Annotated in this window: 43 protein-coding genes and 2 riboswitches (2 of these 45 only partly in view); of the genes, 28 read left to right on the forward strand and 15 right to left on the reverse strand. The window is 62.2% G+C overall.

All coding sequences use genetic code 11. The features are described from left to right. Positions 1–151: 151 nt before the first annotated feature. The 5 genes from V3W39_RS29565 to V3W39_RS29585 form a co-directional block, all read right to left on the reverse strand. Entirely contained in the window at positions 152–754 is a 603-nt protein-coding gene (locus tag V3W39_RS29565) for a vWA domain-containing protein (RefSeq protein WP_330213906.1), read from the reverse strand. A 53-nt stretch (positions 755–807) separates the two neighbouring features. Beyond that, positions 808–1806 carry an ATP-binding protein gene (locus tag V3W39_RS29570; RefSeq protein WP_330213888.1) on the reverse strand — a complete coding sequence of 333 codons (999 nt, stop codon included), beginning with the start codon at positions 1804–1806 and terminating at the stop codon, positions 808–810. Further along, entirely contained in the window at positions 1806–5579 is a 3774-nt protein-coding gene (gene cobN / locus V3W39_RS29575; protein WP_330213889.1) for a cobaltochelatase subunit CobN, read from the reverse strand. The genes V3W39_RS29570 and cobN overlap by 1 nt, the downstream gene beginning before the upstream one ends. A 3-nt stretch (positions 5580–5582) precedes the next feature. Continuing rightward, positions 5583–6647 carry a cobalamin biosynthesis protein CobW gene (gene cobW / locus V3W39_RS29580; RefSeq protein WP_330213890.1) on the reverse strand — a complete coding sequence of 355 codons (1065 nt, stop codon included), beginning with the start codon at positions 6645–6647 and terminating at the stop codon, positions 5583–5585. Positions 6648–6740: 93 nt separating this feature from the next. Continuing rightward, positions 6741–6942, reverse strand: a riboswitch (cobalamin riboswitch). Continuing rightward, entirely contained in the window at positions 6939–7460 is a 522-nt protein-coding gene (locus V3W39_RS29585; protein WP_177115713.1) for a winged helix-turn-helix transcriptional regulator, read from the reverse strand. It overlaps the preceding riboswitch by 4 nt. A 112-nt stretch (positions 7461–7572) precedes the next feature. On the opposite strand from V3W39_RS29585, the gene fabF reads away from it, so the two are divergent. From fabF to cobM, 5 genes are all read left to right on the forward strand, one after another. Beyond that, positions 7573–8841 carry a beta-ketoacyl-ACP synthase II gene (gene fabF, locus V3W39_RS29590; protein ID WP_330213891.1) on the forward strand — a complete coding sequence of 423 codons (1269 nt, stop codon included), beginning with the start codon at positions 7573–7575 and terminating at the stop codon, positions 8839–8841. A 36-nt stretch (positions 8842–8877) separates the two neighbouring features. Beyond that, positions 8878–9095, forward strand: a riboswitch (cobalamin riboswitch). A 97-nt stretch (positions 9096–9192) separates the two neighbouring features. Next, positions 9193–9381 (forward strand): CbtB domain-containing protein, encoded by a 189-nt coding sequence (locus V3W39_RS29595; protein WP_177048458.1) that lies wholly within the window; start codon positions 9193–9195, stop codon positions 9379–9381. 11 nt (positions 9382–9392) lie between these two features. After that, positions 9393–10091, forward strand: a complete 699-nt coding sequence (locus V3W39_RS29600; protein WP_177079471.1) for a CbtA family protein — start codon at positions 9393–9395, stop codon at positions 10089–10091. After that, positions 10088–10480 (forward strand): cobalamin biosynthesis protein, encoded by a 393-nt coding sequence (locus tag V3W39_RS29605; RefSeq protein WP_177115714.1) that lies wholly within the window; start codon positions 10088–10090, stop codon positions 10478–10480. The genes V3W39_RS29600 and V3W39_RS29605 overlap by 4 nt, the downstream gene beginning before the upstream one ends. Positions 10481–10563: 83 nt before the next feature. Further along, positions 10564–11310 carry a precorrin-4 C(11)-methyltransferase gene (gene cobM / locus V3W39_RS29610; RefSeq protein WP_294736326.1) on the forward strand — a complete coding sequence of 249 codons (747 nt, stop codon included), beginning with the start codon at positions 10564–10566 and terminating at the stop codon, positions 11308–11310. A 205-nt stretch (positions 11311–11515) separates the two neighbouring features. Here the strand turns inward: cobM and nfuA are convergent, their stop codons facing one another. Continuing rightward, positions 11516–12100 (reverse strand): Fe-S biogenesis protein NfuA, encoded by a 585-nt coding sequence (gene nfuA, locus V3W39_RS29615; protein WP_003210817.1) that lies wholly within the window; start codon positions 12098–12100, stop codon positions 11516–11518. 94 nt (positions 12101–12194) lie between these two features. Further along, complete coding sequence (locus V3W39_RS29620) at positions 12195–14486, reverse strand: fatty acid cis/trans isomerase (RefSeq protein WP_177048451.1); 2292 nt, start codon at positions 14484–14486, stop codon at positions 12195–12197. A gap of 166 nt (positions 14487–14652) precedes the next feature. Here V3W39_RS29620 and metH point away from each other — a divergent pair, with 166 nt between their 5' ends. Beyond that, the gene (metH, locus tag V3W39_RS29625) at positions 14653–18363 is read left to right on the forward strand and encodes a methionine synthase (RefSeq protein ID WP_177120764.1); all 3711 of its coding nucleotides are present in this window, start codon (positions 14653–14655) and stop codon (positions 18361–18363) included. 46 nt (positions 18364–18409) lie between these two features. Here metH and V3W39_RS29630 read toward each other — a convergent pair whose 3' ends face one another. After that, complete coding sequence (locus tag V3W39_RS29630) at positions 18410–25408, reverse strand: NEL-type E3 ubiquitin ligase domain-containing protein (protein WP_330213892.1); 6999 nt, start codon at positions 25406–25408, stop codon at positions 18410–18412. A 148-nt stretch (positions 25409–25556) separates the two neighbouring features. Between V3W39_RS29630 and V3W39_RS29635 the strand changes: the two genes are divergently transcribed. After that, a complete protein-coding gene (locus V3W39_RS29635) occupies positions 25557–25772 on the forward strand; it encodes a DUF2970 domain-containing protein (RefSeq protein WP_259197055.1) in 216 nt (71 codons plus the stop codon). A gap of 6 nt (positions 25773–25778) precedes the next feature. Here the strand turns inward: V3W39_RS29635 and V3W39_RS29640 are convergent, their stop codons facing one another. Continuing rightward, positions 25779–26858, reverse strand: coding sequence for an ABC transporter substrate-binding protein (locus V3W39_RS29640; RefSeq protein WP_330213893.1), 1080 nt, complete (start codon positions 26856–26858; stop codon positions 25779–25781). A 451-nt stretch (positions 26859–27309) separates the two neighbouring features. Between V3W39_RS29640 and V3W39_RS29645 the strand changes: the two genes are divergently transcribed. Together V3W39_RS29645 and V3W39_RS29650 are read left to right on the forward strand one after the other, a co-directional pair. Beyond that, positions 27310–28968, forward strand: coding sequence for a nitrite/sulfite reductase (locus tag V3W39_RS29645; protein WP_177048435.1), 1659 nt, complete (start codon positions 27310–27312; stop codon positions 28966–28968). Then, positions 28952–29446 (forward strand): DUF934 domain-containing protein, encoded by a 495-nt coding sequence (locus V3W39_RS29650; RefSeq protein WP_017479943.1) that lies wholly within the window; start codon positions 28952–28954, stop codon positions 29444–29446. Before V3W39_RS29645 ends, V3W39_RS29650 begins: the two co-directional genes overlap by 17 nt. Positions 29447–29501: 55 nt before the next feature. On the opposite strand, the gene V3W39_RS29655 is transcribed toward V3W39_RS29650, so the two are convergent. Beyond that, the gene (locus V3W39_RS29655; RefSeq protein ID WP_259197058.1) at positions 29502–30002 is read right to left on the reverse strand and encodes a MarR family winged helix-turn-helix transcriptional regulator; all 501 of its coding nucleotides are present in this window, start codon (positions 30000–30002) and stop codon (positions 29502–29504) included. A gap of 52 nt (positions 30003–30054) precedes the next feature. Here V3W39_RS29655 and V3W39_RS29660 point away from each other — a divergent pair, with 52 nt between their 5' ends. Continuing rightward, positions 30055–31560 carry an FAD-dependent oxidoreductase gene (locus V3W39_RS29660; RefSeq protein ID WP_330213894.1) on the forward strand — a complete coding sequence of 502 codons (1506 nt, stop codon included), beginning with the start codon at positions 30055–30057 and terminating at the stop codon, positions 31558–31560. An 8-nt stretch (positions 31561–31568) separates the two neighbouring features. Here the strand turns inward: V3W39_RS29660 and V3W39_RS29665 are convergent, their stop codons facing one another. Both V3W39_RS29665 and V3W39_RS29670 read right to left on the reverse strand, forming a co-directional pair. Further along, complete coding sequence (locus V3W39_RS29665) at positions 31569–33215, reverse strand: SulP family inorganic anion transporter (protein ID WP_177079461.1); 1647 nt, start codon at positions 33213–33215, stop codon at positions 31569–31571. A gap of 80 nt (positions 33216–33295) precedes the next feature. Next, complete coding sequence (locus tag V3W39_RS29670; RefSeq protein WP_330213895.1) at positions 33296–34573, reverse strand: serine/threonine transporter; 1278 nt, start codon at positions 34571–34573, stop codon at positions 33296–33298. A 252-nt stretch (positions 34574–34825) separates the two neighbouring features. Here V3W39_RS29670 and V3W39_RS29675 point away from each other — a divergent pair, with 252 nt between their 5' ends. The 7 genes from V3W39_RS29675 (at position 34826) to V3W39_RS29705 (ending at position 41623) form a co-directional block, all read left to right on the forward strand. Then, positions 34826–35209 carry a tautomerase family protein gene (locus V3W39_RS29675; RefSeq protein WP_003210790.1) on the forward strand — a complete coding sequence of 128 codons (384 nt, stop codon included), beginning with the start codon at positions 34826–34828 and terminating at the stop codon, positions 35207–35209. A 52-nt stretch (positions 35210–35261) separates the two neighbouring features. Continuing rightward, positions 35262–35858, forward strand: a complete 597-nt coding sequence (locus V3W39_RS29680) for a TetR/AcrR family transcriptional regulator (RefSeq protein ID WP_177079460.1) — start codon at positions 35262–35264, stop codon at positions 35856–35858. A 217-nt stretch (positions 35859–36075) separates the two neighbouring features. Beyond that, entirely contained in the window at positions 36076–36612 is a 537-nt protein-coding gene (locus V3W39_RS29685; protein ID WP_330213896.1) for a cysteine hydrolase family protein, read from the forward strand. Between the two features lie 131 nt (positions 36613–36743). Beyond that, positions 36744–37694 carry a 2-hydroxyacid dehydrogenase gene (locus tag V3W39_RS29690; RefSeq protein WP_330213897.1) on the forward strand — a complete coding sequence of 317 codons (951 nt, stop codon included), beginning with the start codon at positions 36744–36746 and terminating at the stop codon, positions 37692–37694. A gap of 90 nt (positions 37695–37784) precedes the next feature. Next, positions 37785–39638, forward strand: coding sequence for a pilus assembly protein TadG-related protein (locus V3W39_RS29695; protein WP_177048420.1), 1854 nt, complete (start codon positions 37785–37787; stop codon positions 39636–39638). A 130-nt stretch (positions 39639–39768) separates the two neighbouring features. After that, positions 39769–40836: a phosphotransferase family protein gene (locus tag V3W39_RS29700; protein WP_330213898.1), complete on the forward strand. Its 1068-nt coding sequence runs from the start codon at positions 39769–39771 to the stop codon at positions 40834–40836. A gap of 19 nt (positions 40837–40855) precedes the next feature. Beyond that, positions 40856–41623, forward strand: coding sequence for an SDR family oxidoreductase (locus V3W39_RS29705; protein ID WP_177048418.1), 768 nt, complete (start codon positions 40856–40858; stop codon positions 41621–41623). Here V3W39_RS29705 and V3W39_RS29710 read toward each other — a convergent pair whose 3' ends face one another. After that, positions 41624–42067, reverse strand: coding sequence for a carboxymuconolactone decarboxylase family protein (locus tag V3W39_RS29710; protein WP_177048417.1), 444 nt, complete (start codon positions 42065–42067; stop codon positions 41624–41626). 162 nt (positions 42068–42229) lie between these two features. Between V3W39_RS29710 and pdxR the strand changes: the two genes are divergently transcribed. Further along, positions 42230–43663: a MocR-like pyridoxine biosynthesis transcription factor PdxR gene (gene pdxR / locus V3W39_RS29715; protein ID WP_177048416.1), complete on the forward strand. Its 1434-nt coding sequence runs from the start codon at positions 42230–42232 to the stop codon at positions 43661–43663. Positions 43664–43747: 84 nt separating this feature from the next. Next, positions 43748–44149 (forward strand): cupin domain-containing protein, encoded by a 402-nt coding sequence (locus tag V3W39_RS29720; protein ID WP_177048415.1) that lies wholly within the window; start codon positions 43748–43750, stop codon positions 44147–44149. Positions 44150–44258: 109 nt separating this feature from the next. On the opposite strand, the gene V3W39_RS29725 is transcribed toward V3W39_RS29720, so the two are convergent. Next, positions 44259–44888, reverse strand: coding sequence for a DNA-3-methyladenine glycosylase I (locus tag V3W39_RS29725; protein ID WP_330213899.1), 630 nt, complete (start codon positions 44886–44888; stop codon positions 44259–44261). 231 nt (positions 44889–45119) lie between these two features. Between V3W39_RS29725 and V3W39_RS29730 the strand changes: the two genes are divergently transcribed. From V3W39_RS29730 to V3W39_RS29745, 4 genes are all read left to right on the forward strand, one after another. Further along, a complete protein-coding gene (locus tag V3W39_RS29730; protein ID WP_177079454.1) occupies positions 45120–46430 on the forward strand; it encodes a C4-dicarboxylate transporter DctA in 1311 nt (436 codons plus the stop codon). Between the two features lie 140 nt (positions 46431–46570). Then, positions 46571–47275, forward strand: coding sequence for a FadR/GntR family transcriptional regulator (locus V3W39_RS29735; RefSeq protein ID WP_177048412.1), 705 nt, complete (start codon positions 46571–46573; stop codon positions 47273–47275). Between the two features lie 17 nt (positions 47276–47292). Further along, positions 47293–47985 carry a GntR family transcriptional regulator gene (locus V3W39_RS29740; RefSeq protein ID WP_177115723.1) on the forward strand — a complete coding sequence of 231 codons (693 nt, stop codon included), beginning with the start codon at positions 47293–47295 and terminating at the stop codon, positions 47983–47985. 192 nt (positions 47986–48177) lie between these two features. Continuing rightward, positions 48178–49173 (forward strand): tetratricopeptide repeat protein, encoded by a 996-nt coding sequence (locus V3W39_RS29745; RefSeq protein WP_330213900.1) that lies wholly within the window; start codon positions 48178–48180, stop codon positions 49171–49173. 99 nt (positions 49174–49272) lie between these two features. Here the strand turns inward: V3W39_RS29745 and V3W39_RS29750 are convergent, their stop codons facing one another. Further along, complete coding sequence (locus tag V3W39_RS29750; RefSeq protein ID WP_177115725.1) at positions 49273–54132, reverse strand: NAD-glutamate dehydrogenase; 4860 nt, start codon at positions 54130–54132, stop codon at positions 49273–49275. Between the two features lie 469 nt (positions 54133–54601). On the opposite strand from V3W39_RS29750, the gene V3W39_RS29755 reads away from it, so the two are divergent. Then, positions 54602–54958 (forward strand): hypothetical protein, encoded by a 357-nt coding sequence (locus tag V3W39_RS29755; RefSeq protein ID WP_177048407.1) that lies wholly within the window; start codon positions 54602–54604, stop codon positions 54956–54958. A 331-nt stretch (positions 54959–55289) separates the two neighbouring features. Continuing rightward, positions 55290–56249 carry an AAA family ATPase gene (locus V3W39_RS29760; RefSeq protein ID WP_003218556.1) on the forward strand — a complete coding sequence of 320 codons (960 nt, stop codon included), beginning with the start codon at positions 55290–55292 and terminating at the stop codon, positions 56247–56249. A 5-nt stretch (positions 56250–56254) separates the two neighbouring features. Then, positions 56255–57187, forward strand: a complete 933-nt coding sequence (locus tag V3W39_RS29765; RefSeq protein ID WP_003218540.1) for a DUF58 domain-containing protein — start codon at positions 56255–56257, stop codon at positions 57185–57187. Continuing rightward, positions 57184–57671, forward strand: the 5' portion of a protein-coding gene (locus V3W39_RS29770; protein WP_177048405.1) for a DUF4381 domain-containing protein. 7 nt of this gene lie beyond the right edge of the window; the window shows 488 of its 495 coding nt (coding positions 1–488); its start codon is at positions 57184–57186; its stop codon lies off the right edge, out of view. Before V3W39_RS29765 ends, V3W39_RS29770 begins: the two co-directional genes overlap by 4 nt. Further along, a protein-coding gene (locus V3W39_RS29775) for a vWA domain-containing protein (protein WP_177079450.1) crosses the window boundary here: on the forward strand, position 57671 shows a 1-nt sliver of it. The gene runs 1088 nt beyond the window's last position; just 1 of its 1089 coding nucleotides falls inside the window; the start codon is cut by the window's right edge — 1 of its three bases falls inside, at position 57671; the stop codon falls past the right edge of the window. The genes V3W39_RS29770 and V3W39_RS29775 overlap by 8 nt, the downstream gene beginning before the upstream one ends.

Genomic DNA, 57671 nt, shown 5'->3' on the forward strand with positions numbered 1-57671 from the left:
ACTGTGGTCGAAAAACGGGAAGGGTGATGCGCTGGAGGTCATGCCTTTTCATCCCTGGACTTTGCGAGAGGCCAGAGAGTAAAGATTTGCTATCGGTGAATAATGTCAGAAGATTCCTCTTTACAAGCAAGGCGCTTCCCGTTTCGACTTTTTACAAGTTATCAATGTGCCAGTAGTCCACCCGCAATCCGGTCGCCAGCTCTTTTGCCCTCCCCAACCGAATCGGCCCACGCTCGATATCCACCAGCAAGCCCGGGCAGTCCAGTTGCGGCAACCCCGCCACATCCTTCAGCCGCCCATCCGTGACCACCAGCAAACGCTGCTGCTCCGCCGGATACCGCTTGCGCCGGGCCACCAGCCAATGGCCTGCCTCTGTCAGCGCCGCCAACAAGGGCGTACCGCCGCCTGCACCGAGCCCGTCAAGCCAATGACCAAGCCCCTTAGCCGCCTTTAATCCCTGCACCTGCCATTTCGGCGATTGCCCGCTCGCGGTGAGCAACGCCATGCGCGCCCGCTGCCGATAGGCGTCGTCAAACAGTTGGGCGAGCAACCCTTTGGCATCCGTCAACGCCTGATGCCGCCGGGTGGAGGCCGACGCATCGACAATCACCAGCCACAGTTCATGGGGCGTGCGGCTGCGCAGTTGGTACAGCACGTCTTCACGGCGTTGCGGCCGCCCGCCGAGCAGGGTGCCCGGCCAGTTGATCGAACCTTCGGTCGCGCTGCGCGCCCGCCCTCGCCGGCCCTTGTTCAGTCGACCCGCCTTGGGCCGTGCATCCGCCCCCGCGTCAGGTTTGGGGCGGATGCCTAGGGCTTTTTTGGCCAGGTGGGCACATCTCGGCGAGCGCCTATCGGCAAGGCAGGTGCGGGCATGTCGCCCCATTGGCCCTGGCCTTCCGGCGAATCATCGGGCTTGGGTGATTGACCGCCAGCGGGCGGCGTCGAAGGTGACGATTGCTCCTGGCGACGGTGGCGCAGGGCGAATTCCGCAACGGCTTCGATATCTTCGTCGCCGATGACCGTCGCCCCCCGCCAGGCCGCATGGGCACGGGCGCCACGCAGCCAGACCAGGTCTGCGCGCAAGCCGTCCACGCCAGCGGCAAAGCAGCGTTCGGTAATCTGCGCCAGCGCGTGGTCATCCAGCGGGATGCTCTCCAAGTGCGCCCGCGCCTGGGTGCAGCGCTCGCGCAACGCGGCCTGCTGATCGGCCCATTGCCCACAGAAACCCTGGGGGTCGCTGTCAAAATCCAGCCGGCGACGGATGATCTGCCCACGTTCGGCCGGCTGGGTGTGCCCGCTCAGTGCCACGTTGAAGCCAAAGCGGTCGAGCAATTGCGGGCGCAACTCGCCCTCTTCCGGGTTCATGGTGCCGATCAGCACGAAACGCGCCGAATGCCGGTGGGAAATCCCGTCGCGCTCGATCAGGTTGGTGCCGCTGGCGGCCACGTCCAGCAGCAGGTCCACCAGATGGTCGGGCAGCAGGTTGACTTCATCCACGTAGAGCACGCCGCCGTCGGCCTTGGCCAGCACGCCCGGGGAAAACTGGGCGCGACCGTCACCGAGCGCCGCGTCCAGATCCAGCGTGCCCACCAGGCGTTCCTCGGTAGCGCCCAAGGGCAGCGTGACGAACTGGCCGCTGGCGAGCAGGTCCGCCAGGCCACGGGCCAGGGTGGACTTGGCCATGCCACGCGGACCTTCGATCAGCACGCCGCCGATCTTCGGGTCGATGGCGGTCAGGCACAGGGCCAGTTTCAGGTCATCGGCACCGACTACGGCGGACAGCGGGAAATGCGGGAGGTCGGTCATCAACTGCCTTCTTCTATATCCAACAACAGGTTTTCCAACGCCTCGCGGTACGCCCCGGGCTCCTGCCACATGCCGCGCTGCTGGGCTTCGAGCATGCGCTCGGTCATGTCCCGCAGGGCATCCGGGTTGTGCTGCTGCACAAACGCCCGGGTGTCCGGGTCGAGCAAATAGGCGTCGGCCAGCAACGCGTACTGATGATCGTCGATCAGCGCCGTGGTGGCGTCGAACGCGAACAGATTGTCCACGGTGGCCGCCATCTCGAACGCGCCTTTATAGCCGTGGCGCTTCACCCCTTCGATCCACTTCGGGTTGGCCGCCCGGGCACGGATCACCCGGTTCAACTCCTCCTTCAGCGTGCGCACCTTCGGCAGGTCCGGCTGGCTGTGGTCACCATGATAGCTGGCGGCCTTGTCGCCGCTCAGGGTTTCCACGGCGGCGAGCATGCCGCCCTGGAATTGGTAGTAATCATTGGAGTCGAGCAAGTCATGCTCGCGGTTGTCCTGGTTCTGCAACACCGCCTGCACCTGGCTCAAGCGCTGGGCAAACTGTTCGCGGGCGGCGGTGCCTTCGTCGGAGCCGCCATAGGCGTAGCCGCCCCAGTTCAGGTAAACCTCGGCCAGGTCTTCGCGGCTCTGCCAGAGGCGCCCGTCGATTGCGCCCTGCACGCCGGCACCGTAGGCACCGGGCTTGGCGCCGAAGATCCGCCAGCCGGCCTGCTTCGCCGCGGCTTCCTCGTCCAGGCCCGACAGGCGCAACGCCTCACGCTCGCTGCGCACCTTGGCCGCCAGCGGGTTCATGTCATCCGGTTCGTCCAGCGCCGCCACGGCCTGCACCGCCGCGTCGAACAGACGGATCAGGTTGGCGAACGCATCGCGGAAGAACCCCGACACGCGCAACGTCACGTCCACACGCGGCCGGTCCAGCAGGCTGATGGGCAGGATTTCAAAGTCATCCACCCGCTGGCTGCCCGTGGCCCACACCGGGCGCACGCCCATCAGTGCCATGGCCTGGGCGATGTCGTCACCGCCGGTGCGCATGGTGGCGGTGCCCCACACCGACAGGCCTAGCTGACGCAGATGGTCACCGTGGTCTTGCAGGTGACGCTCCAGAATCAGGTTCGCCGACTGGAAACCGATGCGCCAGGCCGTGGTGGTCGGCAGGTTGCGCACATCCACCGAGAAGAAATTCCGCCCGGTCGGCAACACATCCAGGCGGCCTCGGCTCGGCGCACCGCTAGGGCCGGCGGGCACAAAACGCCCGCTCAGGGCATCCAGCAAGCCGCGCATTTCCGCCGGGCCGCAGGCATCCAGGCGCGGCGCGACGACAATGCGCAGGCTCTCGATCACCGACTTCACGTCCTCCCAGCCCGGCTCTTCAAGCTGTTCCACCGGCCCTTCCAGCGCCTGCTCGATCAGGCGGGCGGCATACAATTCGAGGCGTTCGCGGGTGTCGCCCGCGGTGCGCCACAACTGCGAGTCAATCTTCTGCATTACCAAGGGGCGGCGCCCGGTCCAGGGTTCGGCCAGGGCGCAATCCAGCGGGTCGAAGCCCAGCTCAAAAGCCTTGGCCAATACCCGCAGCAGGCTCGATTGCGGCCCGCGCCCATCACCCCGGGGGATGCGCAACAACGCCAGCAAGGTGTCGATGCGCATGCGGCCTTCAGGTGACTCACCAAAGATGTGCAGGCCATCGCGAATCTGCGACTCTTTCAAGTCACACAGGTAAGTGTCCAGGCGCGGCAACCAGATCGCGGCGTCGGCGTCGCTGTCGAGATTTTCGTCGAGGGCCAGTTCCTGGTCGATGCGGGTTTCGCGCACCAGCTTGAGGATGTCCTTCTGCAACTCGCGGGCACGCCGTGGGTCGAGCAATTGGGCTTCGTAATATTCGTCAGCCAGTAATTCAAGGTCGCGCAACGGCCCGTAGGTCTCGGCGCGGGTCAGCGGCGGCATCAAGTGGTCGATGATCACCGCCTGGGTGCGCCGCTTGGCCTGGGCACCCTCGCCCGGGTCGTTGACGATAAACGGGTAGATATTCGGCAGCGGACCCAGCAGTGCGTCCGGCCAGCAGTTCTCGGAAAGCCCGACGCCCTTGCCCGGCAGCCACTCCAGGTTGCCGTGCTTGCCGACGTGGATAACGCCATGGGCACCGTAGGTCTGGCGCAACCAGAAGTAGAACGCCAGGTAGCCGTGGGGCGGCACCAGGTCCGGGTCGTGATAGACGGCGCTGGCGTCCACCTGATAACCCCGGGCCGGCTGGATGCCGACGAAGGTCAGGCCAAAGCGCAGGCCGGCGATCATCATGCGCCCGTCGCGGAACATCGGATCGGTGTGCGGCGTGCCCCAGCGCGCCAACACCGCCTGGCGGTTGGACTCGGGCAAGCGGTTGAACATCGCTTCATAGTCATCGAGCGCGAGGCTTTGGTGGCACGGGCGCAGGTCGAGGCTGTCGAGGTCGTTGCTGACACCGCCCAGCAGTTCCTGGATCAACGCCGTGCCGCTCTGCGGCAGCACGTCCGGCAACGGATAACCTTCGGTCTTCAAGGCCCGCAGGATATTCAACGCGGCGGCCGGGGTGTCGAGCCCCACACCATTGCCGATACGCCCGTCCCGGGTCGGGTAGTTGGCGAGGATCAGCGCAATGCGCTTTTCGCCATTGGGCACCCGCGCCAGTTCGACCCAGCGCCGCGCCAGCTCGGCGACAAAGTCCATGCGTTCCGGCTGCGCGCGATAGCACACCACATCAGACTGGCTGCGCTCGCTGCGCCAGGCCAGGTCCTTGAAGCTGATGGGCCGGCTGATGATGCGCCCGTCCAGCTCCGGCAAGGCAATGTGCATCGCCAGGTCCCGTGGGCCGAGACCTTGCTCGCTGGCCTGCCAGCCGGGCTCGTTGTCCTGGGCGCAAATCGCCTGAATCACTGGAATGTTGCGGCGAAACGGCCGCAGGTGCGGCGCTTCGGGGCTGGATTGGGCAAAGCCGGTGGTGTTTAGAATCACCGAGGCGTGCACTTCGTCCAGCAGGTCCTCGACCACCGTCAGGCAGCCGGGCTCTTTCAGACTGGCCACCGCCATCGGCAACGGATTAAGACCCGCCGCCTGCAAGCGCTGGCAAAAAACATCGATAAAGCCGGTATTGGCCGCCTGCAAGTGAGAGCGGTAGAACAGCACCGCCGCCACCGGAAAACCAGGTTGCCAGTCCACCTGCCAATCGTTGAGACGGGCATTGGCTTTGTGCGGGTGATAAATCGCGGTACGCGGCAGGGTTTGCGGTTCGTCCCAGGCGTAATCGCGACCCAGGTAGCCGGCCGCCAGGCAACGATAAAAGTCCAGCGCGTTACCCAACCCGCCCTGGCGCAGGAAGTGCCAGAGCCGGTCACGTTCCTCGGCGCCCACGGTGCTCAGGCCGCTGAGTTCCGGGTCCGGGCGATCATCGCCCGGCACCAGGATCAGCTGCACACCGCGCTCGGCCAGTTCAACCAGACGCTCGATACCGTACCGCCAATAACCAATGCCGCCGTGCAGCGAAATCAGGATGACTTTGGCGTGGCGCAGCACCTCGTCCACATACAGGTCGACCGAGGCATGGTTCTGCACCTGCATCGGGTTGGCCAGGCGCAGGCTCGGGTAATCCTCGGGCAACTGCTGAGCCGCTTCGGCCAGCAGCGCCAGGCTCGAGTCACCGCTGCACAGGATCACCAGCTCGGCGGGGGTTTGGCCAAGGTCGGCAATGTTGTCATCCGAGACGAAACCGCCGGGCTGGGTCCTGAGCAGGTGCATGGGTTAAACGCTGAGGGCAGCGCGCAATTGCGCTTCGAGCAAGGCGGCGTCCAGTTCCTGGCCGATCAGCACCAGGTGCGTGGCGCGTGGCTCATCGGCGCGCCAGGCGCGGTCGAAGTGCTTGTCGAAACGCGTGCCCACACCCTGGATCAGCAGGCGCATCGGTTTGTTGGGGATCGCGGCGAAACCCTTGACACGCAGGATGCCGTGCTGGACCACCAGTTGGGTCAGGGCGTCGAGCAGCAGGCTTTCGTCGGCCTGGGGCAGTTCGATGGAGATGGAGTCGAAGGCGTCGTGGTCGTGGTCGTCGTCTTCACCTTCATGGTGATGATCGTGGTGGCTGTGGCGGCCGTCGATGTGCTCTTCGGAGCCGGCGCCCAGGCCGATCAATACGTCCAGCGGCAGGCGACCGCTGCTGGCTTCAATGACTTTTACCGCTGGCGGCAGCTCTTCGGCCACTTCCAGGCGCACACGGGCCAGGTCTTCAGGGCTGATCAGGTCGCACTTGTTGAGGATCACCAGGTCGGCACTGGCCAACTGGTCGGCGAACAGCTCGTGCAGTGGGGATTCGTGGTCCAGGTTCGGGTCGAGTTTGCGCTGGGCGTCGACCTGGTCCGGGAACGCGGCGAAGGTGCCGGCGGCCACGGCCGGGCTGTCGACCACAGTGATCACCGCGTCAACGGTGCAGGCACTGCGGATTTCCGGCCACTGGAACGCCTGGACCAACGGTTTTGGCAGGGCCAGGCCCGAGGTTTCAATGAGGATATGGTCGAGGTCGCCGCGGCGCGCCACCAGTTCGCGCATCACCGGGAAGAATTCCTCCTGGACGGTGCAGCACAGGCAACCGTTGGCCAGCTCGTAGACGCGGCCGTTGGCTTCTTCCTCGGTGCAGCCGATGGAGCATTGCTTGAGGATTTCACCGTCAATGCCCAGCTCGCCGAACTCGTTGACGATCACTGCAATGCGGCGCCCCTGGGCGTTGTCCAGCATGTGGCGCAGCAAGGTGGTCTTGCCCGAGCCGAGGAAGCCGGTAACGATGGTGACGGGGAGTTTGGCCAGTGTTTTCATCGGATGCCCTTTGGGGCGGGCATACGGGACGAGTGGCCCTGCGCGGGTGCGCAGAAGCAGAATTCGCCACCGGATCACCCCGCCCGGTTGAAGTAGAAAATCGGTTGCGAGGCAGGTCTCCTGGCTTGGGGCTTGCCGGCGATGAAGCCGGCGCTGGCTGCGCCTTCCCGCCTTGTTCAGGCAGTGGCGTGGCAGTCAGATAAACCCTTTACAGTTGCGGGGGCAGCCGCGGCATTGACCGCGTTCCCTTCTTAGCTTCGACCTGGGCCGAAGAACCTCGAACGTGCAAGGCTACGCAGTGCGCGGGGACGGGTCAATGTCCGAGCGCTTGGCGCGAAGCAGCGCCAGGCGCTCCAGCATGCCCTCGCTCGCTGCCGGCCCGGCTTGCACGCTGCATTGCTCGACGGGCACGCGCGCGCCGCTGCCGGCTTCCACCACGGCCACTTCCACTGGGCGCCGGGTTTCCCGGTCGACCAACTGCAGGCTTTCACCTTCGGTGGCGAAGTGGCGGTTGCCCCAGCCGATAAACGCCATGATCACCACCCGGAAGTCCTCGCCCATAGGCGTCGGCACGTACTCGAAACGCGGCGGCCGCTCGCTGTATTGCCGGCGCGCAAGCAACCCCGCCTCCACCAGGCTGTTGAGCCGGCGCGTGAGCATGTTGGGGGCGATCTCCAGGCTCTGGGAGAACTCGTCAAAACGCCGCAAGCCTTGCAGCGCATCGCGCATGATCAGGATGCTCCACCACTCGCCTACCCTTTCCACTCCACGGGCTACCGGGCATTCGGCATTCACCAGCGACTTACGTTGCATTGCAGTTCCTCTGTGGGGCGGCCCCGAAAATTTAAGCTGTTCGATGTTACTTTCATAATGATAGTTTCGTCGCAGCATTGCTACCAAACTGAAATTGCGGAGCTAAGCGATCATGAATAAGCGAATTGTTGTGACCGGCATGGGTGCAGTGACCCCGCTGGCAACCGGCGTGGAACAGACCTGGAAACGCTTGCTGGCCGGCGAGTCCGGCATCCGCCGGCTGCCCGAGGAATTGGTCGGGGACCTGGCAATCAGCATTGGCGGCCAGGTGTTGGGCCGTGATCAGGACCCACACGCCGGTTTCGACCCCGACAGCGTGATCTCCGCCAAAGAGCAACGCAAGATGGATCGGTTCATCGTGTTTGCCCTCGCCGCTGCGCAGGAAGCCTTGGCGCAAGCCGGCTGGGCACCGCAAACCCCGGCGCAGCAAGAACGCACCGCAACCATTATCGCCTCCGGCGTGGGTGGCTTCCCCGCGATTGCCGAGGCAGTGCGCACCGCGGACAGCAAAGGGCCGCGCCGCCTGTCGCCATTCACGATTCCGTCATTCCTCGGCAACATGGCCGCCGGGCATGTGTCGATCCAGCATCATCTGAAAGGCCCGCTGGGTTCCCCGGTCACCGCCTGCGCCGCCGGCGTGCAAGCGATTGGTGATGCCGCACGGATGATCCGCGCCGGCGAAATCGACATCGCCGTATGTGGCGGCGCCGAAGCCTGCATCCACCGGGTCAGCCTCGGCGGTTTTGCCGCGGCGCGTGCGCTGTCCAGCGATTACAACGACACACCGGCACTCGCTTCGCGCCCGTTCGATCAAGGCCGCGATGGGTTTGTAATGGGCGAAGGCGCCGGCTTATTGGTGATCGAGGAACTGGAGCATGCGCTGGCCCGGGGCGCGACGCCGATTGCGGAGTTGGTGGGTTATGGCACCAGCGCAGACGCTTATCATATGACGTCGGGGCCGGAAGATGGCTCGGGTGCCCGACGGGCGATGGAATTGGCGATTGCCCAGGCCGGGATCACACCGGCACAGATCCAGCACCTGAACGCCCATGCCACCTCCACGCCGGTGGGCGATAACGGCGAGCTGGCAGCGATCAATACGCTGTTCGGAGCAGACTCGACTGTCGCTATCAGTGCCACCAAATCGGCGACCGGCCACCTGCTGGGCGCGGCGGGCGGGATTGAGGCGATCTTCACCGTGCTTGCCTTGCGCGACCAGATTACCCCGGCCACCCTCAACCTGGACAACCCCGACCCCGCCGCTGCCGGGCTGAACCTGATTCGCGGCACAGCCCGGCAGTTGCCGATTGAATACGCGATTTCCAATGGTTTCGGGTTTGGCGGCGTGAATGCCAGCGTGCTGTTCAAACGCTGGAGTTAAACCGGCGATTTGACGCCCATCGCCCGGCCATGCTCTCCTACACATCTTGTTTCGGGTGCCCTTCACAGGGTGAAACGGGAAACCGGTGAGTCATATGCTTTTATTCAAGGGCATGACGAGTCCGGTGCTGCCCCCGCAACGGTAAGCGAGCGAAGTGTCAGATCCACTGTGTCGTTAAGGCATGGGAAGGCGATGCTTTCAGGCTATACATGCCCCTCGCAAGCCCGGAGACCGGCCCGAAAAAATCAGATAACAAACCCGCGGTGGGCGGGCGCTGTTCAAAACCCTGCGTGCCTGGCTCGCGGGGTTTTCATGCGCTCGTGTCACCCTGAAACCCAGAAGGGACGCGCCATGTCGATCATCACCAGCACCGCCTCTACCGCCAGCACCACCGCCACCCTGAGCCAACGCCTGACCGCCGCCATCGGCGCGTCGATCCTCGGCGCGTGCCTGGTGTATTTCGCCGGGTTCTCGCATATCGAAGCGGTGCACAACGCCGCCCACGATACCCGCCACAGCGCCGCGTTCCCGTGCCACTGAGACCTGCCGACATGATCAAGCGTATTGCGCAAACCGCAGGTTTTACCGGTCTCTTGGCCGCCTTGTTGCTGACCCTACTGCAAAGCTTCTGGGTCGCTCCGTTGATTTTGCAGGCGGAAACCTTCGAAAACGCCCCGGCCGCCACCGAAGTGCATGAGCATGCCGGGGCTGCCGCTCACACCCACGACGCAGAAGCCTGGGAGCCGGAAGACGGCTGGCAGCGTGTGCTGTCCACCACTGGCGGCAACCTGGTGGTTGCAGTGGGCTTTGCCCTGATGCTTGCCGGCCTGTACACCCTGCGTGCGCCGACCCGTACGGCCCAAGGTCTGCTGTGGGGCCTGGCCGGTTACGCCACGTTCGTGCTGGCGCCGACCCTGGGTTTGCCGCCTGAATTGCCGGGCACTGCCGCTGCTGACCTGGCACAACGACAAATCTGGTGGATCGGCACCGCAGCCTCTACCGCCGCCGGTATCGCGCTGATCGTGTTCGGCCGCAATTGGCTGCTGAAAGTGCTGGGCGCGGCGATCCTGGCGGTGCCCCACGTGATTGGCGCGCCACAGCCGGAAGTCCACTCGATGCTGGCGCCAGAGGCGCTGGAAGCTCAGTTCAAGATCGCCTCGCAACTGACCAACGTGGCCTTCTGGCTGGCGCTGGGCCTGATCAGTGCCTGGTTGTTCCGCCGTAACCGTGATGGCCAGTATTCTGCATGATCCTCGCGGTTGGCCTGGGTTGCCAGCGGGGTTGTCCTGTCGACGCCCTGCTTGAGCTGTTCAATGCCGCCCTCACCGAGGGTGGCATTGAGCGCCACCGCATCAGCGCATTGGCCAGTATCGATCGCAAGCAGGATGAGCCGGGGTTGCTCGCACTGTCCCAGGCTCTGAAGCTGCCTTTGACGTTTTTTAATACGGCTCAACTGCTGCCTTATGAAGATCGACTGAGCCATAAGTCAGACACCGTTTTTACCCACACCGGCTGCTACGGCATCGCCGAAAGTGCCGCCCTGGCCCTGGCTGAACACCTGTCCCAGCGCCCTGCCACGCTGTTGATCACGCGCAAAAAAACCGCCCAGGCCACCTTTGCATTGGCTTGCGCCGGCTGAATTCCCGATAATCATCAGCTTCGATCATGAGCAATCTTCATCTGAAGGCCTGCTCGCGTGCTTTTTTTCACAGGAATGTATCCATGACTGTCTTTTTCATCGGCGCAGGCCCAGGCGACCCGGAACTGATTACCGTCAAGGGCCAGCGGCTGATTCGCAGTTGCCCGGTGATTATCTATGCCGGCTCGCTGGTACCGGCGGCGGTGCTTGAGGGGCATCGGGCGGAGTTGGTGGTCAACAGTGCTGAATTGCATCTGGAACAGATCATCGAGCTGATCAAGACCGCCCACGGGAAAGGCCAGGACGTGGCGCGCGTGCATTCCGGGGACCCGAGTTTGTATGGCGCGATTGGCGAGCAGATTCGCCTGTTGCGGGAGCTGGGAATTCCTTTCCAGATCATTCCCGGCGTCACCGCCGTAGCGGCCTGTGCGGCGTTGCTGGAGGCTGAACTGACCCTGCCGGACATTGCCCAAAGCGTGATTCTGACGCGTTATGCCGACAAGACGGCGATGCCCGAGGGCGAGGCGTTCAGCAGCCTGGCGCAGCATGGCACGACCATGGCGATTCACCTGGGGGTGAATCATCTGGAGAAGATCGTGGCCGAGTTGTTGCCTCACTATGGCGCGGACTGCCCGATTGCCGTGGTGCATCGGGCGACCTGGCCGGATCAGGATTGGGCGGTGGGTACCCTGGCGGATATTGCCGGGAAGGTAGCGGCCAAGGGCTTTCGGCGTACCGCGCTGATTTTGGTGGGCCGGGTGTTGGCGAGTGACAGTTTCAGCGAATCCTCACTGTATCGAGCGGGCCACGCCCACCTCTACCGCCCCTGAAGAAACACAGTAAAAATGTGGGAGCTGGCTTGCCTGCGATAGCAGTGTGTCAGCCAAAGCATCCGACATTGACCCACCGCTATCGCAGGCAAGCCAGCTCCCACACTTAATGTAAACTGTCATGATTTACGTGCAAACCACTGAATAAAAAGCATAAAAAAACGGCGCTCACGGGGCGCCGTTTTTTATGTCCGCAGCGAACGCCTTAGTAGTAAGCGTTTTCTTTCTGCGTATGGTCAGTCACGTCACGCACACCCTTGAGCTCCGGAACACGCTCCAGCAAGGTGCGCTCGATGCCTTCACGCAAGGTCACGTCCGCCTGGCCGCAGCCCTGGCAACCGCCACCGAACTTCAACACGGCAATCCCGTCATCCACTACGTCGATCAGGCTCACCTGACCGCCGTGGCTGGCCAGCCCCGGGTTGATCTCGGTTTGCAGGTAGTAGTTGATGCGCTCGTTGATCGGGCTGTCCGCATTGACATTCGGCACCTTGGCGTTCGGCGCCTTGATGGTCAGCTGGCCACCCATGCGATCGGTGGCGTAATCAACCACCGCATCGTCAAGGAACGCTTCACTGAACGCATCGATATACGCGGTGAAGCTTTTCAGCCCCAGCGCCGTATCTTCAGGTTTCTCTTCACCCGGCTTGCAGTAGGCAATGCAGGTCTCGGCGTACTGGGTGCCGGGCTGGGTGATAAAGACGCGGATGCCGATACCCGGTGTGTTCTGCTTCGACAGCAGGTCAGCCAGGTAATCGTGGGCGGCGTCGGTAATGGTTATGGCAGTCATGGAAACTCCTCACAGGCTTGCCGGCAGTTTACGCCAAATTATTACCGAGGTACAAAGTCCTAGTAACTTTGTCGGAAAAGACTTTCGCCCCTGCTCAAAGGTTTTCATAGCGGTTCATATCCAGCACACCCTCTTCCACCGGCGTGGTTTCGCGGATGTACTGCGACAAGTCGTGAAAATACTGCCAGAACAACGGGTGACTGCGGCGAATGCCCCAACGGTCGACAATCTTCTCGAAACGATTGGCGTCCTTGGCATTCTCCATGGCGGCGACAAACGCCGGCACCTGCTCCGCCGGGATGTTGAACATGAAGTTCGGGTAGCTGCTCAGCACGCCGGGGTAGAGGGTCACGGTGTCCAGGCCCGGTTGATAGCGATAAGCCTCACCCAGCATGAACGCCACGTTGCTGTGGGCGCGGTTGCGCAACAGGCTGTACATCTCACGCTTGCCGCTACGCGTCTCGATGCGCAGCATGGTCGCTTCCGGCAACTGGTCGATCACCTTGAGCCCCGCCGCCGGGCGGTTGGTCAGGCGGCTCAGGGCCTGTTCGGCGTCCTGCAGCGCCGGGTCGATACCGGGGCGCGAGCAATAGGCGCTGACGCAGCGGTTGATCGGGTCCGGGCTGGCATTCAAGTCGCCGTAACGGGCCAGCAACTGGTTGGCAAAGTCACGCTTGGGGTCTTTTTCATCGAGCTTGAGCCCGGTGGGTTTGTCGTCGTCAATGGCCTCGTAGTCCAGCCACAGCTTGACCTTGCCGCTGTTCTGGTACCAATCGTCGAGGAAATCGTCCCGGGAATCCGCCGGCATCAAGCGCAGGAAGTTCTGCTCGGCGCCATTGCGGATCAGGTCGAAATACAGGCGCGTCTGCGCTTGGTGGGAAACGTTGCCGAACACGTCGAAATTCACTGCCAGCTGGTAGTAGGTGCGTTCCAGCAGCGGATAGTCGAACAGCCACATCGTCTGCGGCACTTCGCCAATCAGGCCCTTGGTCACCGACGCACTGTCAAAGTGGCGAAAGATCGTCAGCAGCGCGTTGTCATTGCCGGCCCACAGGCTCGACCAGCTTGGCGGCGGCACGTCGGCGTAACTGTCACGGCGAAGCGCTTCGTACTCATTGCGCTTGTCGCGGTATTTGATCCAGAGGCTGAGCACGCTGCCCACATCATCAATTTGCCCTGGCATCGCCAGCAACGGCGTGGCCTGGCCCCGGTAACGGGCATCGGTGATGTACAGGTCGTGGTCGGGATCCTGGAACAGGGTCCAGAAGTTGTCGCGGATCACGTCCGTGGCGATTTGGCCCCGGCATACCGGCCCGCGAATAAAGGTGCGCACGAAGTATTCGGCGTTATCCAGCATGAACTGGTAGCGCGCCTTGGCTGGAATCGCTTCAAACGTCTCGAACGGGTTGGCCCGGCGGCCCGGCCCGTAACCCGGCAAGGCGTGCACCTGCCAGTCGTCGGTGTAGAACAGCGACTTGATCCGGGCCATTTTCTCGGCACTGAACGGATAGGTGATGTGGGTCTTATGCACGATCACGCCCTGCACCGGCCACAGGCGGTAGTAAATCTGGGTGCCCGGGTCGTCGTTGGGGCGGCGGGTGTTGATCAGGTCGATCGGCTGGCCGCTGGGTGTACGCGAACGTACCCACTGGAAGAAATGCCCCGGTTCGCCACCTTCAAAGTAGATGTGGGCCAGGAACAGATGCTCGAACAACCAGCGCGCCACCAGGCTTTCCCGGGCGCCGGGCTGGTTGAACAGGTTTTCCCATTGCTGCACCTGCAGGGCTTCCTTGGCGCTCGGCGCAAGGCCTTGTTCGTCGATCGGGGCACCTGAGGCCAGCCAGCGTTGCAACGTCTGGTATTGCTGGTCGGTCAGGCCGGTGACCGCCAGCGGCATGCCTTCCTTGGGGTGGCTGCCAGCGTAGGCGTTGAACTCGCCCGGCATCGGGCAGGTGTTTTCGCGGTTCAGGCCCAGCACGATGTCGTCGGGCAGCTTGGCGTTGGGCTGCAAGGGCGCGTTATGCCCCAGCTCCAGCATCCGCGCCATCAGTGCGGCCTGGCTGCCCTGGGCGTCGAGCACCGAGTAGAAACCCTTTTGCTGCCAGGCCGCCTTGCCAAAGGCGTCATAGAACAAGCGCGTCGGTTGGCTGGCCTGGCTACGTTCGCCGTCGTACACCGGCACTTTGGTCGCGCCACGTGCGGCCCCTTCGGCGCTGCCCAGGTTGAGCTGGCAGGCCGAGTCGTAGCAGGCGTGGCAGGCCACACATTTCTCGGTGAAGATCGGCTGGATATCACGGGTATAAGAGATCGCCGGAGCGGGACCTTCTGCCTGTGCGGTGAGGGCGAACAGCGCAAACGCGGCGCTGACGATGAGGCGAAGTGACATGTTCCCGGTCCCGATTCAATGCGTGCAGTAAAAAATCCTACGCAATTCTACCGACCTGCAGCGCTCACCAACATGAGCGATATTCATGCAAAACCTGCACATGCTCTAAAAGCGCACAGGTTTGTTATGATCTTCGCCCTCCGTAATACCTGACCAGAGTAGTCCCATGCCCGATCGTAGCGCTCGTCTGCAAGCCCTCCACCAAGCCCTCAAGGAACGCATCCTGATCCTCGACGGCGGCATGGGCACGATGATCCAGAGCTATAAACTGGAAGAGCAAGACTACCGTGGCAAACGCTTCGCCGACTGGCCGAGCGACGTCAAGGGCAATAACGACCTGCTGGTGATCACCCGTCCGGACGTGATCGGCGGCATCGAAAAAGCCTACCTGGATGCCGGCGCCGACATCCTGGAAACCAACACCTTCAACGCCACGCGCATTTCCATGGCCGACTACGGCATGGAAGAGCTGGCCTACGAATTAAACGTAGAAGGCGCACGCCTGGCGCGCAAGATCGCCGACGCCAAGACCCTGGAAAACCCGGCCAAGCCGCGTTTCGTCGCCGGCGTGCTCGGCCCTACCAGCCGTACCTGTTCGCTGTCGCCCGATGTGAACAACCCGGGCTACCGCAACGTGACCTTCGATGAACTGGTGGAAAACTACACCGAGGCCACCAAAGGCCTGATCGAAGGCGGCGCCGACCTGATCCTGATCGAAACCATTTTCGACACCCTCAACGCCAAGGCCGCGATCTTCGCGGTGCAGGGCGTGTTCGAGGCGTTGAACGTCGAACTGCCGATCATGATCTCCGGCACCATCACCGACGCCTCCGGCCGTACCCTGTCGGGCCAGACCACCGAAGCGTTCTGGAACTCGGTCAGCCACGCCAAGCCGCTGTCCGTGGGCCTCAACTGCGCCCTGGGCGCCAGCGAGCTGCGCCCGTACCTGGAAGAGTTGTCGAACAAGGCCAACACCCACGTTTCCGCGCACCCGAACGCCGGCCTGCCCAACGAGTTCGGCGAGTACGACGAACTGCCGTCGGAAACCGCCAAGGTCATCGAAGAGTTCGCCCAGAGCGGCTTCCTCAACATCGTCGGCGGCTGCTGCGGCACCACCCCGGGCCACATCGAAGCCATCGCCAAGGCTGTGGCTGGTTATGCGCCGCGCCCGATCCCGGACATCCCCAAGGCTTGCCGCCTGTCGGGCCTGGAACCGTTCACGATTGATCGCAGCTCGCTGTTCGTCAACGTCGGCGAACGCACCAACATCACCGGCTCCGCCCGCTTCGCTCGCCTGATCCGCGAAGACAACTACACCGAAGCCCTGGAAGTCGCCCTGCAGCAGGTGGAAGCCGGCGCCCAGGTGATCGACATCAACATGGACGAGGGCATGCTGGACTCGAAGAAGGCGATGGTGACCTTCCTCAACCTGATTGCCGGCGAGCCGGACATCTCCCGCGTCCCGATCATGATCGACTCCTCCAAGTGGGAAGTGATCGAAGCCGGCCTGAAATGCATCCAGGGCAAGGGCATCGTCAACTCCATCAGCATGAAGGAAGGCGTGGAGCAGTTCATTCACCACGCCAAGCTGTGCAAGCGCTATGGCGCGGCGGTGGTGGTGATGGCGTTCGACGAGGCCGGCCAGGCCGACACCGAAGCGCGCAAGAAAGAAATCTGCAAACGCTCCTACGACATCCTGGTGAATGAAGTCGGCTTCCCGCCGGAAGACATCATCTTCGACCCGAACATCTTCGCGGTGGCCACCGGTATTGAGGAGCACAACAACTACGCCGTCGACTTCATCAACGCCTGCGCCTACATCCGCGACGAGCTGCCGTATGCGCTGACCTCGGGCGGCGTGTCCAACGTGTCGTTCTCGTTCCGCGGCAACAACCCGGTGCGTGAGGCGATCCACTCGGTGTTCCTGCTGTATGCGATCCGCAACGGCCTGAGCATGGGTATCGTCAACGCCGGCCAACTGGAAATCTACGACCAGATCCCGGCCGAACTGCGGGACGCCGTGGAAGACGTGGTGCTCAACCGCACCCCGGAAGGCACCGACGCCCTCCTCGCCATTGCCGACAAGTACAAGGGCGACGGCAGCGTCAAGGAAGCCGAGACCGAAGAATGGCGTGGCTGGCCGGTGAACAAGCGCCTGGAACACGCGCTGGTCAAGGGCATCACCACCCACATCGTCGAAGACACCGAGGAATCCCGGCAGTCGTTCGCGCGCCCGATCGAAGTGATCGAAGGCCCGCTGATGTCCGGCATGAACATCGTCGGCGACCTGTTCGGCGCCGGCAAAATGTTCCTGCCCCAGGTGGTGAAATCCGCCCGGGTGATGAAACAGGCCGTGGCCCACTTGATCCCGTTCATCGAGCTGGAAAAAGGTGACAAGCCGGAAGCCAAGGGCAAGATCCTGATGGCTACGGTAAAAGGCGACGTGCACGACATCGGCAAGAACATTGTCGGCGTGGTGCTGGGTTGCAACGGCTATGACATTGTCGACCTGGGCGTGATGGTGCCGGCCGAGAAAATCCTGCAGGTGGCCAAGGAACAGAAGTGCGACATTATCGGGCTGTCCGGCCTGATCACCCCGTCCCTGGACGAGATGGTGCACGTAGCGCGCGAGATGCAGCGCCAGGATTTCCACCTGCCACTGATGATCGGCGGCGCTACTACCTCCAAGGCTCACACGGCGGTGAAGATCGAGCCCAAGTACAGCAATGACGCGGTGATCTACGTCACCGACGCCTCCCGCGCCGTGGGCGTGGCGACGCAGTTGCTGTCCAAGGAATTGAAGCCCGCGTTCGTTGAAAAAACCCGCCTGGAATACATCGACGTACGCGAGCGCACCTCCAACCGCAGCGCCCGCACCGAACGCCTGAGCTACCCGGCCGCGATTGCCAAGAAGCCGCAGTTCGACTGGAGCACCTACGCTCCGGTCAAGCCGACGTTTACCGGCTCCAAGGTGCTGGACAATATCGACCTGAACGTTTTGGCCGAGTACATCGACTGGACGCCGTTCTTTATCTCCTGGGACCTGGCCGGCAAATTCCCGCGCATCCTCACCGATGAAGTGGTGGGCGAAGCCGCCACCGCGCTGTACGCCGATGCCCGGGAAATGCTCAAGAAGCTGATCGACGAAAAACTCATCAGCGCCCGCGCGGTGTTCGGCTTCTGGCCGACCAACCAGGTGCAGGACGATGACCTGGAAGTCTACGGCGACGACGGCCAGCCGATTGCCAAACTGCACCACCTGCGCCAGCAGATCATCAAGACCGACGGCAAGCCGAACTTCTCCCTGGCCGACTTCGTGGCGCCCAAGGACAGCGGCGTGACCGACTACATCGGTGGCTTCATCACCACCGCCGGCATCGGCGCCGAAGAGGTCGCCAAGGCTTACCAGGACGCTGGCGACGACTATAACTCGATCATGGTCAAGGCCCTGGCCGACCGCCTGGCCGAAGCCTGCGCCGAGTGGCTGCACCAGCAGGTGCGTAAAGAGCACTGGGGTTACGCCAAGGACGAAGTGCTGGATAACGAAGCGCTGATCAAGGAACAGTACAGCGGTATCCGCCCTGCCCCGGGCTACCCGGCGTGCCCGGATCACACCGAGAAAGCCCAGTTGTTCCAACTGCTGGACCCTGAAGCCCGCGAGATGCAGGCCGGCCGCAGCGGCGTGTTCCTCACCGAGCACTACGCGATGTTCCCGGCAGCGGCGGTCAGCGGTTGGTACTTCGCTCACCCACAGGCGCAGTACTTTGCCGTGGGCAAGATCGACAAGGACCAGGTGGCGAGCTACACCGCCCGCAAGGATCAGGACCTGAGCGTGACCGAACGCTGGCTCGCGCCAAACCTGGGTTACGACAACTGATCGACACTCGGGGACGGCGCCCTGCCGCCCCCGGCCCCCTTCAGGTTTACAGACCCATCGCCGTGCGCTCGCGCGCCGTCAATTGCAGCGCCAGCGCCTTCTCCTCTTGGATTCGCTGTGTGTCCAAGGCCACCGAGGCTGCCAGATACGCCGGATTAAGGTCCGAATGCTGCGCTTCGAGTGCGTCAACTCTCGCAGCATGCCCGCTGGCCATCGCTGAAAACTCGGCGGGGTACTGCCGCTTCAGGTAATCCACCCAATAGTCACGGGTCACCAACTTGTCGGTGAACGCGGGCGTGTTTTCACTGGCGATGATGCGGGTGTAGGCGCTGTCAATGTCCGCGGGTGTCACTCCGGAAAAGTTTTCGTAAATCATGGTGGACGGCTGCCGGGGCAGTTCCAGCCGTTGCGCCAACCGGATGCGATAGGCCAGGCGCACTTCCGCCTGGTCGATACCCGGGTGCTGCCTGATGGCGGTCTCCGCCGTGGCTTCGACTTCTTCCAGACGAATAATGCTTCTGGCCAGCCTGAAAAGGCCGAGGCCTTCCTGCCCAGGGGAAACCGTCTGGAGCACCTTGAACTCATAAGCCCTCACTTCAAGATCGCTGAACAACAAGATCCAGCCATCACCACAGGTCACCTGTTCGATCGAGGCGCGCGCCCGGAGAAACAACGCGTCTCTCAAGTCGGGCTGTGCATGCGCGCCCTCCAACACGTCCCACACCCGCCGGGTAAGCTCGGCACGGTCTACCTCGTAGTCCTTGGCGTGTCTGAGCTGAGAAATGATCTGGAAAAAGTCGGCGCTGCCCTCGGCGGCCTTGAGCTCATCCCAGATGGCATGTTTTTCCGACTCGGCAGGCACGCCGTTAAACCACTGGTCTTTCTGCTCCTGCGGCGTCTGCCGCTCCGGGTGTGCCTCGTCATCGGGGCCATTGCCATTGGCTTCATCATCGTTTTCATAGCCATCCAGCAAGCGGTCGATCTCTTCCTCGGTAAACCCCAGGCCGTGGCCGGTGTCGAGCAAATAGTCGTGCAGTACCCGAAGGTCACCTTCCAGCAGCAGGTTATCCGACAGGTTGATCCCCGCCATCAAGGCCAGGTGTTCGGGATACCAGGCATCGGCGGGCACGCTCTCGATCTGATTGTTACTCAGGTTGAGGCTGCGCAGGCGCGGGGCCTCCAATACGCCCACCGGCCAGTCCACCAGGATGTTGCCATGCAGGTCGAGGGTTTCCAGCTGTGGCAGCCGGGAGATGTCCAGGCCGCTGAGGGAGTTTGCGCTCAGGTCCAGCCACTCCAGGGCCGGCAATTCATTGAGCGTCGCCTGCAGCTCGGCAAGGCCCCGCACGTTATTGTGGCCAGCCTCCAGCCGGGTCAGTGCCGACAACTCGCTGACCGCCTCCGGCAAGCGGCCAAGGCCATTGTGGCTGAGGATCAGGCTGCGGAGCTGGGGAAATGCGCGCAGAAACCCGTTGGAACCCTGCTCCGTGAGTTTCACCGCGCTCAGGTTCAGCGTCGTGACATGCGCGAAGTGCGGCGCCACCGGCGGAAGATCCCCAAGGTACAGGTCGGACAAGTCCAGCAACTGGCGCCCGGTTTCAGGCTCGGTGCGCAGGTTGTACCGCCAGCTGTCCAGCAGCCGGTCCGCCGCTCGTCGCCGGTCAACGGGGCTCACCCAACCGCCGCCCTCGCGATAGGCGCGAATATCGATCCAGTCATTCAATTGCCTGACGAGCGCCTGATGCTGCGCGCTCCACTGCGTCAACCGGGCCTCGAGGTCGAGGCTGCTCAGCCCCGATGCGCTGAGGTCTGCAATGCGCTGTACGGCTCGTGCATCGCTCAAGGTCGGATCGAGTCGTTGCATCCTGACCGCCGCCGTCAACGACGCCTCGCCACCCGGCGAATCCAGGGGCAGTGCTATCAGCAGGTCGGGATTGTCCCTCACCTCCAACGGAAAATATTCAGGGTCGCCACCGGTACGGCCCTCTGCAAGCAAGTGACGAGGAATGCCCAGGACTGAATCATTCTCCGGGCGCTCGGCCAGGCGGCGTTGCAGCTCGGTAAGCACCGTGGACGAAGACCGCGGGCTAAAACCTTGCAGGTCGGCAAGCGCCTGGGGCCTCAGGCGACACCCTCGCAGGTTGGTGTTGCGCATCAATGGATCATGCCCGACGAGCGCCGCGCCGGGCACTTCGGTAATCGCGCTGTGGCTCATGTCCAGCCGGCGCAGGTGAGGCAAGTCCAGCACTCCGGTGGGCCAGGCCGTGATACCGGTGTGGCTCAAGTCCAAACCGCGCAACTGAGTCAGGCCCCTTACGTCCAGTTGACCAACGCGGTTGTACGCCAGGCTCAGCTCCTGAAGGCTGCCCAGGCCGCTCAACTGCTGTTGCATGACCGGGGTCAGGATCAGTTGGTTATGGGTAAGGTCCAGGTGCTCAAGCCCGCGCAGTTCTGTCAGCCTTGCCGGCAAGGTCGCCAAATTATTGCGCCTCAGGCTCAGCCGGTTGAGCTGCGTAAAACGCGCCAGCACACCGTCCAGCGCCTCGACGGAGGCACGTACACCGTCCAGGCTCAAACCCTGCACATGGGCGAAGCCTTGCGTTGGCAAACGCGGAAAATCCCCCAGCACGCCTCCCGACAAATCCAGCCTGCTAACCCGCGGATTGATCGCCGACGACGGGCCTGGCTGGGCATCACTCCCCGTGCGCCGGTCGAGCCCTTCGCGCCAGGACTCCAACAGATTTTCCGCCGCTCGCTGACGGTAAAAAAAGTCCACTTGTCGGCGGTCGACCCGCAACTCACGGATCTTCCAAGCCTCCAGTTCGTCAACCAGCGCAGTGTGCTCGTTACGTAATGCATTGACCCCTAGCACCCGCTCACGTGGCGACACCCCCAACCCCTTGAACGCTGCCGTCATATCCTGGAACGACGACACCCCGCCGGACCTCAACGCCCGAAGACTGCCCTCGCCATAATCCTGTGCCAAGCGCTCTTCATCCACCAGATGCGCCGGATGGTCGTGCAGGTAGTCAAACACCCGCAGGAAGTCCTCGGTTTCAAAGGTTGGCCAGTTCAGATGCAACCCCCGCCAGACACGTTCCGATCCTTGAAACAAGGCCTCGGGCAACCTGTTGATGCGGGTGCCCGACAGATACGTCCGCACCAGCCGCTCCAGACCCGCGAGCCCTTCGGGAAAGGTCGCCAGGGAACCGGAAACGTGCAGCGTCTCCAGGTTTGGCAGGCTGCTCACGTCCAGGCTCTCCAGGGCGCCACAGAGACTCAGCGTCTCCAGTTGCGGCATGCCATTGAGTACCGGTTCTAGCCCGTTGGCAAAATTCAGCGCGTCCCCATCAATCGACAAACGGGTGATGTTCGGCAAATTGCGCAAGCGCTCACCCACCGCGCCCAGCTCGGCCTGCGCCACATAGAAGTCCAGTTGCTGTAGCCCTGGAAATTGCTGGAACAGTGCGCTGCCGTTTTCACCGAGAATCGCAGGGCCTGGCAGGCGCAAGGCGTACACATGGGAAAAGTCTGCCTGCAAGGTCGGCAAGCGGATTTCCCACTGCAGGTTCAACCGGGCATGGGGGCGAATCCCGCGATACAGATTTTGCCGCCAGCACGCGATAAGGTCCTCGGCCAATTGCCTGCGCCTGGCGGCCAGATACTGCGGCTCGCCCACCGCCCGCGCCCACTCATCCAGGGTCGCCCGCAGGCCGTCAAGTTCACGCTGGCGAGTGGTCAACAGGTGGAACACCTGCTGTGTCGTGTCGCCGTCTCTCAGGCGCCCCAGTACAAAACGGCCGGCCTGTTCGTCGCTGAGGTCGGGATACAGGTCACAGACCCTGGCGACCAGTGATGCGTCAGCGGCAAAGGCGTCACCACGGCCCGTCATTGCATAGCCCGGGCGCCCGCCCGGCAGGCGCCATTTGGGTCTGAAGCGAGCGATCCGCTGCTTGAGAAATTCGCTCATTTGCTTGCGATGACTCAGCCCATGCTGTGCCAGTAGCCGTTGCAGCTCGGCATCCTGGCTCACCAGCGGCACACCCAGCTCTCGCCGTGCGGCATCAGGTAATGCGTGCATGATTGATTGAAACCAGTTACGGCTACCGGGCACCTTGCCGTTAAGCTCTGCGCCGTTCGCGTCGCAGGCCTGAAAGGTATCGCCGTCCTTGACCAGGTACCTGCGCACGGGCGCCGAGTCCGGGCCGATGCTGTCCAGCACCCGCCCCCCGATGCTGTCGGCGCGCACCTCCAGCCGCAGGTTCCCCGGCCATCCCGGCAAATTTTCCAGGCTGTGCAGCGCCAGCCGGTCACTGTCTGCACCGGCCAGCGCCTCACGCTGCATACCGGCAATGGCCCGGCTCAGGCGTACTTGCTGGGCTACGCCACGCGCGAGGTTGTCCAGCCGCGCCGGCACCCGGCCCTGAGTGCGGATTTGCAGGCGATCCTGCTCGCTGGCCTGGGCCAACACCTCGGCCATCGCGTCCCTGGACAACATGGGAAACCGGCGTGCAAGCCACTCACTATCGGGCAGACCGGCTTGCGTGGGACGGGACAGGCTATCGAACAAAGCCTTTTTGCGCTTCTGCGCAAAATCCGCCAGGCGTCCGTTGAAGGCCTGTTCTTTGCTCCCGCTCGTAGCGTTCGCCTGGCTGCCCAACAGTTCAGCCGTTTCATCCTCGCCAAGATCAGCCAACACGTGTTGAGGCAGCTTGCCTTTGCGCAGCTCACCCCGGGTAATCTTGATCGAGGCCCGCACATCCGCCGCCGATGCACGGCTGCCATACACCCGGGAGCGTCCCCAGGGCTCCGGCCCCTCGAACACTTCCAGTACCCGGCCCACCGGCCAGCGCGGCAATTCGACCACCAGTGGCAGGACATGTTCGTAGTGCCGGCCCGGCCCGGCGCCACTGCGAATCCGGGCGACCAGTTCATCCACTTCCTGGTCGACCCTGAACTGCCTCAAGGTATCGGCCAGTGGCGCCGGCAAGGGCAAACCATCGATATGGATCTTGCGCAATGCCTCGTCGGACACACCGCTGATATCGCCAATGGTCGCCAGGGTTTCGTCGGAGAAACCCTGGGTGTCGTGCCCCAGGCGTCGCAGCAGGGTCAGGCGCTCCCAGTCCCTTGGCCGCTCATGCACTGCGCGCCAGGCCCCGGCGTGGTTACTGTGCAACTCCGGTTGGTAGGCGTCGGGATCGTTCGGGTGTTTGATCCGCCATTTTTTCAGTTGGGTATCAAAACCCTTTTCGTACACACCATCACCGATACGCACGTAGATCTTGCCCTCCACCTCGTACTGGCCCTGGGCATTGGGCAGGAGGTCCGGGTCCAGTACCACGTCACTGCGATAGGGCTCCAGATCGGGCTTCCACAACCGGGCTTCACCGCTGGGCAACTTGACCGGCACCAGGCCGTCCACCCATTTCGAGACCTGGATCACCGGCTTGCGGGCGGCCAGCGCACCTGCCGTCCCCAGCGTTGCCATGAAGGCCACATTCAGCGCCACCGACTCCAGATGGCCCCAGGCCGCGTCCAGGTCGCCCTCTTTCCACGATTCGATGCCGTGGTACACCTCCAGCCCCAACTGAATGGCGGTGACAGCCAGCATCACCTCGCCCAACCCCGGTACGAAGAACGCCGCCACGTTCAACAGATTCATGCCGAGGCTCAACCAATGCTCATGACGTTCCTGGGCCGCCTTGCGGTCTGCGTCAGCGGTCGGTACCGCGAGCTTGAGGGCATCGTCCTTGAGGCGCTGGACGTGCTTTTCGTAGAGGTCGCCAAACAGCTCGCCGCTGATGGGTGTTTGCCGCAGGTTCAAGCTGATCTGTTGGTCGTAGACCTGTTCATACAAGCCTTTGGTGGCATTCCATTGATAGGTATGGAGCCTGTCTTTCAGGCGTTTCAGAAAGGCCGGCGCATCACCTTGCGGTACGCGGCTGGCCAACAAGCGTTGATAACCCGATGAGCGCAAGTTGATTGCCAGGTCCTTTTCAAACGCCTGCATTGATGGGTATTCCTTGAGCGGGTACAGCGGTGCTCCGGGAATCCAGGCCACAAAACGTCCGAAAGTGGGGGGACTTGTCAGCAGGTCGATCGCGCTTGCCACCGGTGTCAGGAGCGCACTCCAGCCCAAGGCTTTGGCGGCGTCACCCTCAACCCCGACGCCCGGGCCAATCAATACCACCTCCCCCAAAGGGCAGCCCAGCACTGAGAGTTGGCTGTAGCCCACGGGGCGATCGTCCAGTGTGAGGCCGCCGGTGCCGGCCAGCAGCTTGAGCAGCACGGCGTAGAATGACTCGCTCACCTCCTGCTTGATGCGCGCGGTGTGCAGTCGCACGGCCAGCAGGTCCTTTTGTGCCTGGATCATCCGGGCCCGCACTTGAGGTGCAGTGTCCGGGGCGTCGAATACCTGCTTCAGATGCTCCTGGTATTGCCGGCCCAGGTCCAGGGTGCGGCACAGGGTCGAGAAGTCCTGCGGCGGGATCGGCAGCTTTTCGGTGTAGCGATAGCGCGCCGGCCATCCTCCGCGACTGAACTCACCGTAATCGGTCACCAGCGCATCGACGGGGGCAATGGCGCTGGTTTCGCCCAACGCCACCTCGGAAAAATCTTCATTGCCCTCAAAGTTCAACAGCGCGGCCTGAAGCAGCGTGTGCTGCACGGGGGCCTGGCGATAACGCAGGTAGAACAGTGCGTTTTTATGGGCGTCCGGGGCCTGCCCGAAGCGTTCGCTCAAGGCTTTCAACAACAGTGGCTCGGCAAATTCCGTCGGTCCCTTGAGCGGTTTCATGCACTTGGCCAGTGCCAGGTTGGAAGCATGACTGCGTTGCTCACTGAGGCTCAGGGCCACGCGCAACGCCGCCGGTGCATGCGTCAGCCACGCCGGGGGCGGGCCGGCAGGGACGCGGCCGGGGAGCAAACCGCCCCGCAGGCGGCGGATATCCGCGCCGGCACTGTGGGCCACCCACAAGGGTAAACGTTGCTTGATCAGGGCTGTGTGCAGGCCCTCTTCCGGCGCGGGGGTTGAAATGGTCATGGGTGACTCCTGGAGACTCGGGTTGAGGAGTCCCAGTACAACGAGCGCGCTGCCACCCAAGGCAGTAGATAGCTATGGACCGGTGTTTTGCCGGAACTTGACTATCCTGTGGAGAGCATCGGTCTTGTCACCACGAGCTGAGGGCCATATGGACGACTCCAATAACAAGCCACCCACCTTCTGGCAAATGCTCCACAGCGTCATGGCGGCGGCCTTCGGCGTGCAAAGCGGGAAGAACCGCGCCCGCGACTTTACCCACGGCAAGCCCAGTCACTTTGTGGTGCTGGGCATTCTGTTCACCGCGATCTTTGCCTTGACGCTGTTTGGCATCGTCCAGTTGGTATTGCACTTGGCCGGCGTTTGAACGCGCTCAGTGCATCAGTAGTTGCAGGCTGAACGGGTAACGGTAGGCGGTGGGCTTGCCCTGGGCCGACAAGGCGCGGAAGTCGACGCCGTAGGCCTGGCTGGCATTGATCTGCAACAGGCGGCGCGCCAGCTCTGGGTCGATCAACTGAAACAGGTCCAGCGTGCGTTCGCGCCCGCCATACTTAGCGATATCCAGGCCCCTGGCATCGTCGTGCAACAACACCATCGCCCATCCACCTACGGTGAAATGCCCGGCCACCAGCACGCTTAAACGGCCATCGAGCCGCGCCTGCAACACCTCGGGCGAACTGTTGACCGCGCTGAACAATACCTCCCGGCCCGGCGTACGCCCGCTGCCTTGCAACGCCGCCATGGCGCCCAGGGCCATTTCATCATTGGCCGACCACACCAACGCCGTCTGCGGGTAACGCTTGAACAGTTGCCTTGCCTGCTCGAAGGCTCGCTCGCGACTCCATTCGCCATACACCAATTGGCGCAGGCGCACTTGGGGATGGTCCGCCAGGGCACGCTGTAAACCCCGCTCGCGCAATTGTGCTGCCGGTGTGGTCTTGGCACCGGAGAACGCCAGCAGGTCGATGGTCTGGCCGGGCGCGACCGGCCCGTGCTGGCGCAGCAACTGCGTGAGCATCAGGTAGCCCGCCTGTTCGTCGTTGGCCACCAGGCTGCCTATCCAGTTGGGGTACTTGCCTGCGTCGAGCAACTCGATCTGGTCGGCGGTCAGGGCGTTATTGACGATCAGCAGCTTGACCCCGCTGCCCTGGGACAGACGCAGGATCTGCGGGGCGATGTATTGCTCATTCACCAGCACCAGATAGTCCGGACGCTCAGGACCTTGCAGTGCCTCGCGGGCCTGAAACAACGTGGTGTCGGGGTTGCGCTCGGAATAGCGCACACGCAAATCCAGGCCGAGGTCCCTGGCGGCGGCCTGCATGAATTGCGCGTAGCTGACCCAGAAGGTCTCATTCGAATTGCCAGGGTTGAGAAACACCACCGACGTCGCCTGGGCGATGGCCCAGAACGGCGTGCTCAGCACCAGCAAGCACTTGCAGAGAACCTTCAACATCGTTGCCTGAGCCCTTCGGAATGACCGCCCATGATAATGGCTATGGGCCGGTCAATCTCGATTAATTGCCGACTGTCCGACAATCCGGCTCGGGTAACGTCCGCTTATTGATGGCTAACCCAGAACACGGCAGTGGAAACCACCAGGATAATCAAGAACAGAATCGCCCAGGCATCGACACTGCTGTCACTTTTGCGGGCTTTGGTCGGATTGCTCATAGCATCGCCTCTTGTCGGTTTTATAGGTGATTGCATAAAGACACGAGCACAGTAAAGTTCATGATTGCCCGCATGACAAATGTGGGTATCACGATAACGGTTCTCATTAGTCAATTTGGTTATTTGCATATACTCAAACATCACTTTTGCGCATAAACGCAAACTGGTATCGTGCGCCGGCTCCGTTGGGAGTGCGCGGCCGTGCGCGCAGATTTGCCGAGAACAGGACCTATATGTACGTATACGACGAATACGATCAGCGCATCATCGAGGACCGCGTCAAGCAGTTCCGTGATCAGACCCGACGCTATCTGGCAGGTGAACTGAGCGAAGAAGAGTTCCGCCCTCTGCGCCTGCAAAATGGCCTTTATGTTCAGCGCTTTGCGCCGATGCTGCGGGTTGCCGTGCCTTATGGCCAACTGACTTCCCGTCAGACGCGCATGATGGCCAAGATTGCCCGCGACTTCGACAAGGGCTACGCCCACATCAGTACCCGCCAGAACGTCCAGTTCAACTGGCCAGCCCTGGAAGACGTGCCGGACATCCTGGCTGAACTGGCCACCGTGCAGATGCACGCCATCCAGACCAGCGGTAACTGCCTGCGCAACGTGACCACTGACCAATTCGCCGGTGTTGCCGCCGACGAGTTGATCGACCCGCGCCCGTGGTGTGAAATCGTCCGTCAATGGACCACCTTCCACCCGGAATTCGCCTACCTGCCGCGCAAGTTCAAGATCGCCATCAATGGCTCGACCTCGGACCGTGCCGCCATCGAAGTGCACGACATCGGCCTTGAGCCCGTGCATAACGCTGCGGGCGAGCTCGGCTTCCGTGTTCTCGTGGGCGGTGGCCTTGGCCGTACGCCGGTGGTCGGCGCGTTCATCAACGAATTCCTGCCATGGCAGGACCTGTTGAGCTACCTCGACGCCATCCTGCGGGTCTACAACCGCTATGGCCGTCGTGACAACAAGTACAAGGCCCGGATCAAGATCCTGGTAAAAGCGCTGACCCCCGAGGTGTTCGCCCAGAAAGTCGACGCCGAGATGGAACACCTGCGCGGCGGCCAGACCACCCTGACCGACGCCGAAGTGCACCGCGTCGCCAAGCATTTCGTCGACCCCGACTACAAGGCCCTGAGCAATCAGGACGCCGAGTTGGCCGAACTCGATGCGCAGCACCCGGGTTTCGCCCGCTGGCGCACCCGCAACACCCTGGCCCACAAGAAGCCGGGCTATGTGGCCGTGACCCTGTCGCTGAAACCCACCGGCGTTGCGCCGGGCGATATCACCGACAAGCAACTGGACGGCGTCGCCGACCTGGCCGAGCGCTACAGCTTCGGCCAACTGCGCACCTCCCACGAGCAGAACATCATCCTCGCCGACGTCGAGCAGTCTCAGCTGTTCACCCTGTGGGGCGAGCTGCGCGAGCAGGGTTTTGCCACGCCGAACATCGGCCTGCTGACCGACATCATCTGCTGCCCGGGCGGCGATTTCTGCTCCCTGGCCAACGCCAAGTCGATCCCGATTGCCGAATCGATCCAGCGCCGTTTCGACGACCTGGACTACCTGTTCGACATCGGCGAGCTGGACCTGAACATCTCCGGTTGCATGAACGCCTGTGGTCACCACCACGTCGGCCACATCGGCATCCTGGGCGTGGACAAGAAAGGCGAAGAATTCTACCAAGTGTCCCTGGGTGGCAGCGCCAGCCGCGATGCGAGCCTGGGCAAGATCCTCGGCCCGTCCTTCGCCCAGGAAGCCATGCCTGACGTGATCGGCAAGCTGATCGACGTGTACGTTGAACAGCGCACCGAAGATGAGCGTTTCATCGACACTTACCAGCGCATCGGCATTGACCTGTTCAAGGAGCGCGTCTATGCAGCGAATCATTAAGAACAACGAAGTCGTCGACGAAACCTGGCACCTGCTGCCCAAGGACGCGAGCTTCGATGGCATCTCCAACTGCGACGACCTGATCGTGCCGCTGGCCCTGTGGCGCGAGCACGCTCACGCCCTCAAGGCCCGCGACGGCGGCCTGGGTGTGTGGCTGGACGCCGATGAAGAAGCCGAAGAGATCGGTGATGACGTGGAGCATTTCCAGGTGATCGCCCTGAACTTCCCGGCCTTCACCGACGGTCGCAACTACTCCAACGCCCGCCTGCTGCGTGACCGTTACGGTTACAAGGGCGAACTGCGGGCGATTGGCGATGTACTGCGCGACCAGTTGTTCTACCTGCGCCGCTGCGGGTTCGATGCCTTCGCCTTGCGCGCCGACAAAGACCCGTACGAAGCGCTGGAAAGCCTCAAGGATTTCTCGGTGACCTACCAGGCCGCGACGGACGAACCGTTGCCGTTGTTCCGCCGCCGGTAACGCTGAAAGCCGTCTGAATACCCCTCATTGAGGGGTATTTTTTTGCCCGGGTTTTCTATTCGCTCTCCAGGTTGAGCGTGACCAGCGCATCGTCGTTGAGGTCGGCGGCAAACTTGCCCATCAGCCGCACCAGGTCATCAATATCCTGCGGCTCCCAGTTGGCGAAGATAGCCATGCCCATGCGGGTCCGCGCCTCATCCACCCGATCCGTCATCGCCTTGCCCTCTGGGGTGATAACCGACTCGCGCACGCGGCGGTCCTTGGCGCTTTCCTGGCGGTCGACCAAGCCAAGGCTCTCCAGCTTCGCCACCTGGCGGCTGACCGTGGTGTAGTCGCGCCCCACGCGGTCGGCCAGCTCGACAACGCCGATCGGCCCCAGCCGCTCCACCAGCACCACCAGCGGAAACAGTGCCCGATCGAGGGCTATCCCGGCCTCGCGGACCATCACTTCGTCGCGCTGGGGACGGTTCATGGCACCGACAATTTCAATCAGCGCCCCGTGAAGCTCGCGAATCTGACGACCAATAGGTGTATTTTGCACGCTTTCTGTTGACACGGATTTTTCCTTGCTCAAATATATGTGCATATTACATATAAAGGCGATCCAGATGAAACAGCAAAGCGCAGTCGACGTTCTGATTTGTGGTGCGGGTGCGGCCGGCTTGACCCTGGCGATCGAGCTGGCGCGACGGGGCGTATCCTTCCGGCTGATCGAGAAAGCCCCCTCGCCGTTTCATGGCTCACGGGGCAAGGGCATTCAACCGCGAACCCAGGAAATCTTCGAAGACCTCGGCATTCTCGACCGCATCATCGCAACGGGCGGCGTCTACCCGCCCGAGCGGCGATACAACGCAGACGGCAGCCACACAGACGCCAAGGTGGTCGAGCAGTCCGAGCCGACGCCAGCGGAGCCCTATCAGCAGCCTTTGATGCTGGCGCAGTTCCTTACCGAAGGGCTGATGCGCGACCGCCTGCTGGAACTGGGGCACCGCCCGGAGTTTGGCTGCGAGCTGGTGGGCTTTGAGCAGGACAGCCAAGGCGTGACCGCACATCTGGTCGGCCATGACGGCGAACACAGCGTTCACGCGCGTTGGCTCGTTGGCGCAGACGGTGGCCGCAGTGTGGTACGGCGCACGCTGGATATCGGATTTCCCGGGCAAACCCTCGGCGTTCGCGCCATCGTGGCCGACGTTGCAATGACCGGCCTGTCACGGGACTACTGGCACCGGTTCAGCAATGAGTGCATGACAGCGCAGATCGCAATCTGCCCCTTGGCGGGGACCGAGCTGTTTCAGGTACAGGCGCCGATTCCACTGGACGCAGAAGTTGACCTCAGCGCTGAAGGGCTCATGACCATGGTGGCGCAGCGCACCGGTCGGCAGGACATTCACATCCAGTCTGTCTCCTGGGCGTCGGCCTACACGATGAATGCGCGGCTCGCCGATCACTATCGCGTCGGGCAGGTGTTTCTTATTGGAGACGCCGCGCACATTCACCCGCCAACCGGCGGCCAGGGCCTCAATACCAGCGTACAGGATGCCTACAACCTGGGCTGGAAGCTGGCCGCGGTCATCTGTGGTGCGCCCGACGCATTGCTCGACACCTATGAGGAAGAGCGGCGGCCTGTGGCCGCGTCGATGCTCGGCTTGTCGACCAAGCTGCTGGACGGGATGAAAAACGGCGACATGCGTCGTGGCCGCGAAGTGCACCAACTCGATATCGGGTATCCCCACTCCAGCCTCGCGCTGCAACCGGCAGAACGTGACGGGCGCTTGCTCGCCGGTGACCGGGCGCCCGATGCAACCCTGCGCGACGCCGCCGGCCATTCGTCCCGGTTATTCAAGCTGTTCCAGGGCGCGCATTGGACGTTGTTGGGCTACGAGGTGGGGCGCGGGTCGCTGAAGCCTGCCGCCGGGCTGCATATCCACCGCTTTGGCCCAGGCGGCGACCTGGTGGATGATCAACGACAGTTCAAGGATGCCTACAACCTCGCCCCTGGCGAATGGGTGCTGGTGCGTCCGGATGGCTATGTCGGTGCGATCATCACGCATGACGACCTTGAGGCGCTGCACCGCTATCTGGCCCAAGTGGGGCTCAGCGCCGAGACGTTTTAATTCCGGGCTCAGGCAGTTGGCTGCAACGCCAGCTGCACCGCGCCGTCCACACTCAACCCGCTGATCAACACCTGGGGCGCGCACGCCTCAGGCAGCGTCTGCAACACCTCCTGTGCCTCATGCCTTACGCGGGCCAGCACCAGGCACTTGCCCTCCCCTTGCACCTGCACGAAAAACGCCTGCAAAGCCTCGATACTGGTGCCGTCCAGGTCCGGGGACTCTTCCAGGCTCAGCACCACGCTGTGAACCGGTGACGACGCGCGCCGCATCAAGCGCAACACCGCTCCCAGCACCCGCTCGGCATTCGCGAAAAACAGCGCTTCGCTGGGACGCACGATCAGCACACCCGGAATCTGTTCGGCACCTGGATGATGCTGCAGGTCGACAAAATCGTGCCCGCCATCGATGCGCCCCAACTCACGAACATCCGCCGACGACATCTGCCGCAGCATCAGCACCACGCTGATGCCCACCGCCACCAGCAAACCATCCAGTACGCCAAGCACCAGCACGGCGGCCACCGCGCAAATCACCAGCAGCCGGTCGCGGCGCCAGGAGAAATAGCGGCCCAAGGGTTGCAGGCTCAAGCCACGGCCCAAGGCATAAATGACGATGGCCGCCAGTACCGGCTCCGGCGTCAATGCCACCAGCGGCAACACCGTCAGCACGATGGCCAACACCACCAGCGCCGCCACCGCTCCAGCCAACCGGGAGTTGGCGCCTGCCGCTTCGTTAGCCGACGTCGCCGAATACCCGGCACCCGCAGGCATGCCCTGAAACAGCCCGGACAACAGGTTCGCAGCCCCCAACGCCAGCAAGTCACGGTTGGATGACACCCGGTCGCCATGCTTGAGGGCGAAAGAACTGATGGAGCCGTAGGACTCGGCGTAAAGAATCATCACCATGGCAAACGCCAGCTCCCCGAGGCGCAACCAGTCGGCAAACGGCAACACCGGCAAGTGCGCAAACTCCAGGCGCAGGTCAATCACCCCGATCAACGCCACACCATGGGCCTGCAAATCCAGGCACTGACCGGCGGCAATCCCGAGGATCACCACCAGCAAACCGCCCGGCAGGCGCCGGACTCGCGCGCACAGCCACAGTAATAGCAGCGCGACAGCCGCCACCGCAGCGGCGGCCCAGTTCCAGCGCGGCAGTTGCTCCAGGAGCTGAGGCAGGAAGCGAATCAGGTTGTTGTCGGTCAGGTGCACTCCGACCACGCTGGCCAGTTGCTTGAGGATGATGGTCAGCGCCAGGCCAAAGGCAAAGCCACGCAGCACCGGCTTGGCGATAAACGAGGTCAGGCCGCCCAGCTTGAGCAACCCGGCCAGCAGGAAAAAGGCTCCGGTCACCAGCACCAGGCCCATCGCCAGGCTCAGCCTGAGTGCCGGATCGTCGCCGGCCAGACTCGCGGTGGCGGCCGCCAGCACAGCGGCCGAGGACGAGGTGGCGGAGACAATCGCGAAGCGGCTGGTGCCAAACAGGCCGTAACACAGCAACCCGGCGAACAAGGCGATCACGCCCGCCTGGGGCGGCAATGCGGCGATGCTGGAATAGGCCACGGCCTCAGGCAGCAGCAGGCCGGCGATGGACAGCCCGGCCAGCAAGTCTTGTGCACGATTCGGCGTGGTGTCGCTCTCAGGCTTGGTGATCAATCCTTAATTCCCTGGCAAAAAAAACGGCCAATCCGCAGTCTGCGAATTGGCCGTGATCATTGCATTGAAACGGGGTGCTGTCAGGACACCAACGAGTAAATCAGCGCGGTAATCGCCACCAGGCCCACCGCCGTCACAAACACGTTGGACGCCTGCCCACGGTACTTGGCCATGGCCGGTACCTTGCGGATCGCGTACATCGGCATCAGGAACAGGATCGACGCAATGATCGGCCCGCCCAGGGTCTCGATCATGCCGAGGATGCTCGGGTTCAGGGTGGCGACGATCCAGCACACCACCAGCATGAACGCGGCGGTCATGCGGTCCAGGGTCTTGGCAGCCGGACGACGGCCGCTTTTCAGCACCAGGCCCTTGAGGCCTTCACTGGCGCCGATGTAGTGGCCCAGGAACGACTTGGCAATCGCCACGAACGCGATCAGCGGCGCGGCAAACGCGATGGTCGGGTTGCTGAAGTGGTTGGCCAGGTACGACAGGATCGACAGGTTCTGCGCCTTGGCTTCGGCCAGTTGCGCAGGCGACAGGGTCAACACGCAGCTGAACACGAAGAACAGCACCATCACCACCATCAGGATGTGCGCCCGGGACAGGATCTGCGAGCTGCGCTCCTCGGCGTGTTCGCCGTACTGGCGCTTCTGGTCCACCGCAAAGGCCGAGATGATCGGCGAGTGGTTGAACGAGAACACCATCACCGGAATCGCCAGCCACAAGGTGTGCAGCAGCGCCGAAGGGGCCGGCACCGTGCTGGCGGTGCTGAGGATGCCACCGTTCCAGTGCGGCACCAGGTACACGGCGAGGAACAGCAAGGCGACGATAAACGGATACACCATCAGGCTCATGGCCTTGACGATCACCTGCTCGCCGCAACGCACCACGGCCAGCAGGCCGAGGATCAGCACCAGCGACAGGATCGCCCGGGGCGGCGGCGCAATGTGCAGTTGATGCTCCATGAAGCTGCCGACGGTGTTGGTCAGCGCCACGCTGTAGATCAGCAGGATCGGGAAGATCGCGAAGAAGTACAGCAAGGTGATCGCGGCACCGGCCTTGAGGCCGAAATGTTCCTCGACCACGTCGGTGATGTCCGAGCCTTCCCGGCCCGAGAGCACAAAGCGGGTCAGGCCGCGGTGAGCGAAAAACGTCATCGGGAACGCCAGTACCGCGAGGATCATCAGCGGCCAGAAACCGCCAAGGCCGGCGTTGATAGGCAGGAACAAGGTGCCGGCGCCGATGGCCGTACCGAACAGGCCGAGCATCCAGGTGGTGTCCTCGCGGCTCCAGCTTGTGAGGGTTGCAGGTGTCGTTGCGTAGCGTTCGTCGACGCTATTGGCCTGATCATTCATCCGTTCGGATCTCCGCATTCACTCAGTCGGGACGAGTCAGAAAAACCTGACAGGCAGCGCCTCGACCGAAACAGGGGCGCGATTGTCCGGGATTCGCTTGAATAAGCAAAGACTTAGCTGAGGAATGGTTGTGCGGAGCAGAGGGTTGAAGGTGATTTTTACGCCTTTAATTTTACATTTCATAAGAAATCTATTTTATAAATGCCTACCGTCATGTATTTTTAAGCCACGCCTCTCACTGGAATCACTGCCATGCCAATCGTGCGCATCGACCTTCGGAAAAACCCCGACGTCACCTACGCCAAACGCGTCGGTGTCCTGATCTACAACGCCATGCACACCGCGATTGGCGTGCCCGAGCACGATAATTTCCAGATCCTCACCGAGCATGATGAGCACCACTTCATCTATGACCCGGAGTATCTGGGCATCCAGCGCACCGACAACCTGGTGATCATCCAGATCACCCTGAATGAAGGCCGCAGCACCGAGCAGAAAAAGCTGCTGTACAAGACCATCGCCGAAAGTCTGAACCGTGAACTCGCGGTGCGCCTGGAAGACGTGTTTATCAGCCTGGTGGAGGTCAAGAAGGAAAACTGGTCGTTCGGCAACGGGATTGCGCAGTACGCCAGCTAAACGTTTTATGATGCCGCCCATTCCTGCCACAACCTGATCCAGAGAGCCTTCGATGCCACGCGTGTCCCGCAAACAAGCCGAACTCAACCGCGAAATCATCGTCGAGGCCGCCACGCGACTGTTTCGTGAACGGGGCATCCATGGCATCAGCGTGTCGGACGTAATGGCGGCTGCCGGCCTGACCCATGGCGGTTTCTACGGGCACTTCGAGTCCCGCGAGGCGCTGGCCACGGAAGCCTGCAACCGGGCGTTCGAGCAATCGAGCCTGCGCTGGCAAGCGCGGGTCGAGCAAAGCCCTGACCCCGAGACTGCGCGCCTGGCACTGATCGATCCGTACCTCACGGCCGCCAATCGCGACAACCCCGGGGACAGTTGCCCGGTGGCGGCGTTTGCCGGGGAAATGTGCCATGAAGCGCCCGACAGCGCGCTGCAACGCAGCTTTATCCAGGGTTTTGAAGAGTCCATGGGGATCCTGGCCGCTACCCAGGCTACCGGCACACCCGAAGGTGACCGGCAGGCCGCCATTGCCCAGTACACGATGATGGTCGGCGCCCTGACCCTGGCCCGTGCGACCAAAGGCGACAGCCTGTCCGAGGAGTTCCTCGCCGCCGCCAGAAATATCCTGCTCCCGGAAAAAAACCTCGTCTGATGCGTTGACAGCCAAACGCCAGCGCCAGCATGATCGGCCCATGAACCTTATCCAGCTGGCCCTCACCCGTACCACTACCACGACCGCTTATGGCGGGTCGTGTGGTAGCGGTGAGTGGCGCGCAAACTAAGCCACCCAGGTTTACCCAAGGCCCCGCCAGCAATGGACGGGGCCTTTTTATTGCTCCGCCCGTCTGGCAACTACAAGGAGCAACACCATGCCTGAAGCCAAGCGCCCCGCCCTGCTGGTCATCGACATGCAGACCGGTCTATACGACGGCCCGGAAAAACCCCACGAACGCCAGCGCGTACTCGACACCATCAACTCATTGATTCAGCGAGCCCGCCTAGCCGGCGTACCGATTTTCGCCGCACGTCACACCGGCCCTGCGGGCTCGCCCATCGAGTCGGGCAGCCCGCTCTGGCAGCTATGGCCGGCGCTGGAGGTGGATGAAGCCCGCGACACGGTGTTCGATAAATCCAGGCCCAGCTGTTTCCTCGGCACCGGGCTGGCACAACAACTGGCGGCGTCACAGGTGAATGAGCTGGTGATCGTCGGGATGAAAACCCAGTACTGCATCGACACAACGTGCCGGGTTGCCGTCGAACTGGGGTTCTCGGTGGTGCTGCCGGAGGATGGTCACACGTGCATGGACACGCCGGCGTTAACGGCCGAGGCGATTATCGAGCATCACAACGCCACGTTGGCCGGGGCGTTTGTGAAACGTGTTAAGGCGGCAGATATCTGCTTTTAACATCCTCTCCGGAGCGCCCGCTGGAGTATCAATACCCAGCGGGCGTCGGATTTTTCTTCACCTGGCGCGGGGTTCATACCGACAAAATGTCGCATACTGAACCCCTCAAACCCTTCAGGAAGAGCCCTCGCATGCCCGTCACCGTTCTGGTCCTGGTTGAAACCATCAACGACTACCTGCCGATTATCGAAGGCAACGGCTTTCACGTGATCCTCGCGCCGACCCCGGCCGAGCGCGCCAAGGCGATCAAGACCCACGGCGGGCAGATCCAGGCGGTACTGACCCGTGGCCCGCTGGGCCTGTACGCCGAGGAAATCGCCGCGCTGCCGGTGCTGGAGATCATCTGTGTGATCGGCGCCGGTTATGAACACGTGGACCTGCAAGCCGCCAGCAACCGGGGCATTGTGGTCACCAATGGCGCCGGTGTGAATGCGCCATCGGTGGCCGACCATGCCATGGCCCTGCTGCTGTCGCTGGTGCGTGACATTCCCCGGGCAGACGCGGCGGTGCGGCGCAGCGAATGGCCCAAAGTCATGCGCCCTTCCCTGGCCGGCAAACAGATGGGGATTCTCGGGCTGGGCGCCGTGGGCCTTGAGATCGCCAAGCGCGCGGCCCTGGGGTTTGGCATGGAGGTGAGTTATCACAACCGCCAGCCCCGCGATGATGTGGACTACACCTACTGCGCCACCGCCGTGGAACTCGCGCGGGCCTCGGACTTTCTGATCCTGGCCACGCCCGGTGGCACCAGCACGCGGCATTTGATCGACCGCCAGGCCCTCGACGCGCTGGGGCCCAACGGTTTCCTGGTGAACATCGGCCGCGGCAGCGTGGTGGTCACCGCCGACCTGATTACCGCCCTGGAGCAGCGCCGCATCGGCGGCGCGGCACTGGATGTGTTCGACGATGAACCCAAGGTGCCGGATGCCTTAAAGCGCTTGAGCAATACCATACTCACGCCTCACGTCGCCGGCCTGTCACCGGAAGCTGCCCATGACACCGTGCAGCGCGTGGCAGACAACCTGTTGGAATACTTCGCCGGGCGCCCCGTGCTGACCCCCGTGATGTTGCCGCCAAAAAAATAATGGCTAATAGCCAGCAACCATTCAAATCCTGACTAAACTGTTTGCGGGAGTGCTCAGGACGCTGGTACTGGACCGGCGAAGGAACGCAGGATGGTTTGCCATGGACCCGGCCCGGCCCGCCAACGCGGTGCGATAGGTTTGGTGGGCGCGATGACCCTCGGCATCGCGCTGTTGTTCCTGTTGCTGGTGGTCGACAGCGGCCGGTTGTACCTGGAAAAGCGCAAGCTGCAACGCGTGGCCGACACCGCAGCGCTTGAGGTGGTGAGCCGCGGGGGCGCCTGCTTGACCCCGAATACCAACGCCCCACAGTTTGCGATACAAAGCGCGGCCCGCAATGACTTCCCGATCGACGACAACCGTACCCTGAGCACCGCCTGTGGCACGCTGGTCACCGGCGCTGACTTCATCCGCACCTTCTCCCCCAATCCCTCCAAGGCCGATGCGATCCAGGTCATTGCTACCCATCGCGTGGTCACCAGCATCGCCAACGGCCTTTTCATGCTGTTCGCCCCAGGCCCGTTCAACCCGACGATTCAATTGCGCGCAGTGGCTGTGGCCGCCGTGCCCGCACCACCGGTGGCGGTGCTGACCATCCGCAGCACGCTGCTGACCGTAGACAGCACCAAGTCCGCAGCGCTCAACGCCTTGATCGGTGGGCTGCTGGGGGGCAAATTGCAACTCGACGCATTGGGCTGGGAAGGTTTGATCAAGGCCAATATCAACCTGCTCGGTTACCTGGACGCCCTGGCGATTCGGCTTAACGTCAGCGCCGGCAATTACGACGAACTGCTCAAGACCGACGCCAGCGTCGGCGACCTGATTCAAGCTGCGATTGATGTGCTCAAGCTGGGGGGCGATGCGGTCAAGGTGGTGATCAATAACCTGGAAGCGATCAAGCTGATTGCCCCCGGCACCAAGATCCTGCACCTGGGCGACCTGCTGAGCATCCAGAACGGCACCGACAAAAGCGCCCTGGACGTCAACCTGCAACTGTTCAATCTGATTCAGGGGTTTGTGCAACTGTCAAACAAGTACAACGCCGTGGCGGTGGAGTTGCCGATCGATGTATTGGGCCTGCTGAATATCACAGTCAAGACCAAGGTGATTGAACCGGCGCAGGTTTCCGCCATTGGCAACCCGAAGCTGATCGCCACCCAGCCGATCTATGTCAGGACCGCGCAAGTCAGGACGTTGATCTCCGTCAAACTGCCGGTAATCGACGGACTGAACGGAATTATCAGCACAATAACGGGGCTGGTGGGTGGCTTGTTGGGTGGTTTCCTGGACCCGGCAATCGGCTCGCAAATTGATGTTGCCCTGGAGGCTGCCAGCGGCAGCAGCAGCGTCACCGGTTACAGTTGCACGAGCGCTGCGGACAAATCGTTGTCGGTTGTGGGCACTACCTCTGCCGTGCGGTTGATGGTGGGCCAGATCGATCCGAAGAACCTGTTTTCCTCCACTGAACCCCTGAAGGTCAATGAATTTGCGCTGCTGGACCTGGGCGAAAAAACCTGCAGCAAGGGTGTGTGTGACCGGGAGCCATATGCCGTCGGCGGTATCAGCCTGAAGGTCGACAGCAGCGTGGCCAAGACCACCCGAAACCATACCTACCTGTCGCCACCCGAGGTAAAAAGCCCGCCGGATTACTTCAGTTTCAGCTCCAACAACGTCGTGGGCAGCCTGGCCAACACCCTCAACGGCATCCAATTGATCAACCATCCACCCACCAAGGGCGGGCTGCTGGGGTTGGTGCTGAGCCTGGTCGTCGGGCTGTTGACGACGGTGCTCAACCTCGTCAGCACTACGGTCTCCGCCCTGCTCGGCCCACTCCTCGACCCACTGGTCAACAACCTCCTCGCCGGCCTGGGCATCGACCTGGCAAAAGTCGAGATCGGTGCCAACCTGTCCTGCAACCCAAGCGGGCGTGCAATTCTGGTGATCTGAGCACATCAGGCCCGCTGATCATCGGCCAACACGCTAACCTATTAAGCCGCCCCAACCTTGTGGCTGGGCGGCTACGCGCATTAGATTAGCCAATAGTCCAAGGCCTTAAGAATAAGCAGAAGGGATAAGCATGGCGCTTAATGACCAATCGACCCAGATTCGCCCCGGCGAAGAACTTGATGCCAGCCTCATCGATCCCTACCTCAAGGCCCATATTCCGGGCTTGAGCGGCAGCGTCAACATCAGCCAGTTTCCGGGAGGCGCCTCCAACCTGACGTACCTGCTGGAATACCCCGGCCAGGAATTCGTGCTGCGCCGCCCGCCCTTTGGCCACAAGGCCAAGTCCGCCCACGACATGGGCCGCGAATACCGGATTCTCAACCAGCTCAAGGACGGTTTCCCGTATTGCCCCAAGGCCTACGTGCACTGCACCGACGAGTCGGTGATCGGCGCCGAGTTCTACGTGATGGAGCGCGTCAACGGCATCATCCTGCGCTCGGACCTGCCGCCGGAGCTGGGCCTGGATGCGGCGAAAACCGAAGCCTTGTGCAAAAGCTTTATCGACAAGTTCGTCGAGCTGCATCAGGTGGACTACATCGCCTGCGGCCTGGCCGACCTGGGTAAGCCCGAGGGTTACGTGGAGCGCCAGATTCGCGGCTGGAGCGATCGCTACGAAAAAGCCCTGACCCCTGACGCACCGAGCTGGGAAGCCGTGCGTGCCTGGCTCAACGACAAGATGCCAGCCGATCACCCCACCTCGAGCATCGTCCACAACGACTATCGCTTCGACAACGTGATCCTCGACCCGCATAACCCGATGCAGATCATCGGTGTGCTCGACTGGGAACTGACCACCCTCGGCGACCCGCTGATGGACCTGGGCAACACCCTCGCCTACTGGATCGAAGCGGCCGACCCGGCCCCGGTGCAGCTGATGCGCCGCCAGCCGAGCAACGCCCCCGGCATGCTCACCCGCCGCCAGTTCGTCGACTACTACGCCGAGCGCTCCGGGATCCAGATCGACAATTTCGACTTCTACTACACCTACGGCCTGTTCCGCCTGGCCGGCATCGTGCAGCAGATCTACTACCGCTTCTTCCATGGCCAGACCCAGGACAAACGCTTTGCGCAGTTCATCCACATGAACAAGCTGCTGGAGCAGATGAGCCTGAATGTCATCAAACAGTCTTCCCTCTGACCCTCTTCAAGGAAAAACCATGTCCAAGACTCAACTGTTCGACCTCGACGGCAAGATCGCTTTCGTTTCCGGCGCCAGCCGCGGTATTGGTGAGGCGATTGCCAAATTGCTGGCCCAGCAAGGCGCCCACGTGATCGTGTCGAGCCGCAAGATCGATGGCTGCCAGCACGTGGCCGATGCGATCATCGCCGACGGCGGCAAGGCCACGGCCATTGCCTGCCATATTGGCGAAATGGAACAGATCACGAATGTCTTCGCCGCGATCCGCGAACAGTTCGGCCGCCTGGATATCCTGGTCAACAACGCCGCCACCAACCCGCAGTTCTGCAATGTACTGGACACCGACCTGGGCGCGTTCCAGAAGACCGTCGATGTGAACATTCGCGGCTACTTCTTCATGTCGGTGGAAGCCGGCAAGCTGATGCGCGAGAACGGTGGCGGCAGCATCATCAACGTGGCATCCATCAACGGGATATCGCCGGGCGTGTTCCAGGGCATCTACTCGGTGACCAAGGCGGCCGTGATCAACATGACCAAGGTTTTCGCCAAGGAATGCGCGCCGTTCGGCATTCGTTGCAACGCGCTGCTGCCGGGGCTGACCGACACCAAGTTCGCCTCCGCGCTGGTCAAAAACGATTCGATCCTGAAAATGGCCCTGGCGCAGATCCCCCTCAAGCGCGTGGCCGACCCGAGCGAAATGGCCGGCGCGGTGCTGTACCTGGCCAGTGATGCATCCAGCTACACCACGGGTATTTCGCTGAACGTGGACGGTGGTTTCCTGTCCTGATCAATCGTTTGGCGGTTGTTGGCGAAACCCTACGGCCAGGCGGTTCCAGGCACTGATGCTGGACACCGCCATGGTCAGGTCCACCAGTTCCTGCTCGCTGAACTCCACCCGCATTGCCGCAAACAGTTCATCCGGCACGCTGGAGGTCGGCAGCGTGGCCACGGATTCGCTCCAGGCCAGGGCGGCCTTCTCCCTCGGGTTAAAAAACGGCGAGTCTCGCCACACGCACAATGCGAACAGCCGCCGCTCGCTCTCGCCCCGCTGACGCGCTGCCATCGAGTGCATGTCGGTGCAGAACCCGCACTGATTGAGCTGCGAAACCCGGATCCTGATCAGCTCCAGCAGGGGTTTTTCGATGGACAAGCCAAAGGTCGCCGCTTCCAGCATCAGCATGCCCTTGAGCGCTTGTGGCGAAGCGGTGTAGTAATCCAGGCGCGGTTCCATCGGTGTAGCCCCAGAGGCAAATGCAATGACTGCCCAGCCTAAAGGCCGCGTGGCATAAGCCCTATAGCCAAAATGCCGGTTTATGAGGGGACCACTTTGGCGGTACCGAGCCGCGACGGTTACGGGTAACCTTGCCAGGGATTGATCGCCTCTGGATGAAACATGGAACTGCACGTCGTCATCAATGGCCGCAAGGATCTGGCCGAACAGCTTTACCAGCAACTGCGCGCGGCCATCGAGTCGGGACAACTGGCGGCCGGCGCGCAGCTGCCGCCCAGCCGCCTGCTGGCAGAGCAATTGGGCGTGTCGCGCAAGACAGTGTCCGACACCTACGCCACCCTGACCTATGAAGGCCTGCTGGTGGGCAAGATCGGCCGTGGCACCTTCGTCAACGCCCGGGCGCCGCGCTCCGAGCGCTTGCAAACCGCCACAGACCTGGCCTGCGCCGCCAACCTCGCCAAGTGGCAATCACTGCCTTCCCCCATGCGCCACCCAACCCGGGACGGCACCTTGCGTTGCGAGTTTATCGGGGGTGCCACCACCCGCAGCCAGTTTCCCCAGGAAGAATGGCGCCGCTGCACCCAGGACGCCTTGCGCCGCATCGCCCAGAACAGCGGTTACTACAGCCAGCCTGAAGGTTTGCCGGCCTTGCGCAATGCGATCGCCGGGCATATTGCGTTTTCCCGCGGGGTCAAATGCCGGGATGACGACATCGTGGTCACCAATGGGGCTCAGCAGGCGCTGGACCTGATCGCCCGCGTGGTGCTGGAACCCGCAAGCATCGTTGCCATGGAAGACCCCGGCTACACCCCGGCACGCCTGATGTTCAACGCGGTGGGCGCTACGGTGGTGGGCGTGCCGGTCGACGAACAGGGCATCCAGGTAGAGCTGATTCCCGACGGCACCCGGCTGATCTATGTGACGCCGTCCCACCAGTTTCCCCTGGGCATGCCGATGAGCCTGGCGCGCCGCGAGGCGTTGCTGGCGCGGGCGTTCGAGCTGGGCGCAATCATCATCGAAGACGATTACGACAGTGAGTTTCGCTACGAGGGGCGCCCCACCGATTCGCTGCAAAGCATGGACACCCGGGGTGTCGTCACCTACGTCGGGACCTTCTCCAAAACCCTGCTGCCAGAGCTGCGCCTGGGTTATGCGGTGCTGCCGCCGGCGATTTTTGGCGCAGTGCTCAAGGCCAAGCAACTGACCGACCAACACAGCTCCACCCTGCCGCAATGGGCCCTGGCCAAGTTCATCAGCGAAGGCTATCTGCTCAAGCATATTCGTCGTTGCCATACCGTGTACGCGGGGCGCCGGGAGCGCATTCTCAAGCGCCTGGCCACAGACCTGTCGCCGTGGTTCGAAGCGGTGCCCACCGTGGCCGGGTTCCATATGGCGGCGCTGTGCAAGGTGCCGGTAAATATCCCGCTGCTGATGGAGCTGGCCCGCAAGGTCGAGGTCGGCCTGTATCCCTTGAGCGTGTTCTTCCATGAAGCGCCGGTGCGCGACGGTTTGATCATTGGCTTCGGCGCCATTGAAACCCTGGATATCGACCCCGCGCTGGACAAGGTACGCGACATCCTGCAAGAGATTGGCTGAGGGATTTTCCGGCGGATTGGTTATTGGTCGCCCCATGACCTGCGCGTAGGGTGAAGGGGTCTAAAACTTCCCGGAAGCATCGCCATGAAAATACTGCTCGGCACCACCCTGTTGCTGGCCTCGTTAAGCGCCTTTGCCCACGACCCGGTTTACAACCAGGAAAAGATCAACGTCCTGCAAGAGCATGCCCTGACCAACGTGCCGGGCAAGAAAACCATCATGCTCACCGTGGACTACGCCCCGGGCCAGGCCACCGTGCCCCACAGCCACACCGGCACGGCCGTGGCCTATGTGCTGGAAGGTGCAATCACCTCGCGGGTCAACGATGAGAAGGCGATCACCTACAAGGTCGGCCAATCGTTCTATGAACCCGCCGGCTCGCGGCACTTTGAATCCAGCAATGCCAGCCAGACCCAGCCGGCGAAACTGCTGGTGGTGATGGTGATGGACGACAAGGCCGACGTGCTCACGCCGCTGCCACATTAACCGTCCTTGTGGGAGCTGGCTTGCCTGCGATAGCGGTGTATCAGACACAGTTGTGTTTGTTGACCCACCGCTATCGCAGGCAAGCCAGCTCCCACAGTTTTGACCGCGCTCAGGGGCGTTTGAAGTGGCGGCGCAGGTGTTCGATTCTTGGCCGACAGACGCAGCCTTCAAGGTGGTCGTTGACCATGCCCATCGCCTGCATCAACGCATACATGGTAGTCGGCCCCACGTAGCTCCAGCCGCGTTTTTTCAGGGCCTTGGACAAGCGCGTTGACGCAGCTGACGTGGGATTGGCCGTCCAGTACGCCAGGTCAACCCGCGCCGGCCGTTCATCGGCGGCCGGTTCAAATGACCACAGCCACGCCGCCAGCGAGCCGGTCTCATCCACCAGCTCACAGGCGCGCCGGGCGTTGTTGATGGTGGACACGATCTTGGCGCGATTACGCACAATGCCCGGATCATCCATCAGTCGCTCGATATCCCGTTCGGTGTACTGCGCCACCCGGCGAAAATCAAAGCCCTCGAACGCCCGGCGAAACGCCTCGCGCTTGCGCAGGATGGTGATCCACGCCATGCCTGCCTGAAAACCCTCCAGGCAAATCTTCTCGTACAGCGCAATGTCCTCGGCCACCGGCACGCCCCATTCATGGTCGTGGTAATGCGCGTACTCCGGCGCCGCCGTGCGCCACGTACAGCTCGTGATGCCCGCCGCGTCCGTAATCAATCCAGGAATATCCATAACTCACCTTGTGAACCGAGCCCGGATGATAAGCGAAAAAAATTCCGGGCCGCCAACCGCTCAAGCCCCGACGTTGCGAACCAACTGGTCAGACCGGGACCCACCATCCTTGTAATATTTACTTGCAGCTGGAAAAAAACGGAGCGTAGACTGGCCCCGCACTGGACATACCGGTCAGACCACAACAATTAAGCCCTGGACCCACCAGGGCACCGAATAGAGATCCTTCCCATGCTCAGATGGTGCTCGCGTTCGATTTTCCTGCAAGTCGTGATTGGCCTGGTCATCGGCATAATCTGCGGCCTCGCCCTTCCCGAATTCTCCTCGCAACTCAAACCCCTGGGTGACGGCTTTATCAAGCTGATCAAAATGCTGATTGGCCTGATCGTGTTCTGCGTGGTGGTCAGCGGGATTTCCGGTGCCGGCGACTTGAAGAAAGTCGGACGCATCGGGCTCAAGTCGGTGATCTACTTTGAAGCACTGACCACCGTGGCCCTGGTGATCGGCTTGATCATGGCCTTCAGTACCGGGATCGGCACCGGCGCCAATATCCACCTGGAACAACTCTCCTCCGCCGGCTTGAATGAACTGGCCGACAAAGGCCAACACATCAAGGGCACCAGCCAGTTCCTGATGGACCTGATCCCCAACTCGGTGATTGGCGCCTTCGCCGACAACAACGTGCTGCAGGTGCTGTTGTTTTCCGTGCTGTTTGGCAGCGCCCTGAACCTGGTGGGCGAAGCCGCCTCCGGCATCTCGCGGCTGATCAACGAGCTGAGCCACGTGATCTTCCGCATCATGGGCATGATCGTGCGCCTCGCACCCATCGGCGTGTTCGGCGCCATCGCCTTCACCACCAGCACCTACGGCCTGGATTCCCTGCAACACCTGGGCAGCCTGGTGGGCCTGTTCTACCTCACCTGTTTCATGTTCGTGGCGGTGATTCTCGGCCTGGTGATGCGCCTGTCGGGCCTGCGGATGCTGCCACTGCTCAAGTACCTGCGCGAAGAACTGTTGATCGTGATGGGCACCGCGTCCTCCGATGCGGTGTTGCCACAGATCATGCGTAAACTGGAGCACCTGGGCATCGGCAGCTCGACCGTGGGCCTGGTGATTCCCACCGGGTACTCGTTCAACCTCGATGGCTTCTCGATCTACCTGACCCTGGCCATCGTATTTATCGCCAACGCCACCGGCACGCCGCTGTCGATGACCGACCTGCTGACCATCCTGCTGGTATCGCTGATCACCTCCAAGGGTGCCCACGGGATCCCGGGATCGGCCCTGGTGATTCTGGCGGCGACGCTCACCGCGATCCCGGCGATTCCGGTGGTGGGCCTGGTGCTGGTGTTGGCAGTGGACTGGTTCATGGGGATTGGCCGGGCGCTGACCAACCTGATCGGCAACTGCGTTGCTACCGTGGCCATCGCCCGCTGGGAAAAAGACATCGATATCCAGCGCGCCAACAAGGTGCTGGACGGGCAGCAAGGGTATGCCTTCCAGGCCAAGAAGCCGGTAGTGCCCGCCCACCAGGAGTTCTGACTCTTTCCCGACAACACACCACTCCAATGTGGGAGCTGGCTTGCCTGCGATGGCGCCGGGTCAGCAAATGAATTTTTGACTGATACACCGCTATCGCAGGCAAGCCAGCTCCCACACTAGATCATCAAGGAGGCATCGACGTGATCAGCACCTCAACCGTCGTCAATTCAGTGGTAGAAAAACTGCGCGCCGCCCTGGCGAAGGGCCAGTGGCGACGCGGCGAGATGCTCCCCGGCCAACGTGAACTGGCCGAGCAACTGGGCATCAGCCGTCCGAGCCTGCGCGAAGCGGTGATCGTACTCGAAACCCTCGGCCTGGTGCGCTCCATGCCCGGCAAGGGCGTGGTGGTGCTGGAAGCCACACTCAGCGAACCCCAGGCACAGGACAGCGGCGTGGCCGACGCCAGTCTCGAAGACATCCTGCAACTGCGCTACACCCTCGAGCCCTTTATCGTCGGCCTGGTGGCTCAATCCATCAGCAGCAAGGAGGTCGGGCAACTGCGCCTGACCCTGATGGACATGCGCGAGGCCCTCGACGCCGGCGACAGCGAAGCCGGGATGAACGCCTACATCGCGTTCCACGAAGAACTGTTCGCCCTGACCTCCAACCCGATCTTCCAGAACGTGGTGCAACAAACCAGCAACGCCCTCAAGCAAAGCGCCCAGGTGCTGCGCAACTCCCCCGAGCACCTGGCGGAGCGCCTGCAGGAAAACGACGCCGTGGTGCGCGCGATCCGCAACAAGAACAGCGCCCTGGCCAGCGCCGAAATGCGCCGGCACATCCTCCAGGAAGGCTTGCGCATGGGCATTCGCTTGAACATCCCGGATGACCATCTGGGTAGCTGACTTTTTGGAGACCGCCCATGAACGCCCCTGCCCTGCAACGTAACAGCGTCGTCAATGTCCTGCCGCCGATACGCCTGGTGCCCGGCAAAAAGCTCTCGGTGGACGACATCTATCCGCGGCTGTTCGACGCCATTCTCGAACAACGCATCGCCCCGGCCAGCCGCTTTACCGAAGAAAGCCTGGGGCAGAGTTTTGGTGTGAGCCGCAGCGTGATACGCCGAGTGCTGGCGCGGCTATCGCACCAACAAGTAATCATCCTGCGGCCCAACCATCGGGCCCAGGTGGCAGCACCGGATGCCCAACAAACCCGGCAAATTCTGGAGGCCCGTCGCCTGACGGAAATCACCGTGGTGCAACTGGCGTGTGCTCACGCGAAACCGGCACAGATCCGCCAACTGCGAGAGCTGATCGCACGGGAACGCGCCTGCATTGAGCGTGACGAACGCGGCCCGGCGATTCGGCTTTCAGGGGAGTTTCACCTGCAACTGGCGGCCATCGCCGGGAATGCACCGCTGGCGCAGTTTCTCAACAGCCTGGTGCCGTTGACGTCGTTGGTGATAGCGCAGCTTGAGGCGACGGCCTGCACGTATTGCGCGTGGCAGGAGCATAGGGCGATTGTGGATGCGGTGGAGCAAGGCGACGCCGGTACCGCCGTCACCTTGATGACCCGGCATCTGGACCACCTGGAAGCCAAGCTACTTATTTCGTAGCATCGCCAATCTTGTAAAGCGAACACAAAGAAGCCCGGTATCTTTCGACACATGGTTTTGTCTACTAATCAGCCAAGCCAACTCCAGCACCGCCTGATCCGCGCCCGCCCTAGCTATGTAACGCCTGCGCCAGGTGACCTTTCCATAACCTGTATCCCGCACTGCTTGAGTGCTCTATCACAGGTATCGAAAATGTACATTGACCCAGACGTGTCGTCGAAGCTGTCCACCCTGATTACTCAATTGAATGATCAGAAGGCTTCTCTGCCGGCCCCCTTGAATGCAACGTTGGCTGAACTGACCGACGCCGCAAGGAAGATTGGAAGCGCGTTGTTTCGTCGAGGCAAAATTGACGACGCGGCATTCTATTTGACCTTCCCGGCGCTGAATGGCGACGCGCAATCGCAATACGCCATGGCCACTTGCACCGGTTATATATTCGGGGCATTTCGCTATGCGTTCCCGGAAACCCAAAAATGGCTCAGGCTTGCAGCGGCACAGAACAACGTCTTCGCCTTGATGTGGCTCGGGGACACCGAATCTCTGGCAAAAGCCAGGGAGCTGTCCATGGCGGCAGTTGCCGCTGGCAATGCCCAGGGCATGTTAAACATGTATACCCTGACCCAGGACATTGCATGGCTGACCCAGGCCGCAGCCACAGGCAACTCAAAGGCGCAATTCAAACTGGCCCAAGCCTACCGGGAACACCCGGGGCTGATGACCAACGCCGTAGAGCGCAACGCACTGATTGAAGAGATGTGCCAAAAATCTGCTGACAGCGGGTATCCACCGGCACTGTACGATCGCGTCTACCCCCAGACATCAACAGCCAGCACGCTCGAGAAGCAGCAAAGGTTTGCACAATTGGTAGCGGCGGGCGAACTGGAAGGCATACAGGAATACGGCTACGCACTGGCCGGCATGCCATGGAAAGGGGCCAAAAAAGCGCGCACCTATGGACTCGAAAAAGACTTGCCCAAAGCCCGCGCACTATTGAAATTTGCACGTGACAGAAACGTCGGTATTGAATCGGTTGATCAACTCGACGCTGACCTCGAGGAAATCTTGCACCAGATGAGTCCGAAGCAATATGACGCCTCCCTGTCCATCCTCGCTGAGTTGAACAGCAAGGTGCTGCTGGTCGCTCAATTCAATGAACCAAAAGTCGTGCTGGGTTCCGGCAACTGACCCACGGCAGCCATGCCCTCGACGTAAGCGTCCACCCAAAAAAAATCCCCGTGTCTTTCGACACGGGGATTTTTCGGTGTTAACCCTCAATCAGGCTTTTTACAGCACCGACTGACCACTCATTGCCAGGTCCAGCAACTCACGGTTGGCCACCGCGTACATGGCGTAGTCCGTGCCGACTGCAGCACGAATTTCAACCATCATGGCGCGCCAGCGATCAGCCATGTCCTGGTGCTGCTCAAGCCACAGGGCCACGCGGGCTTCCATGTCTTCTGGCGCGTCGGCCATTTGCAGTACGGAAATGGTGATCGCCCGTTGCTGCCAATCCACGTCGTCGCGGAAGGCTTCGCGGGCCTGGGCCTGCCAGTTGTTGCCCACCGGCAGGCTGCTGATTTGCTGCAGGTACCACGGCAAGTCCAGGGCGCTGCCGACGGCGAAGTAAGCCTTCGCGACGTCTGCCGCACTTTGGCCTGTCACGTCCGCGGCCTCGATGATCGGCAACAGGGTGTACAGGTGCGTAGTGCCTGCAACCATGCGCGCCAACAACTCTGGCACACCGGCCTCGACGTAAGCCTGGTAACGGTTCTGCCAGCCTTCGCGGGTCGGACCTTCCAGCAGTTCGTCGAGCTTGAGACCCAGCGCAGCGAGGTGTGGACCGAAGTGCGCAACATCGCGCCCGGCGTCCTGCTCGTTGCGGCGGCTGCGCAGGAACCAGCGCGTGGCACGACGGCCCAGGCGCATCAGTTCGTCCATCAGCTCCAGTTGCACGTCGGCCGACACCTGGTGGTCCAGGGCTTCGATCTGACGGAACCAGTGCGGGAGATGGAAGATGTCACGCACGATCACGTAGGCACCGGCCACGTTCGCCGGGCTCATGCCGGTGGACTCTTTGAGTCGCTGAACGAAGGTGATGCCCATGTGGTTGACCAGGTCGTTGGCGATCTGGGTGCTGACGATCTCACGCTTCAGACGGTGGCGACGCATGGCTTCGGAGAACTTGGCCACCAGGCTCGGCGGGAACGCGGTCTCCATGTCACGGGTCAGGTAGTCGTCATCCGGCACCAGGGATTTGAGCAACGCTTCCTTGAGGTCGATCTTGCTGTAGGAGATCAGTACCGACAGCTCCGGACGCGTCAGGCCCTTGCCCGCGGCGGCGCGCTCGTTGAGCTGCTCCTCGGTCGGCAGGTACTCGATGGCACGGTCCAGCTTGCCGCGGCCTTCCAGGTCGCTCATCAGGCGCTTGTACTCGGCTGCTCGCTCGAAAGCTTTGCGGGCCGCCAGGGACAGGGCCTGGGTTTGCTTGTAGTTGTTGCCCAACACCAGGCTGCCGACTTCGTCGGTCATGCTCGCCAGCAACTGGTTGCGTTGCTTGTCGGTCATGTCGCCAGCCTGCACCACTTCGTTGAGCAGGATCTTGATGTTCACTTCGTGGTCGGAGCAATCCACGCCACCGGCGTTGTCGATGAAGTCGGTGTTGGAACCGCCGCCATTGAGGCCGAATTCCACACGACCCAGTTGGGTCATGCCGAGGTTACCGCCCTCGCCCACTACCTTGCAGCGCAGCTCGTTGCCATTGACGCGCAGGGCGTCGTTGGCCTTGTCGCCCACATCGGCGTGGCTTTCGGTGCTGGCCTTGACGTAGGTACCGATACCGCCGTTCCACAACAGGTCCACCGGCGCCTTGAGCAAGGCATTCAGCAGTTCGGTCGGGGTCAGCTTGTCGGCCTGGATGTCGAAGCGTTCTTTCATCTGTGGCGAGATGGCAATGCTCTTCGCGCTGCGCGAGAAGATACCGCCGCCTTCGGACATGATGCTGGTGTCGTAGTCGGTCCAGGCCGAGCGCGGCAGGTCAAACAGGCGCTGGCGTTCCGCGAAGCTGTTGGCCGGGGTCGGGTTTGGATCGATGAAGATGTGCAGGTGGTTGAAGGCCGCGACCAGTTGCAGCTTGTCGGACATCAACAGGCCATTGCCGAACACGTCGCCGGCCATGTCGCCCACGCCCACTACGGTGATGCTGTCTTGCTGGACGTTGATGCCGCGCTCGCGGAAGTGACGCTGCACGCCCACCCACGCGCCCTTGGCGGTGATGCCCATTTTCTTGTGGTCGTAACCGGCGGAACCACCGGAGGCGAACGCATCACCCAGCCAGAAGCCGTAGTCGATGGCGATGCCGTTGGCGATGTCGGAGAAGGTCGCAGTGCCCTTGTCCGCCGCCACCACCAGGTACGGGTCATCGTTGTCGTGGCGCACCACGTTCAACGGTGGCACCAGCGCGCCGTCTTTCAGGTTGTCGGTGATGTCCAACAGGCCGGAAATGAAGATGCGGTAGCAGGCGATGCCCTCGGCCGCGATCTCGTCCCGGCTGCCGCCCAGTGGCAGGCGACGCGGCAGGAAGCCGCCCTTGGCGCCGACTGGCACGATGACCGAGTTCTTCACCTGCTGGGCTTTTACCAGGCCCAGCACTTCGGTACGGAAGTCTTCTTCACGGTCGGACCAGCGCAGGCCGCCGCGAGCGACGTTGCCAAAGCGCAGGTGCACGCCTTCAACCCGTGGCGAGTAGACGAAGATTTCAAACTTCGGCACCGGCTTGGGCAATTCAGGAATCGCGTGTGGGTTGAACTTGAAGCTGAAGTAGGACTTGTTCTGGCCGTTGGCATCCGCCTGGTAGAAGTTGGTCCGCAGGGTAGCCTTGATCAGGTCCAGGTAGCGACGCAGGATGCGGTCTTCGTTGAGCACCTGAACGTCGTCCAGGGCCGTGAGGATCGCTTGCTCCAGGCGTTGCTGCTTGTCTTCCAGGTCGTCGCTGGTGAGCTTGCGCGCCAGGTAGAAACGGGTCTTGAACAACCGGGTCAACTCGCGGGCGATGTCGGTGTGGTTGTTCAGGGTGCTGGCAATGTAACCCAGGTCGAAGCCCAGGCGAATCTGCTTCAGGTAACGGGCGTAGGCACGCAGCAGCGCCACGTCGCGCCATGGCAGGCCGGCGGTCAGCACCAGGCGGTTGAACGCATCGTTCTCGGCATCGCCGTGCACGATATGCACGAACGCGTCCTGCAGGGTGTCGTTCAGTTGCTGGATGTCGAGGTTCACGCCTTCGGCGGCGATGAACGCGAAATCGTGAATCCAGAACTCGCGGCCATTGGCATGACGCAGGCGGTACGGGAATTCACCCAGTACACGCAGGCCGAGGTTTTCCAGGATCGGCAGCACGTCGGACAGTGCCAGCGGAGTGTCGGCGTGATACAGCTTGCAGTGCAGCTCGCGCTGGCCGGAAACCTGGCCCAACGGCTGGTAGAAACTCATCACCAGCGGGTTGGCTTCGGTGAGGCTGAGCAGGTGCTGCATGTCGACCACGGCCGAATGCGCGGCGAAACGCTCGCGGTAGCCGGCCGGGAAGCCTTTCGGGAAGTCTGCGAGCACGTTGGTGCCATGGGCTTCGCCGAAGCTTTCCACCACCAGGCTGGAATAGTCGTCCTGCCAGCTGCGGCAGGCCTGCACCACTTCTTTTTCCAGTTGCAGCGGGTCGATGTCCAGTCGGTTCTTCGGGTCTACCCGCAGGATCAGCTGTACACGAGCCAGTACGGATTCAGAGAAGAAGGTCCAGAATTCGCAGTCCGAGGCTTTCAGGCGATCCATCAGCACTTGCTGGATCTTCTGGCGCACTTCGGTGGAATAGATGTCGCGCGGCACGTAGGCCAGGCAGTAGCAGAAGCGACCGTACGGGTCTTTGCGCAGGAACACGCGGATCTTGTTGCGCTCCTGGATCTGCACGATCGACATCACGGTGCTGAACAGCTCGTCCACCGGGGTCTGGAACAGATCATCCCGGGGCAGCACTTCGACCACCTGGGCCAGTTCCTTGCCCAAATGCGCCTTGGCCTGGAAGCCCGAGCGACGTTCGATTTCCGCGACCTTGCGGCGAATGTACGGGATTACCCGCACGCTTTCGCCGTACACCGAAGAGGTGTAGAGGCCCATGAAGCGGCATTCCTTGATGACCTTGCCGTCGGCATCGATCTGGCGGATCGACACGTAGTCCGGGTAGGCCGGGCGGTGCACGCGGCTTGGGTGAGCGGCCTTGGCGAACGACAGCACGGCCGGTTCACGCAGGTAGTTCACCGCGTAGTCTTCGATGCGCAGATCGTCGGCGGTGAGGCCCGGGCGCAGCAGTTTGGTCAGACCGAGGAACGAATTGGCGTCATATTCGATATGACCGCCGTCCGCCTCGTCACGTACCACAAACTCTTCATAGCCCAGGAAGGTGAAGTGGTTGCCCACCAGCCATTCCAGGAAACTCTTGATCTCGGCTTTTTCTTCGCCGTCGATCACGTACGCGCTGGCGTCGATACCGTCCAGCAGTTCCTGGACCTTGGCCTTCATCGGCTCGAAATCGGCGACAGCGACGCGCACTTCGCCCAGTACCTGCTCAAGTTCCTTGCTCAGGACATTCAGCTCGGCGGCGTTGGCGCAGCGGTCGATTTCCAGGTACATCAGCGATTCTTGCTGAACGTCTTCGCCCTGGGTGCCCTTGGGCAGGATTTCCAGCAGCTCGCCCTTCTTGCCACGCCGTACGCTGAGCACGGTGGTTTGCAGGGTATGGATGCTGTAGCCACGGCGGTTCAGCTCGGTACGCACCGAGTCCACCAAAAATGGCAGGTCGTGGTGCAGCACTTCGACCGCGGTGTGGGTCGATTGCCAGCCATGACGTTCGTAATCGGGGTTGTAGACCCGCACTTGCGGTTGGGTGTGGTCAAAGCGCTCAAGCAGGCGCCAGGCAGACAGGGTGCAACCGGCCAGGTCGGACAAGCGACGCTGGGTCAGTTCATCCAGGGAAATGATGCCGAAGAATTGTTCAGCGAACAGCGCCACTTGTGGCAGTGCCTGTTCACTGATGTGCTGCGCCAGTGCCGCTTGCAGTTGGTGCTGGAAGTCGGCTTTGCTGGCTGCGGTGAAGAACGCCATCTGTGGTACTCCGCTTGGGCTTGTTATTGATGGAAGCGTCGCGTGTTATCCCCTTGCGGGGAGACCGTCAGCTCTGTTCGCGGTCTACAGTAACGAATTCAGAGTGACAGGTGGGTGAAGCTGGACAAGACAATGAGGTCACATTCAACTTCCATAAGATGTACACCTTGCCAGGTGACGGTACGACGGGCAGGTCAGACTCCTGGCGAGGCACATCCGTTGCGCAGCTTAACGAGTGTAGGAAGCGTGCTGCTTGCGACGCTGCGACATATTCGGTCATCGGCACGCTGCTGGCGGGTTGCGACTTGGGCAACCGGGTGTTTTCAGAGAAATCCCGAGGCACCGAGTACCGGAAATGACTGATATTGCCCGCCAGGTCATGCCACAAGGTCTGACACACGATGCAGCACAAAATTCGCCGCAATGGCACAATTGCCGTGCTGCGCCCTCCCCCAAGACAGGATTGACCATGCCACTGCAACTGACCACCGCCCACCTGATCGTCAACCCGTGCGATGACGAGGAAGACAACATGGCCATGCTCTGCTGCCACGGCGACAAGGGCGAGATGTTCATGGTCACCCGTTATCCGGATGAGGATGAGGTGGAAATCACCTGGGATTACGAGCCGTCGACCCTGGACGGGCTGAAGATCACCCTCGGTGCCACGACATTGCTCGTGGAGATTGGCGCGGCGGACGCCGACGCACTGGGCGGCAACGATCATCTGGAAATCACCCACGGCACGGCGGAGTCGGATTTGGCCGAAGTGGAAGAAACCCTGCAGAACATTCTCAAAGGCACCGGCACCTATATCCGGGCCTGACTGCCCAAACCGCTCAATGTGGCGAGGGAGCTTGCTCCCGCTGGGCTGCGCAGCAGCCCCAATAAGGCCGCCGCATTTTTCCAGGCAGATCCCGGTTCGCTGTTTTGGGGCCGCTTCGCAGCCCAGCGGGAGCAAGCTCCCTCGCCACATAGCAAGCTCCCTCACCACACAGGCCGGAGTCAGCCTGTAAAAACCTCGGACATTTCCCACAATTCCCAAAAAATACCCCCTGTGCCGTTAGTCGCAGCCCCCCCTGATGCATTAAAGTAAGCCCCCCAGGCCCTGGCGTTTTTGACAACGCCCGGGCTCACCTCTCCAGGAACCGTCATCGATGGAACATCGTGAAGCGCTGCTTGCGCTGCGAACCTTTCTTTCAACGCAGATTCTCGGCCAGGAAAAACTCATCGAGCGCTTGCTCATTGCCCTGCTCGCCGATGGCCACATGCTGGTTGAAGGCGCTCCCGGCCTGGCCAAGACCAAGGCCATCAAGGAACTTGCCGAAGGAATCGAAGCACAGTTCCATCGCATCCAGTTCACCCCCGACCTGCTGCCCGCCGACATCACCGGCACCGAGATTTATCGCCCGGAAACCGGCAGTTTCGTGTTCCAGCAAGGCCCGATTTTCCACAACCTGGTGCTGGCGGACGAAATCAACCGCGCCCCGGCCAAGGTGCAGTCCGCCTTGCTCGAAGCCATGGCCGAGCGTCAGGTCAGTGTCGGACGCAGTACCTATGAGCTGTCGCCGTTGTTCCTGGTGATGGCCACGCAAAACCCGATCGAGCAGGAAGGCACCTACCCGTTGCCTGAAGCCCAGCTCGACCGCTTCCTGATGCACGTGAAAATCGGTTTCCCCGACGCCGCCGTCGAGCGCCGCATCCTGCAGCAGGCCCGTGGCGAAGCCCTCAACGGTGAAACCAAGCCCGAGCGCCGGGTCAGCCAGCAGGCGATCTTCGCCGCCCGCAAGGAAATCCTTGGCCTGTATATGGCCGACGCGGTGGAGGAATACCTGGTGCAACTGGTGATGGCCACCCGCACCCCGGCCAAGTTCGACCCGGAAATGGCCGAGTGGATTGCCTACGGCGCCAGCCCCCGTGGCTCGATTGCCCTGGACCGCTGCGCCCGGGCGCACGCCTGGCTGGCCGGTCGCGATTTCGTCAGCCCGGAAGACATCCAGGCGGTGCTGTTCGACGTGCTGCGCCACCGCATCATTCTGTCGTTCGAGGCTGAAGCGGCCGGTATCGACCAGGACCGCGTGGTGCAACGCATTCTCGACGTCGTTGCCGTCGCTTGACGCCCATGAACGCTGGCGATGGAACCCGTGTCACCCTGAGCGAATTGATCGAGATGCGCCATCGCGTGCGGGAAGTGCAGCTGTTTTCCACGCCGAGCCAGCGCAGCCCGCTGATCGGCCTGCACCACTCGAAACTGCGCGGGCGCGGGGTCGACTTCGACCAGGTGCGGGTGTACCAGGCCGGCGACGATGTGCGCACCATCGACTGGCGCGTCACCGCACGCACCCAGGAACCCCATACCAAGCTGTTCCATGAAGAACGCGAACGGCCGATCTTCATCATGGTGGAGCAAAGCTGCCGACTGTTTTTCGGCTCGGGGCAGATGTTCAAGTCGGTGCTGGCGGCCCAGGCGGCGAGCCTGATCGGCTGGGCCGCGCTCGGCCATAACGACCGGGTTGGCGGCCTGGTGTTCGGCGACAGCGAGCACTACGAAATCAAACCCCGGCGCAGCAAGCAAAGCCTGCTGCAGCTGCTCAACCGTCTGGTGCGGGTCAACCAGAGTCTCAACACCGAACGTCGCCCGGAAGCCGACGCCCTCGGCATGGCCTTGCGCCGGGCCCGGGAAGTACTGCGCCCGGGCAGCCTGGTGATTGTGATCTGCGACGAACGCGCCCTGACCGAAGGCGCCGAGCAACAGCTGAGCCTGTTGTCGCGCCACTGCGACCTGCTGCTGTTGCCGGTCTCCGACCCGCTGGACCACGCCCTGCCCGCCGCCGGGCTGCTGCGTTTCGCCGAACGCGGAGCACAGTTGGAACTGGACACCCTGAACTTTGATCTGCGCCAGGCCTACAAGGCCCAGGCCGAAGCCCGCAGCGCGCGCTGGGAATTGCTCGCGCAAAAGCTGCGGGTGCTGTTGATGCCTTTGAGCACCCAGGGTGAAATGGTCGAGCAACTGCGCGAATACCTGAACCCGCAACGCCCGGTTAAAAAGCAATGAGCGGCCTTGACCAACTGCAACCCTTGATCGCCCCGCCGGTGATCGGCTTCTGGCCGCCGGCACCGGGCTGGTGGCTGCTACTGCTGATCATCCCGCTGGCGGGCTGGGGCCTGTGGTGGCTGCGCCGCTTCCTGCCGGCCAAGCGCCCGCTGGCGCGCGCCGAGCAACCCCTGGACCCGCTGCGCATCGCTGCCCTCGCCGAGCTGGCGCTGATGCCCAAACCCTACGACGGCGCGCCCGCCGGTGCCTGGCTGCAACAACTCAACGGTCTGCTCAAACGCCTGTGCCGCAACGACTACCCCTACAGCCAGAGCCACACCCTCAACGGCCGCAAGTGGCTGGCGTTCCTCGACAACCGTTGCCCCGCCGCCGGCCTGACCCGCTGGATGGTGCTGGTAGAAGGCGCCTACAAGCCCGAATGCAAACTCGACGACAAGGCCATCGCCGGCCTGACCCAGGCCGTCGACACCTGGATTCGCAAACA

The sequence above is a fragment of the Pseudomonas sp. Z18(2022) genome, from assembly GCF_036346535.1.
Lineage (GTDB): Bacteria > Pseudomonadota > Gammaproteobacteria > Pseudomonadales > Pseudomonadaceae > Aquipseudomonas > Aquipseudomonas yamanorum_A.

Coding starts and splice junctions, on each gene's coding strand:
- V3W39_RS29570 (WP_330213888.1), bottom strand. CDS start 1,806: ATGACCGACCTCCCGCATTTCCCGCTGTCCGCCGTAGTCGGTGCCGAT.
- cobN (WP_330213889.1), bottom strand. CDS start 5,579: ATGCACCTGCTCAGGACCCAGCCCGGCGGTTTCGTCTCGGATGACAAC.
- cobW (WP_330213890.1), bottom strand. CDS start 6,647: ATGAAAACACTGGCCAAACTCCCCGTCACCATCGTTACCGGCTTCCTC.
- V3W39_RS29585 (WP_177115713.1), bottom strand. CDS start 7,460: ATGCAACGTAAGTCGCTGGTGAATGCCGAATGCCCGGTAGCCCGTGGA.
- fabF (WP_330213891.1), top strand. CDS start 7,573: ATGAATAAGCGAATTGTTGTGACCGGCATGGGTGCAGTGACCCCGCTG.
- V3W39_RS29595 (WP_177048458.1), top strand. CDS start 9,193: ATGTCGATCATCACCAGCACCGCCTCTACCGCCAGCACCACCGCCACC.
- V3W39_RS29600 (WP_177079471.1), top strand. CDS start 9,393: ATGATCAAGCGTATTGCGCAAACCGCAGGTTTTACCGGTCTCTTGGCC.
- V3W39_RS29605 (WP_177115714.1), top strand. CDS start 10,088: ATGATCCTCGCGGTTGGCCTGGGTTGCCAGCGGGGTTGTCCTGTCGAC.
- cobM (WP_294736326.1), top strand. CDS start 10,564: ATGACTGTCTTTTTCATCGGCGCAGGCCCAGGCGACCCGGAACTGATT.
- nfuA (WP_003210817.1), bottom strand. CDS start 12,100: ATGACTGCCATAACCATTACCGACGCCGCCCACGATTACCTGGCTGAC.
- V3W39_RS29620 (WP_177048451.1), bottom strand. CDS start 14,486: ATGTCACTTCGCCTCATCGTCAGCGCCGCGTTTGCGCTGTTCGCCCTC.
- metH (WP_177120764.1), top strand. CDS start 14,653: ATGCCCGATCGTAGCGCTCGTCTGCAAGCCCTCCACCAAGCCCTCAAG.
- V3W39_RS29630 (WP_330213892.1), bottom strand. CDS start 25,408: ATGACCATTTCAACCCCCGCGCCGGAAGAGGGCCTGCACACAGCCCTG.
- V3W39_RS29635 (WP_259197055.1), top strand. CDS start 25,557: ATGGACGACTCCAATAACAAGCCACCCACCTTCTGGCAAATGCTCCAC.
- V3W39_RS29640 (WP_330213893.1), bottom strand. CDS start 26,858: ATGTTGAAGGTTCTCTGCAAGTGCTTGCTGGTGCTGAGCACGCCGTTC.
- V3W39_RS29645 (WP_177048435.1), top strand. CDS start 27,310: ATGTACGTATACGACGAATACGATCAGCGCATCATCGAGGACCGCGTC.
- V3W39_RS29650 (WP_017479943.1), top strand. CDS start 28,952: ATGCAGCGAATCATTAAGAACAACGAAGTCGTCGACGAAACCTGGCAC.
- V3W39_RS29660 (WP_330213894.1), top strand. CDS start 30,055: ATGAAACAGCAAAGCGCAGTCGACGTTCTGATTTGTGGTGCGGGTGCG.
- V3W39_RS29670 (WP_330213895.1), bottom strand. CDS start 34,573: ATGAATGATCAGGCCAATAGCGTCGACGAACGCTACGCAACGACACCT.
- V3W39_RS29675 (WP_003210790.1), top strand. CDS start 34,826: ATGCCAATCGTGCGCATCGACCTTCGGAAAAACCCCGACGTCACCTAC.
- V3W39_RS29680 (WP_177079460.1), top strand. CDS start 35,262: ATGCCACGCGTGTCCCGCAAACAAGCCGAACTCAACCGCGAAATCATC.
- V3W39_RS29685 (WP_330213896.1), top strand. CDS start 36,076: ATGCCTGAAGCCAAGCGCCCCGCCCTGCTGGTCATCGACATGCAGACC.
- V3W39_RS29690 (WP_330213897.1), top strand. CDS start 36,744: ATGCCCGTCACCGTTCTGGTCCTGGTTGAAACCATCAACGACTACCTG.
- V3W39_RS29695 (WP_177048420.1), top strand. CDS start 37,785: ATGGTTTGCCATGGACCCGGCCCGGCCCGCCAACGCGGTGCGATAGGT.
- V3W39_RS29700 (WP_330213898.1), top strand. CDS start 39,769: ATGGCGCTTAATGACCAATCGACCCAGATTCGCCCCGGCGAAGAACTT.
- V3W39_RS29705 (WP_177048418.1), top strand. CDS start 40,856: ATGTCCAAGACTCAACTGTTCGACCTCGACGGCAAGATCGCTTTCGTT.
- V3W39_RS29710 (WP_177048417.1), bottom strand. CDS start 42,067: ATGGAACCGCGCCTGGATTACTACACCGCTTCGCCACAAGCGCTCAAG.
- pdxR (WP_177048416.1), top strand. CDS start 42,230: ATGGAACTGCACGTCGTCATCAATGGCCGCAAGGATCTGGCCGAACAG.
- V3W39_RS29720 (WP_177048415.1), top strand. CDS start 43,748: ATGAAAATACTGCTCGGCACCACCCTGTTGCTGGCCTCGTTAAGCGCC.
- V3W39_RS29725 (WP_330213899.1), bottom strand. CDS start 44,888: ATGGATATTCCTGGATTGATTACGGACGCGGCGGGCATCACGAGCTGT.
- V3W39_RS29730 (WP_177079454.1), top strand. CDS start 45,120: ATGCTCAGATGGTGCTCGCGTTCGATTTTCCTGCAAGTCGTGATTGGC.
- V3W39_RS29740 (WP_177115723.1), top strand. CDS start 47,293: ATGAACGCCCCTGCCCTGCAACGTAACAGCGTCGTCAATGTCCTGCCG.
- V3W39_RS29745 (WP_330213900.1), top strand. CDS start 48,178: ATGTACATTGACCCAGACGTGTCGTCGAAGCTGTCCACCCTGATTACT.
- V3W39_RS29750 (WP_177115725.1), bottom strand. CDS start 54,132: ATGGCGTTCTTCACCGCAGCCAGCAAAGCCGACTTCCAGCACCAACTG.
- V3W39_RS29755 (WP_177048407.1), top strand. CDS start 54,602: ATGCCACTGCAACTGACCACCGCCCACCTGATCGTCAACCCGTGCGAT.
- V3W39_RS29760 (WP_003218556.1), top strand. CDS start 55,290: ATGGAACATCGTGAAGCGCTGCTTGCGCTGCGAACCTTTCTTTCAACG.
- V3W39_RS29765 (WP_003218540.1), top strand. CDS start 56,255: ATGAACGCTGGCGATGGAACCCGTGTCACCCTGAGCGAATTGATCGAG.